38 protein-coding genes, 7 tRNA genes and 1 pseudogene (1 of these 46 only partly in view) are annotated in these 57,671 nt (G+C 39.0%); 6 read left to right on the top strand and 40 right to left on the bottom strand.

Annotated features, from left to right (window positions below; all coding sequences use genetic code 11):
* A protein-coding gene (gene ttcA / locus H5126_RS13865) for a tRNA 2-thiocytidine(32) synthetase TtcA (protein WP_002963067.1) crosses the window boundary here: on the top strand, positions 1–88 show its 3' end. 827 nt of this gene lie to the left of the window's left edge; only the last 88 of its 915 coding nucleotides appear in the window; the start codon falls outside the window, past its left edge; its stop codon occupies positions 86–88.
* Between the two features lie 82 nt (positions 89–170).
* On the opposite strand, the gene H5126_RS13860 is transcribed toward ttcA, so the two are convergent.
* From H5126_RS13860 to H5126_RS13815, 10 genes are all read right to left on the bottom strand, one after another.
* Positions 171–1,232: a hypothetical protein gene (locus H5126_RS13860; RefSeq protein ID WP_182721341.1), complete on the bottom strand. Its 1,062-nt coding sequence runs from the start codon at positions 1,230–1,232 to the stop codon at positions 171–173.
* A gap of 217 nt (positions 1,233–1,449) precedes the next feature.
* Positions 1,450–2,520, bottom strand: a complete 1,071-nt coding sequence (locus H5126_RS13855; protein WP_039490101.1) for a hypothetical protein — start codon at positions 2,518–2,520, stop codon at positions 1,450–1,452.
* 284 nt (positions 2,521–2,804) lie between these two features.
* A complete protein-coding gene (locus tag H5126_RS21660; RefSeq protein WP_182694117.1) occupies positions 2,805–4,130 on the bottom strand; it encodes a PAS domain-containing methyl-accepting chemotaxis protein in 1,326 nt (441 codons plus the stop codon).
* 479 nt (positions 4,131–4,609) lie between these two features.
* Positions 4,610–6,658 carry an exodeoxyribonuclease V subunit alpha gene (gene recD, locus H5126_RS13845; protein ID WP_182721290.1) on the bottom strand — a complete coding sequence of 683 codons (2,049 nt, stop codon included), beginning with the start codon at positions 6,656–6,658 and terminating at the stop codon, positions 4,610–4,612.
* Positions 6,655–10,233, bottom strand: a complete 3,579-nt coding sequence (recB, locus tag H5126_RS13840; protein ID WP_182721291.1) for an exodeoxyribonuclease V subunit beta — start codon at positions 10,231–10,233, stop codon at positions 6,655–6,657. The genes recD and recB overlap by 4 nt, the downstream gene beginning before the upstream one ends.
* Complete coding sequence (gene recC, locus H5126_RS13835) at positions 10,220–13,519, bottom strand: exodeoxyribonuclease V subunit gamma (protein ID WP_182721292.1); 3,300 nt, start codon at positions 13,517–13,519, stop codon at positions 10,220–10,222. Before recC ends, recB begins: the two co-directional genes overlap by 14 nt.
* A gap of 160 nt (positions 13,520–13,679) precedes the next feature.
* Complete coding sequence (locus H5126_RS13830; protein WP_182721293.1) at positions 13,680–14,741, bottom strand: alkaline phosphatase D family protein; 1,062 nt, start codon at positions 14,739–14,741, stop codon at positions 13,680–13,682.
* A complete protein-coding gene (locus tag H5126_RS13825; protein WP_182721294.1) occupies positions 14,738–15,865 on the bottom strand; it encodes an alkaline phosphatase family protein in 1,128 nt (375 codons plus the stop codon). The genes H5126_RS13830 and H5126_RS13825 overlap by 4 nt, the downstream gene beginning before the upstream one ends.
* A gap of 74 nt (positions 15,866–15,939) precedes the next feature.
* Positions 15,940–18,309, bottom strand: coding sequence for a TonB-dependent receptor domain-containing protein (locus H5126_RS13820; protein ID WP_182721295.1), 2,370 nt, complete (start codon positions 18,307–18,309; stop codon positions 15,940–15,942).
* Between the two features lie 202 nt (positions 18,310–18,511).
* Positions 18,512–19,555 carry an alkene reductase gene (locus H5126_RS13815; protein ID WP_182721296.1) on the bottom strand — a complete coding sequence of 348 codons (1,044 nt, stop codon included), beginning with the start codon at positions 19,553–19,555 and terminating at the stop codon, positions 18,512–18,514.
* 224 nt (positions 19,556–19,779) lie between these two features.
* Here H5126_RS13815 and H5126_RS13810 point away from each other — a divergent pair, with 224 nt between their 5' ends.
* Positions 19,780–20,169 (top strand): DUF2750 domain-containing protein, encoded by a 390-nt coding sequence (locus H5126_RS13810; protein WP_024595957.1) that lies wholly within the window; start codon positions 19,780–19,782, stop codon positions 20,167–20,169.
* A gap of 66 nt (positions 20,170–20,235) precedes the next feature.
* Here H5126_RS13810 and H5126_RS13805 read toward each other — a convergent pair.
* Positions 20,236–21,104, bottom strand: a pseudogene (locus tag H5126_RS13805) (alpha/beta fold hydrolase).
* A gap of 106 nt (positions 21,105–21,210) precedes the next feature.
* Entirely contained in the window at positions 21,211–22,536 is a 1,326-nt protein-coding gene (locus H5126_RS13800; protein WP_182721297.1) for an OprD family outer membrane porin, read from the bottom strand.
* A 624-nt stretch (positions 22,537–23,160) separates the two neighbouring features.
* Between H5126_RS13800 and H5126_RS13795 the strand changes: the two genes are divergently transcribed.
* Positions 23,161–25,839: a CHASE domain-containing protein gene (locus H5126_RS13795; RefSeq protein WP_182721298.1), complete on the top strand. Its 2,679-nt coding sequence runs from the start codon at positions 23,161–23,163 to the stop codon at positions 25,837–25,839.
* A gap of 240 nt (positions 25,840–26,079) precedes the next feature.
* Here the strand turns inward: H5126_RS13795 and H5126_RS13790 are convergent, their stop codons facing one another.
* Positions 26,080–26,610 carry a hypothetical protein gene (locus tag H5126_RS13790; RefSeq protein ID WP_182721299.1) on the bottom strand — a complete coding sequence of 177 codons (531 nt, stop codon included), beginning with the start codon at positions 26,608–26,610 and terminating at the stop codon, positions 26,080–26,082.
* A gap of 279 nt (positions 26,611–26,889) precedes the next feature.
* Between H5126_RS13790 and H5126_RS13785 the strand changes: the two genes are divergently transcribed.
* Positions 26,890–28,272 (top strand): hypothetical protein, encoded by a 1,383-nt coding sequence (locus H5126_RS13785; RefSeq protein ID WP_182721300.1) that lies wholly within the window; start codon positions 26,890–26,892, stop codon positions 28,270–28,272.
* Between the two features lie 195 nt (positions 28,273–28,467).
* The gene (locus tag H5126_RS13780; protein WP_182721172.1) at positions 28,468–29,124 is read left to right on the top strand and encodes an inovirus Gp2 family protein; all 657 of its coding nucleotides are present in this window, start codon (positions 28,468–28,470) and stop codon (positions 29,122–29,124) included.
* A 190-nt stretch (positions 29,125–29,314) separates the two neighbouring features.
* Here the strand turns inward: H5126_RS13780 and H5126_RS13775 are convergent, their stop codons facing one another.
* The 4 genes from H5126_RS13775 to radC are packed head-to-tail and all read right to left on the bottom strand — an operon-like array spanning position 29,315 to position 31,062.
* Complete coding sequence (locus H5126_RS13775) at positions 29,315–29,554, bottom strand: hypothetical protein (protein ID WP_138488857.1); 240 nt, start codon at positions 29,552–29,554, stop codon at positions 29,315–29,317.
* A gap of 31 nt (positions 29,555–29,585) precedes the next feature.
* A complete protein-coding gene (locus H5126_RS13770; protein ID WP_024595710.1) occupies positions 29,586–30,146 on the bottom strand; it encodes a tyrosine-type recombinase/integrase in 561 nt (186 codons plus the stop codon).
* Between the two features lie 10 nt (positions 30,147–30,156).
* Positions 30,157–30,576, bottom strand: a complete 420-nt coding sequence (locus H5126_RS13765; protein ID WP_182721171.1) for a DUF2787 family protein — start codon at positions 30,574–30,576, stop codon at positions 30,157–30,159.
* A gap of 12 nt (positions 30,577–30,588) precedes the next feature.
* Positions 30,589–31,062, bottom strand: coding sequence for a DNA repair protein RadC (gene radC / locus H5126_RS13760; protein WP_182721170.1), 474 nt, complete (start codon positions 31,060–31,062; stop codon positions 30,589–30,591).
* 124 nt (positions 31,063–31,186) lie between these two features.
* Between radC and H5126_RS13755 the strand changes: the two genes are divergently transcribed.
* On the top strand, positions 31,187–31,384 hold the full coding sequence (locus H5126_RS13755; protein ID WP_024595708.1) for an AlpA family transcriptional regulator: 198 nt from the start codon (positions 31,187–31,189) through the stop codon (positions 31,382–31,384).
* Between the two features lie 52 nt (positions 31,385–31,436).
* Here H5126_RS13755 and H5126_RS13750 read toward each other — a convergent pair whose 3' ends face one another.
* The 23 genes from H5126_RS13750 to H5126_RS13640 form a co-directional block, all read right to left on the bottom strand.
* A complete protein-coding gene (locus tag H5126_RS13750) occupies positions 31,437–32,072 on the bottom strand; it encodes a hypothetical protein (RefSeq protein WP_024595707.1) in 636 nt (211 codons plus the stop codon).
* The gene (locus H5126_RS13745; RefSeq protein ID WP_182721169.1) at positions 32,072–32,881 is read right to left on the bottom strand and encodes a hypothetical protein; all 810 of its coding nucleotides are present in this window, start codon (positions 32,879–32,881) and stop codon (positions 32,072–32,074) included. Before H5126_RS13745 ends, H5126_RS13750 begins: the two co-directional genes overlap by 1 nt.
* Positions 32,882–32,927: 46 nt before the next feature.
* Positions 32,928–34,784 carry an NERD domain-containing protein gene (locus H5126_RS13740; RefSeq protein WP_182721168.1) on the bottom strand — a complete coding sequence of 619 codons (1,857 nt, stop codon included), beginning with the start codon at positions 34,782–34,784 and terminating at the stop codon, positions 32,928–32,930.
* Between the two features lie 4 nt (positions 34,785–34,788).
* Positions 34,789–35,670: a hypothetical protein gene (locus H5126_RS13735; protein WP_182721167.1), complete on the bottom strand. Its 882-nt coding sequence runs from the start codon at positions 35,668–35,670 to the stop codon at positions 34,789–34,791.
* Positions 35,670–37,508: an AAA family ATPase gene (locus tag H5126_RS13730; protein ID WP_182721166.1), complete on the bottom strand. Its 1,839-nt coding sequence runs from the start codon at positions 37,506–37,508 to the stop codon at positions 35,670–35,672. Before H5126_RS13730 ends, H5126_RS13735 begins: the two co-directional genes overlap by 1 nt.
* Positions 37,509–37,697: 189 nt before the next feature.
* Positions 37,698–40,721: a DEAD/DEAH box helicase gene (locus H5126_RS13725; RefSeq protein ID WP_182721165.1), complete on the bottom strand. Its 3,024-nt coding sequence runs from the start codon at positions 40,719–40,721 to the stop codon at positions 37,698–37,700.
* A 56-nt stretch (positions 40,722–40,777) separates the two neighbouring features.
* Positions 40,778–42,511 carry an EH signature domain-containing protein gene (locus H5126_RS13720; RefSeq protein ID WP_182721164.1) on the bottom strand — a complete coding sequence of 578 codons (1,734 nt, stop codon included), beginning with the start codon at positions 42,509–42,511 and terminating at the stop codon, positions 40,778–40,780.
* A 2-nt stretch (positions 42,512–42,513) separates the two neighbouring features.
* Positions 42,514–43,272 carry an OmpA family protein gene (locus H5126_RS13715; RefSeq protein ID WP_182721163.1) on the bottom strand — a complete coding sequence of 253 codons (759 nt, stop codon included), beginning with the start codon at positions 43,270–43,272 and terminating at the stop codon, positions 42,514–42,516.
* The gene (gene zorA / locus H5126_RS13710; RefSeq protein WP_182721162.1) at positions 43,272–45,443 is read right to left on the bottom strand and encodes an anti-phage ZorAB system protein ZorA; all 2,172 of its coding nucleotides are present in this window, start codon (positions 45,441–45,443) and stop codon (positions 43,272–43,274) included. Before zorA ends, H5126_RS13715 begins: the two co-directional genes overlap by 1 nt.
* A gap of 42 nt (positions 45,444–45,485) precedes the next feature.
* Entirely contained in the window at positions 45,486–46,661 is a 1,176-nt protein-coding gene (locus H5126_RS13705) for a restriction endonuclease subunit S (RefSeq protein ID WP_182721161.1), read from the bottom strand.
* Positions 46,658–48,238 carry a class I SAM-dependent DNA methyltransferase gene (locus H5126_RS13700; RefSeq protein WP_182721160.1) on the bottom strand — a complete coding sequence of 527 codons (1,581 nt, stop codon included), beginning with the start codon at positions 48,236–48,238 and terminating at the stop codon, positions 46,658–46,660. The genes H5126_RS13705 and H5126_RS13700 overlap by 4 nt, the downstream gene beginning before the upstream one ends.
* A gap of 57 nt (positions 48,239–48,295) precedes the next feature.
* Positions 48,296–51,739 carry a DEAD/DEAH box helicase family protein gene (locus tag H5126_RS13695; protein ID WP_182721159.1) on the bottom strand — a complete coding sequence of 1,148 codons (3,444 nt, stop codon included), beginning with the start codon at positions 51,737–51,739 and terminating at the stop codon, positions 48,296–48,298.
* 70 nt (positions 51,740–51,809) lie between these two features.
* Entirely contained in the window at positions 51,810–52,946 is a 1,137-nt protein-coding gene (csm6, locus tag H5126_RS13690) for a CRISPR-associated ring nuclease Csm6 (RefSeq protein ID WP_182721158.1), read from the bottom strand.
* Positions 52,947–53,074: 128 nt separating this feature from the next.
* Positions 53,075–53,740 (bottom strand): DUF6998 domain-containing protein, encoded by a 666-nt coding sequence (locus H5126_RS13685; protein WP_182721157.1) that lies wholly within the window; start codon positions 53,738–53,740, stop codon positions 53,075–53,077.
* A gap of 21 nt (positions 53,741–53,761) precedes the next feature.
* A complete protein-coding gene (locus H5126_RS13680) occupies positions 53,762–55,003 on the bottom strand; it encodes an integrase domain-containing protein (RefSeq protein ID WP_182721156.1) in 1,242 nt (413 codons plus the stop codon).
* Positions 55,004–55,189: 186 nt separating this feature from the next.
* Positions 55,190–55,279 (bottom strand) — tRNA-Ser (locus H5126_RS13675).
* Positions 55,280–55,540: 261 nt separating this feature from the next.
* Entirely contained in the window at positions 55,541–56,581 is a 1,041-nt protein-coding gene (gene nadA / locus H5126_RS13670) for a quinolinate synthase NadA (RefSeq protein WP_182693277.1), read from the bottom strand.
* 141 nt (positions 56,582–56,722) lie between these two features.
* Positions 56,723–56,798: transfer RNA gene (locus H5126_RS13665), tRNA-Lys, on the bottom strand.
* Positions 56,799–56,861: 63 nt separating this feature from the next.
* Positions 56,862–56,937, bottom strand: a tRNA-Lys gene (locus tag H5126_RS13660).
* 84 nt (positions 56,938–57,021) lie between these two features.
* Positions 57,022–57,097: transfer RNA gene (locus H5126_RS13655), tRNA-Lys, on the bottom strand.
* Positions 57,098–57,121: 24 nt separating this feature from the next.
* Positions 57,122–57,197 (bottom strand) — tRNA-Lys (locus H5126_RS13650).
* A gap of 83 nt (positions 57,198–57,280) precedes the next feature.
* Positions 57,281–57,356, bottom strand: a tRNA-Lys gene (locus tag H5126_RS13645).
* An 85-nt stretch (positions 57,357–57,441) separates the two neighbouring features.
* Positions 57,442–57,517, bottom strand: a tRNA-Lys gene (locus H5126_RS13640).
* Positions 57,518–57,671: the final 154 nt, after the last annotated feature.

The following is a 57,671-nucleotide window of genomic DNA, read 5'->3' as shown; positions in this document are numbered from 1 at the left end:
TGATAAGCCAGACATTCCTAAAGTGCCTGTTACTAATGAGCTTGATGAACAAGAAGCGCCAAGTGTAGTTACTATAAATCTAAGCTAACATATCTAGGCTAACAAATTTAAGGGGGTTGTATTTATGTACAACCCCCTTAAATTTACCAATTCAGCCTTACGTTGTCTTTTTAACTCTCAGCTAGGCCTTGTAAAAACTCTAAACTTAACTTTTCTTGTGCATTAGTCTGATACGGCAACTGCTGTAAACTGTCGTACGAGAAATCGTTTATATCAAAATGGCTTATTTCACTATTCCCAAAGCTGTTACGCTCACCTGGGCTTGGCGACATTCTTTCTATTACAAAGTCACTTAAGCGCATATCGGTAACGCCCTTAGGTAATACTGACCAATGAGCTTTTAAGTCTACGGTTTGGCTCCCTTGCGTTAAGCGTTCCTTAGATACCAAATGAGCAAGTGGTGTATCACCACTATATAAATTCGCCCTAACACGATACAAACCACTTTTTATCACCGTTAAATTAGCTGGCATAATCATGTTTTCATTTTGAGCATAAGCAATTTCAAAACCTGTTAAAGTAGCACTTGGCGGCATATATTGAATTTGCGCAACTACGGGTACTTTTTTGCCGTCAACATCGCCCTGTACATACACTTGCAAACTACGAGGGTAATCTTCATCTTCTTTAAATGTAATAATTGCCTCACCGTCACGCGCATTGCCCGTATGGGTATTTAATACTTCTTTTGTATCAGTGTTTGCAAGTTCAACGACCACTTTTCCAAGCCCTTGAGCGCTTATCTTTATTGTTATTTCTTCTGGGTATACAAAACGATATTGTTTGAGACTTACCGTTAAAGCATCGCCGCTTTCACCTATGGGGCTCGACACAGGATAAAATTGATTTGGCTTTAATCGATCTTCATCTAAAGGACTTAAAGGTTGGGAATAAGGAGGAAACTTAAGTGCACTTTCGTATTGCATCACCACTTGCTGCGCTGCTTTTGTTAGGTCTTCATTAAACGCAATTTGCTTTTTTGATTGTGGTTTTTTAGCTTTAGGCACATCTATAGGGATCACTTTTACAGGCGATAAGTCAGGTGCGTTCGCGCTGTGTTTAATCTGTGGTTTTATTGGCTCAGCAACTTTATGAGCATAATTTTTACCAGTAAACCATAGCGAGAATAAAATAGTGCTAATAATTAAAGCAACGACATAAAATTTTTTCATTTTTATATTTCAATCTTTTATAAGGCGTATAGTTTTTAATACCAATCTGCTTATATATGGGGTCTATTTAACGTTAAGAAAATTACGCTAAAACTAGGCAAAAATTTTTGTATCTAGTTGTTCTAAATAAAAAATTTTTAACGACATTATAGTGGAATTTAATTTGTTAAATTGATCAAAGATTTATGCAGATTGGTATCACTACACGCCTTCTATGTTATGGAATCACATTATAAATAAGTGCTGATGCACTTAAATTATTTGAATCCTTAATATAACGATATTGTTTTTTCCAAAACCAACTACCTGTAGTTTTATCAAACGTATTAAACCCTACGTTATTACCTTCAACATTTACGTTATTCATGGCTATTGTGACATTACCTTTACGCTGCGCGTTATGTATTTCGTTATGGCTATAACTGTCACTCATCATCATTGGATAATGATTTGGCATAAAGCTACTAACAGCATCACCTTGCGATTTTAAATGGCCATCTGTATCAATACTGCTGCTACAACTTCCAAACGAGCCAGCCGAACTTGCACCACATGAAGAGTGCGATGCTACAACCGAATCATCATTACCTTTTAAAAATCCACCTGTTAAACCTAAATACGCATTACCATCTGCCACAAAGCGTAATCTAGGTGTACGTGCATCAGGAAATGGCGATATTTTACGGGCATTATTCACTTTTAAATCGTGTAATACACCAACAGCTTCGGTTACATCGCTCCCTAGCCACCATTTGAGTGCTGCATCGACCGCAAAGTTCCATGATGCGCCAGTTAAAGCACTAACGGCTACATCTGCAAGCTCACTTCCACCACCCGCGCCTGCTAAATCAAACGTCGCAACAATATTAAGCGGCTGTAAGCCTGCGTTTTCTAACCAGTTTTCTTGGTTATCAATAATATGGCGTGCAACTAAGTCGCCTGTTGAATGTGTTACAAATACACAGCCATCACTGCATAAATTAGAGCGTGAAATTTGCTTTAACTTTGGCCACACCCAATCGGTAGCAATTTTACCTTCAATTCGCTCATAAGCAGGCCAATCAATTCGCTCATCTGCCCGATTATTCCAGTACGATTGCCAATATGTTTCACCGTCATTAATTACATCACTACCCGACTTATTGGTTATTTGCGAAGTTTGTAACCCGTGAATTAATATAATTTTGTAGTCTTTACTCGCAGCAGAAAAGCTCATTAGCATAGCAAGCCCAGCACCAATTAGGTGACTTGGTTTAATTAATGTGTGTGTGCGCTTAGTGTTGTTCATACAATTCCTTAATGTTATGTACGTAATATTTTATTATCATTTAAGGTATTCATACTAGGGCTTGTCAGCCTTGGCGTTCACCAGTATTAGGAACAAAGAACAAAAATGCAACAACTTATTATCATTTATAGGGGTGAAGAAACTTATTACCTATTATTTCATGGGTTAAAAAAGAATAGTTGTTAAATTTAAAATTATCAGGGGTGTTTCGAGAGTAATATTGAGGGGGTAGGTTGAGCGGGTACCGGTAAAGGTGCCCGCTTTAGAATAAGGACGTAACTAATCTAGCCGTTAGCTTTAAGTTCACTGGTAAATTGCCCAATCGCATTCACAACTTCTTGTGCGCCTTGCTGAATTTCCTGCATCACATCACCCGACTCTTTAGATAGTGCTAAACCTTGCTCTGCTTTTTCTTTACCTTTTTCTATTACAGCCACCGTATTTTGGGTTTGTGATTGGTTACGCTGTACTACTTCTACTATTTCTTCTGTTGCTTTTGATGTACGCGATGCAAGCAGTCGAACCTCGTCTGCAACCACAGCAAAGCCTCGACCTTGCTCGCCAGCTCTAGCCGCTTCAATTGCGGCATTTAATGCTAACAAATTGGTTTGCTCTGCAATACTACTAATACTTTGTACAATACTCGATATTTGTTGCGACTGCTGATCAAGCGCTGAAATTTCACTTGCAGCTTGCTCCATGTTAATAGCAAGCTCGGTCATTACTGTAACCGTATCTTGTATAACGCTCGCGCCTTGCTCTGCTTTTTTATCAGTTTGGGTTGAGGTGCTATAAGCAATTTCGGCAGCCTGAGATATCGCAATTTCTTGATTTACTTGCTCTGTAATAACTGTTGCAAACTTCATTACTTTATAAAGCTCATTCGCGTCATTTGAGATTGGGTTATATGACGCTTCTAACCATACAACATTGCCGTATTTATCAACACGCTTAAAGCGCTCCGCTATAAACTGTCCTTCTCTTAATTTAGCCCAAAACTGTTGATACTCTTGGGAATTATACTCTGAAGCTTCACAAAATGTGCGATGGTGTTTTCCTATTAATTCACTTTCTTGATAACCCATTGCTGATAAAAACTGCTCATTTGCTTTTAAAACATGGCCTTCTAAATCAAATTCAATTACTGCCATAGAGCGATATATCGCTTTGATAGTGTCGCTTTGCTCGCGGGAAGCCGTAATTGTTTTTGTAAGCACACTCCCGAATATAGAAAAATAGAGCAACTGATCTTGCTCCCCTTTTACAGGATGTACTATTAAACGTAACCATTCAGCTTTACCATCACCGCGCGCAATTTGTAATGCACCGCCCCAATGTCCTTCTTTTTTTATAGCTTGCTGTAGGCTTTTAAATTCTGAAGATTGACGAGATGACTCAGTAATAAAATCATCAAAAGAGTTATTAGTAAGATCGTCTTCGTTGTAGCCTAAGTTTTCTAAAAACCTATCATTGGCGTGCGAAATACGCCCATCATAAAGAATATTAACAACTAACATCTCTCGGTAAAGCCCTTCCCACACTTGTTGTAACGGATAGAGTTCTGCTTTTAAAGAGGCTATTTCATTTTGCTTATTTTTAGAAAAAAACATTAATATCCTTAATTGGGCGTGTTGACCTTTGTGGATTGAAATTTGTTCAATCTAGGGGCGATTGAATCACGGCGCGAGGTTTGTAACCTAGTGGGCTCGATAACTGCTCCTGCGTTATTCTAATGGCTTACATCCATGTAAGAATAAGTAAAAACCGAGCAAAGCTTCCGCGTCCTGCTCACGCCCCTTACCTACATCCATGTAGGCAACAAAGAGTTAATCGTCCCTAGAAAGAACCCAAAGGGCAGCGTATGTTTGGTATTTATACTACGTTATCGCCTATTTATGGGAAATACCACACTACATAGGCTCTGCCTTGCCTAAAAACCAAACACACTACTGCAAATTCACCCACCAAAGATCAACACGCCCGAATACATTCAATATAAAATTAACTTTAGTATAGAAGACATTTATAATAACGCGATAAATAACAAGCAGTTTGAAGCTAAATTATTAATAAAAAATTCAAATTAAGCTTAAAATTGTAACCTTTCATATAAACCTGATGCTCTTGATACGCTTTTATTCATTGCAAGTTGCAGTACTTTTTTGTCAGCCACCAGCTCAAACTTATTTTTAGCGCGGGTTATTCCCGTATACACTAATTGCCTGTTAATACCCATGCGCGCTTGTTTTAGCGGCGGCAGTACCATAGCGGTGTAACTAAACTCTGAGCCTTGTGATTTATGAATAGTCATTACGTATACTTTATCGTGTGCAGGGAGTCGTGCTGGCGAAAATGCTCGTTGGTTACCTTGCTCATCAATAAATATGGCTTTGAGCTGATTACTTTCATCGGGCATTAAAATACCAATATCGCCGTTAAATAACTTAAGCTGGTAATCGTTTTGGCTCACCATAATGGGCATGCCTGTATAATGATGAGTATTAGGGCTAACTGTTATTAAACCTTGCTGTTGCAATACGCGCTCTATTCGCTGATTTAAGCTATGCACGCCGTAATCGCCCTCTCGTACCGCAGCTAAAAGCTGATAACTAGCAAAAGCAGCATGCACCTGTGCAACATCTGCACCTTGGGCAATTAAGTTAAGGTATTTTGCATAATGACTTGCTGCACTTTTAACAAGCTTTTCAATTGGTTTTGCTACAAAGTCGTAATCTAAAATTACATCGTTAAAACGCCCTTCAGTACTTTCTTGCTCAACGTAATTTAAAATACCGGTGTTATTTGTGTTTACCGCAAGTGCGAGTTGACCAATGCCGCTTTGTGCATCAAATCGATAACTGTGCTGTAAAAAGGCAACGCAATCTGCGAGTTTAAATTCACTCACGCTTTGCGCTACGAGCTTAGGCTCATTATTAAAACATAAGCTATTTAGCTCCTCACAACGTGCTTGCGAGTAGCTTGGCGTTTGCCCAAGTGTTAAACCTTGGCATAAATCGCTCATTACGCTGCCAGTATCTACCGAGGCCAGCTGGTCTTTGTCACCTAGGAGTATTAATCTCGCATGCGCAGGCAGTGCTTCTATTAATTTAGCCATCAGCGATAAATCGACCATACTGGCTTCGTCAATAATCAGCACATCTAAATGCAGCGGATTGCTTTTGTTATGTCTGAATTTATTAGTAAACGGTTTTACGCCCAATAAGCGATGAATCGTTTGAGCGCTTTGCGGTATCAGCGTTTTAATATTATCAGGAATCGTTATGAGCTTATTTTTGGCGCCCAAAATAGACTCACTTAAACGTGCAGCGGCTTTACCTGTCGGTGCCACCAGCTTAATACTAAGCGGCGCGGTTTTATAAAGTGACTGTAAAATAGCCAGTAACTTAGTTACTGTGGTAGTTTTACCGGTACCTGGACCACCCGTTATCACGCTAAAGCCTTTGGTGGCGGCAATCGCACATGCCACTTTTTGCCAATCAGTTTCAATTGCAGAATCTGCAGGAAAATAGGTATTTAAAAGTTCTGCCAATATTTCATTATTAATATTGAGCTTTCGCTCGCTCATGCTTAATAGTCTATCTGCGAGTGTTTGCTCATAACCGGCAAGGCGCGCAAAATAAAGTCGCTCTTTAAACAGTTGCAGTGGTTTATTTTCGCCCACGCTTTCATGGTTTTGTAAATAACTGAGCGCTGTATGTACATTAAAGTCATCACTAAACGGGCTTAGCGTACTGGGTACATTGCCATCTAGTTTATTAAAGTCGCTTTTGCGCAAGTTAAAAGGATTGCTCCAGTCAACCTCATTTAAAGTTAGGCAGCTATGCTGACTTTGCTGCGATAAGCACAGTAATAAAATAATATAAAACAGCTCATTATGTGTTTGCTCAATGTCATTAGCACACAGTAATTCAGCGAGTTTAACATCAACCACACGTAGTCGATTTTGCGCTAATAAATATTCAAGTAACGGGACTTCGATAATAGTATTATTTAACACAATGTCCTCTAATGGGACATCTTGTGCTACATTTTTTGAAGTAAGAGGCTCTACGGCTTCATTATTAAGTGTCTCGTCTATATCGTCAAACAAGCCAGGTTGCTCATTTAAATCGCTCATAGCATGGCTCCTTGGCTAAATAAGCCATCTAAAATAATCACTTGTTCTTCAGTTAGCTTTTTAAAGTACACGCCTTGCCCTGCCGGCATCCCACGTAAAAACGTGTAATACACGCCGCCTAAATGGGTTTCTACCGAGTAATCAGCTATACGTTGTTTTAATAAACGATGCAGTGCTACGGTGTAAATTAAATACTGTAAATGATACTGATGACTGCTCATCGCTTGCTCAAGCATGTCGCTCTCGTAATCAGCTGGCGTGCTACCTAAATAATTAGACTTATAATCTAAAATATAATATTTGCCTTGGTAGCAAAATATTAAATCGACAAAGCCTTTTAACAAGCCCTTTACGTGCGAAAATTCAAGCTTACTTTGTGTAAAACCAAAATGTTTAACCAGCATTTCGTTTAGCTTTGGTGCACTTAAGCTCTCAAGAGGTAAATTAAATTCCATTTCGACTAGGCAATCTTTGGGTGTAAGCACACCCAATGAAAGAAGGCTTTTTTCTAAAGAACTGTTATCTAGGGGGCACGCAAGAACATCAAGTACCCACTTTTCAGCCACTTCTCGCCATTGATCACCTATGTGGTACTTTTCAAGGCTGCGCTTAACTACTTCAGATAAGTTTTGCTCGGTATTAGTTGGGTGAACTATTGGGCTAGTAAAATCTATTTGTTCAAATATTTCGTGTAAACAGCTACCAGGCTTTGCCCCTTTAGGAAAACTATAAGGTGATGGTAGTTCGTCCTCTTGCACTGCAAACTCGTCTTTTTCGTGATCTTCATCACTTCGCCCTGGGGCTAATTGGTCGCTGTGCTTTTTAAAGCTCAACGCACTAAAGCTGGTTGCTCGCCAGTTACGTTCAATATTTGCTGTTACTTTATTAACACTTAACGTTTGCTGCGCACTTTCACTGTTATTAAAACAAAGTGTTCCCTGCTCTAATAATGTTTGTGAGGTAAATTGCTGATAGCTCATCGCGATGTTAGCGTCGCAAAACTCACTTAAATGCGTGCGCCATGTTTGGCTACTGGCAAGTTCAAGCCCTGCAAATAAAACATGCCAAAGTGCACTACTTTGCATAGCCAAGCGGCTACTTTGTCCTTGCCCTATGTTATAAACACCAAGCGCACAAAAATGTACGGCGCGAGTAAGTGCTACATAAAGCAGGCGTAAATCTTCAGCTAGGCGTTCTTGTTCTGCTTTTTGAAGGGCATCTTCGTCTTTACTTAAATCGTAAACTAGCTTGCCATTATTATGATAAAGCGCTTCTTTTGTTTCGCGATAGCCACTGGCAAACGGCATAAATACCAAAGGGTATTCAAGCCCTTTTGAGGCATGCATAGTGACAATTTTAACTAAGTTGGCGTCACTTTCTAGGCGTACCTGTACTGTTTCACCGTCTTGTTGGCTTACCTTTTGTGCAAACCATCGCAGTAAACGCAGCGTGCCTTCAAGCTCTATTTGTTTTTGCTGAAGTATTTCGCCCAAGTGCCTAAAGTCCGTCAGCCAACGCTCAACGTTATATCCTAACCCTTGCCATTTAGCGCTAAGCTGGTTATGGCTCATTAAGCGCTCAAGCATGGCCATAGCGCCTTGCTTGTTCCAAATGTGGCTAAGTTGTGCAAAAAAGTTTAAGTAGTCTTGCCATTTATTTTCATCATCAGCGAGTGCATGTATTTCGTTATAACTTAAACAAAATAGCGGACCCGCTAAAACACCGCGCAGCAATGACTCATCATATTGTCCATGCAGCGCTGTTAAAAAGTTAAGTAGGTGATGGCTAAGCTCTTGGCTAAAAACGCTCTCGCGCGATAAATACACACTGGCTATTTTGGCTTCGCTAAGTGCTTTTTTCATTATTTGCGCTTCAACACGGTCGCGCACTAATATACAAATATCGGCAGCGCTTACAGGGGTACTGCCAATACACGCATCCCCTTGTTTTGCTTTTTCAAGCAGGGTCACTATTTTATTAGCAAAGTGAGTGGCTAAATGCGCTTGCCCTATACCTTTATTGGTTGGTTTGTTTTTTTCGTCTGCGGCTTCATCCACAAATACATTAAATTCGAATGCGGTCGCGGGTTTGCCATCAATTAAAAAAGAGTCTTCCGCTTTTTTACCTTTAGCAGCTACTGCGTTAAAGGGGATGGCGTCGTTATAAATAAAGCTGTTAGCGTGTTTGCCAAATAAACTATTAACGCTATTGACTATATCGGTGCTCGAGCGAAAGTTAGTACCCAGCGTAAATTGCTGATCAGTCTGTACAGCTTCTTTTGCGCCAATATAGGTAAAAATATCTGCGCCCCTAAAGCCATAAATAGCCTGTTTGGGGTCGCCTATCATGGCAAGCGTGGTATTTTGTTGCCCATAAATTTTACTAAAAATACCGTACTGAATCGGATCGGTATCTTGGAATTCATCAATCATGGCAACCGGGAACAACTGCGCAATTTTTTGCGCTAGTACGTCGCCTTGCTCGTTATTAAGCGCACTATGTAAATTGGTCAATAAGTCATCTGGGGTGATAACGCTTTGCTCTTGTTTACGCTTAACTATTGCGGCTTTTACCCAGCGTGCTGCATGTTGTACAACCGCTATTTTGAGCCCTTGGTTTATGGTGTTGTTAAGGGCGGCAAGCTCGTCAAACTGACTCAGTAATGGATGCACAAATAATGGCTGATTTTTTTTATAATTGCTCACATCGCTTAAGTTTTCTGTACTCCACACTTCAAACGAATACTTGCTAGTGCCAAATTCAAAAAACAAATCGCCGCCTAAACAAAATGCTTCAAGCGCACCAAGGCTACCTTTTCGTGCTGGCGTTTTAGACCCGCTTAAACCCGAGCTTTTAATAGCACCGATAAACTCTTGCTCTAACACCGCTTTTTTAAATGCAGGCACACGGGTTATGTACTCGTCACGGGCTTTCCACACATCGTCTAAATTTATTTGTGGCGTAATGTGCGCATTAGCTTTGTTTAAAATACTCGCCACTTGAGCGAATAAAGACTCTGGTGCGGCAAATACATCTAAAATAGCATCGGTGCGTTCTTTATTAAGTGGGTATACAAACGCACGCCAAAAATCTTTAATAGTTTCAAGTAATATGTCGCGCTCATCTAAAATAAATTCGAGATTAAACGCCACTCCCGACTCAAACGCATGTTGTTTTAGCATCCGCTGACAAAAGCCATGAATAGTAAAAATAGCGGCTTCGTCCATTGATTTAGCAGCTGCATCGAGTAAATCAAAGGCGCGGTGTTTATCATCAATTTTGGCAATTACGCCTTCAATGAGTTCGTCGTTTGGGTCTTGCCCAAGTAGTGCATCGCGCGCAGTAATAATTCGGCTGCGCACGCGGTCTTTAATTTCTTGTGTGGCGGCGTCGGTAAAGGTTACTACCAAAATTTGCTCAACGCTAAGCGGCGTATTTAACTCACCTTCTATTTGCATGCCTAACAAGTAACGTAAATACAACCCCGTAATTGTATAGGTTTTACCAGTACCCGCACTGGCTTCTATTAAACTTTGACCAGTGAGCGGCATAGTAAGAGGATTAAGCGCTTGCATGATCACTCTCCTTGGCGTGTTCAAATAAAGGCGTGAGCAATTTATCACTCCATTTTATAAATTCTTCTTGGCAGTCGCTTAGCGATTGCACCGTTAAGCGAATATACGGGTTTTCGCCCTCGCCTCGTCCTATGTATTGCGGGCTAAATTTGCTCATTGCTTTTGTTATATCGCCGCCGCTTTTAACGTATTCATACCCACTGACTGGAAAAAACGGCACCGGCTCTGCACGCAGCGCTTTGTATAACTCAAACCAATCGGCTAATAGTGCATCCGCATCGGCTTTGTTTATAGGCGCAAAGGTGATTTGCTTATCGAGCCCAAGTAACAATGTTTCTACTTGTTGATCCATACTTTGCGCTGCAAGATGATAAATAAAGCCTTTAATTAAATCTTTCGCTTTAATACTCGCGCTGCGGTAAAACACTTGTTTTTGCAAATAAACATGATTGAGCCAGCCTTCTATTTTGGTGCCTTCAATAGTAAGCAAAACTTCTATCGGCTCACTTTTTCCGCCCTTAATGTGCTCTTTAACCTGCCCTGCAAGCGCGTCAACTCGGTGCTCCATACCCTCAAATATGAGGCTGCCTACATTGGCTTGAGGTAACTCACCCCGCTGCAGTATTTGCTCGGTACTTAGTGGTTGCTCGTTTATATTGGCTTTAAGTATTTCATCAAGGTAAAAATAACGGCGCAGTGCATCTAAACTAAATGGCTCTTCGTCTTTTGCTACTTCGTTAAATTGTGGCAGGCGTAAACCTAATGTTTGTTGATAAAAGCTCTCTTGTGCGCTGCACACACTTTTAATAAACACATCGAGATCTAACTGTTCTGGCACAACAACATCAAGCGCGGTAACTGGCTGTGGTTTAATTGACTCACTTGGCAGCCAAATTGGATTGTAACTGTGGTTGCTCAGCACAGTATTTGCTTGCTCATCGGCTAAATAGTAATGGCTATTAAAGGGCTGTAAATGCTGCTGATTAATTAGACATGCGGGCAGCGTTTTTTCACTCTTTTCGCTTAATACAAAACTACGCCCAATATATTCTAACAGCTCGCTTACAAGGGTTGATGGCATGCGCGGTTGGTTATCAAAACACGAGCGACCAATGTAACTCATGTATAAGTTGTCGCGGGCACTCAGTAGCGCTTCTAAAAATAAGTAGCGGTCATCTAATTTACGTGATCGGTCACCTTTTTGCTTTTTAGAATAAGGCACTAAGTCAAAACCAATAGGCTGTACGTTACGCGGGTAGTCAGCATCGTTTAAGCCCAGCATGCATACCACTTTAAATGGTACGGCGCGCATGGGCATAAGCGTACAAAAGTTTACTTGCCCAACCAAAAACCGCTGCCCTACGCCTTTTTCTTGAATGCCTTGTTTAACTAAGTAACTAACAATACGCTGCGAAACTGCTTTACTGTAATCGCCGTTGTCGTGGTGTTTTTGTAACTCTTCGAGCACGTTTTGAAGTACTAATAAATCCCAGCTGTCGTCGCTTTCACTTTCGTATATGGCGTTTAATAGCTCGCTTAAAATATGCGCTTTATTAGTGAGCGTATCATCGGGCGTTAGCTGCTCTTTAAAGCTTTGCAGTACATCAATAAAATGCACGAGCTTGTTGAGCGTATCAAGCGCCATGCCTTCTACTTCATCAGCGCTGTAAATACCGTTAAACGGGCATTGTTCGTCGCGCATGGCTATACCAAGCAGTAAACGGTTGAGCCCATGTTGCCAGGTATTTAAATCGATAGCGGGTAAATCAAAGCTGCTTTTATGTGCTGCGTTTATACCCCATTTTACCCCTACACGTTCAAGCCAATATTGAATTTGCTCGTATTCGTGCGCTTCAAGCCCAAACTTTTCGGCTATTTGCGTCACTTGTAATAAATCGAGAATATCCGACACACCAAAGCGCGAAAACGGTAAGTTAGCTAAACTCGCAAATGAGCTAAGCACGGGCTTTTCTTGCTCTATGGCTAAATCGGCTAATGCGTACGGAATAAAACGGCTGCCTTGCGCCCCGCCAAATACAGCTTCAATATAAGGGCTGTAAGTGCCTACATCGGGCATCATGACAATTATGTCTTTGGGAGTAAGCGTTGGGTTTTGATTAAATAAGTTAAGTAAGTAGTCGTGCAAGCGCTCAACTTCTCTGAGCGGTGTATGGCAATCGCTGAGCGTAATACTGGTGTCGGTTGCGCTGATTGGTAACTTACCTTCGTCGTTTATAAACCACTCTTTGTTATCGGTCAGCGATTCGCCTTTAAACGCAAGCTGATAAATCTCGCTTTGTACTTGCCCTAGTAAGGTGTCGTCAAACACATCAATAAAACCATCAATCCAACGGGCATCTAATTGTACAAGTTGTTCAAAATAGTCGCGGCCTAATTTACCCCACGACGATAACAACGGATTACCAATAAAGTAGTATTCTTCATCTGGATTGGTTTGTTTTTTTTGTTGCGCTTCCACCAGCGGCATTTTGGCGTATTTAGCGCTTATTTTAGCTGCTGTTTTTTCATCTATGATATCGCCCCAGTAGTGCTCACTTGGGTTAAAAAAGAATAATATAACCTCTGTTTTTTTACTCAGTGCTTCAAACACCTCAAGCTGGGAGCTGGCAATCGCCGATATACCAAATAAACTAATGCGTTGTGGCAGTAAGCTATTGTCCATGGTCTCAAGTGCTGCAAGTAATTGCCCTTGCATGTTAGCGCGATGAAATTGGCTTTGCCCAAGTTCTTGGCTTAGCTTTACAATGCGTCGCCATAAATCAGGTTGCCATGGGGCAATGGCTACATCTACGTCATCAAGCTCATCTTTGCCGCTATCCCATGTGGCTATCCAGTGCGGTCGGTACATTAAATATTGGTCGTACACATCGGCTATTTTTTCGCATAGCGCAAAGGTTTTTTGCCCGTCAATATCGCCCTCTAAATAGGTTTTTAGCGGCAAATAAAGCGGTTCATCAATGCAGGTTGGTAAAATTGCAAACAGTTTCCAAGCAAGGTTGGGCTTATTAAATGCCGACTCTTTAGGGACATTTGGCAGTAATTGCTGATACAACTGCCAAATAAAGCTCGACGGCAGCGGAAAATCTACCTGCGCTGCAACCCCTAAGTTTTCGCTCAAACCTATTTTTAACCACTGCGACATACCCGGCGATTGCACTAGCACCACTTCTTTGTCGAACGGGCTTTGCAATGGGTTTACTTTTAACAGCTGGTGGAACTGCGCTTGCAGGGCTTCCATCCGGTTTGATTGAATAATATTTAGCATATAGCACTGACCTTGCTTGAGATAAAACCAGTGTAAGATATTTTCAATATTAGGGGTAGCGCAAACAGGTAATTGATATTAATAAATCAGAGAGTTAGCAAGTAATTTAAACGCACAGCATTAATTTTGATCACTGCGCGTTTTTGTTTATAGAGTAATGTTATTTATAAGGGCTAATACTTGATAAACTAAAGTCACTTTGCATTATTACTTCGCCATCAATGCCTTTTAATTTAAGTGAAATAGTGGGATCAATTTGCTGCCAGTCTATGCTTAAATCACCATAATTTACGTTATGGGTAAAATTCCCTACTCGGTGTTTGTTAGGGCTTACGTCTTTCCATTTTTCAGTTAAGCCAGAGCTGGTCATCTCAATTAATGGGTAATCAAGGTTTTGCTGATACTTTGATATTTCACCCCAGTGCGTATCGCCGCTGATGATCACGACCCCATTTACTTTATGCTTTTTAATTAATGCAAATAAACGGTTTCTATCTTCAGGAAAGTTTGCCCATGACTCCCAACCTGTAAAATCGGGTAAAAGCTGTAAGCTTGAGGCAATCAATTTTATTGCAGCGGGCTTTTTAAGCTCTTGTTCAAGCCATTGCCACTGGGCTTCACCTAACATGGATGCGCCCTTCACTTCACTAGGACTATATGGGCCTTGGTTATTAAGTTTGCGCTTAGTGTAGTATTCAAGCTCGCTTACATGGTTTAGCGCATCACGATTCCAACGTAAATCAGGCATTATTACTTGTATGGTTTGCTCATTTTCACCATACATGTACGAGGTATAAATTCCATCAGGGCGAGTGCGACGCACTGAGTTTACAGGTTCATCCCAAAAATTAAGCATAATTTGGCGTGATTGCTCTTTATGCGGATACTCTTTGCCTGCATCGTTTTGGCCATAATCGTGGTCATCCCACATAGCAATGATAGGCGTTTGCGCTTTCAACGTTTTAAAACCAGGCTTTGCCCCTAAACGTTGGTATTTTTCGGCAAGTACATCCATATCGTTGGTATCGCCATAAATATTGTCACCCAAAAATATAAACAAATCCCCCTGCTCTTTGTTAATTGTATTAAATATGGGTATGTTTTTATCTTGATGCCCACACGAACCAAATAGGATTTTAGATGGCGCGGCAGTAACACTTGCGCTAATAACCAAACTCAGCGCCAAGGCAGATAGGGTTAATGGTTTTAATAGGTTCGTCATTTTAAAATCTCGCTAATAGCAGGCGCCATATTTGAATTTATTTCATTTGGGTTTTGCCCAAGCGCCTTTAAAACGGTCGCCGCTATTTGCGCTTGTTTAAGCTCATTTTTAGTTTTAATTAAGCCACTACCTTTTATTGCGGGGCCAATGGCTGCAAGCCAAATATGTTCAGAGCCGACAATTCCTTCTGGGTAGGTATTTTCACCTAACTCTAGCTCAGCAAGTGCACGTTTAGAGCTGTGATGTTGCCAATCGTTGGCATTATTGCCACGGCCGTGATCAGTAGTAATAATTAGTGTGGTGTTATTTTTATAACCCGCTGTAGTTTGAATGGTTGCCCATAAGTCTTTTATAAACGCGTCACTTTGCCTTGCCGATTTAAGGTATTGATCGTAATGACCATCATGCGCAAAGTCATCGGTTTCGCCTAAACTTATCACTAACAACTTAGGCTTTTTAGCCAACATATACGCTTTAGCAAAGCGATATGTAAAACTGTCTAGTCGTACGTTATACCAAGGACTGGGGATTTCGTTTTGTAGCGCATTTAACTGTGGCGCATCTGTGAATAAATTCTCTTCAATTGTCATAAAACCTGCATTTACATACACGTTACTGCGCTTAGTATTTACAATGTATGGGAATACATCCCAACTACCAAATAAGGCTGTGCTATCTTTAAACTCAGGTAACTTATCTAAACGCTCTAAAATAGTTTTATTTGGGTTGAGCACTTTGTTATTACTATTTATATTTTCGTCAACTTCACCGGTGAGTATTTCGTTATAACCAGGGTATGAAAAATACCACGGGTTACTTACCGACATAGTAGAGCCGTTAGCTCTATCGCCAATTATAATCCCTTTTTTAGCCACTACTTGCGTTAAAAAAGGCATTAGTAATTGCTGGCGCTCATTTGCTGTTTTTGCCCAAAACTGGGTCTTTAATTGCTCTGGCTTTTTAACAAAATCAGTATTATTCATTAAGCTATTATCAGCCCCATTAAATACTTCTTGCCAGCGTACTCCATCAAGCGTTACCAGCACTACATTTTGCGCTGCTGTTGCAAAGTTACTCGCTAATACACTTAAGCTAAATAGTGTTACTTTTAAAATCGTTTTCATCGCGTTTTGCGCCCTTTGATATAATAAAGCCCATCAATGATGGGCTTTATTTTAATTCAATTACTAAAACTTAATTAAAAGTCAGCGGTAAATGTAACTGCTGCGGTGCGTGGCGCGCCAATGTAATAAGTAGCGCCGTTACCAGTACCACCTGCTAAGTAGCTTTTGTCAGTAACGTTATAAACAACAAACGATACGTCAATGGCTTTAAACGGACCTGCATCTACGTCAGTTGAATAACCTGCATTAAAATCAAGTACGGTGTAGCCGTCTACTTTATTACGCGTGCGAGTGTCTTCGTCTTGCCATGCACCTAAGCGCTCACCAGTGTATTTAGCCGATAAACCAACACGAAAGCCATCGCTAAAGTAATCGGTAGATACCACAAATAAATCTTCTGATGAATCTATTATGCTGTCGCCTTTTCTAAAGCTCGGTGCTACCTCATTACCACTTTCATCTCTTAATATTACACCCTGTGAATCGTATGCATTTGGATCATCGGATGAATACTCAGAACTGCTATTAGTATACGACGAGTACACGCTCCAGCTTGGTGTTAACATATAGCTTGCTGCAAGCTCAAGCCCATTTGAGTCAATACCCCCTACATTTACGTACGAGCCATTTGTACCAATGGTGTAATCAATGCCGTCTGTGCCACTACCAGGGGCAATAAAGGTAATGCGGTTATCAAACTTAACACTGTAAGCCGTTGCTGTAAGGGTTAATCTGTCGGCTTGGTAACGTACACCAAAGTCGATGTTGTCGGCAGTTTCTGGCTCTATGTTTGTAAGTGTTGAGCTATCTCGCTCAAGCACACCGTCTTTTATTGCTGAAAAATTCTCGCTGTAACTAGCAAATAATTCTGTGCTGTTATTTAGTTGATACAATACGCCACCGCTAAATAACACGTCTGAGTCGCTATCTACTTTATCTGATCTTTCGTTAGCAAAGTGGTCATACTTTTGTAATTCAACTAAATACTGTTTTGCACCAATATTTAATGTTAAGTCACCAAAATTAATCGAGTCTTGTAAGTACCATTTGAATGTATCGGTATCAAAAGTGTTTTTGTATTGTGTCCAGTAAGGCGTGCTATCAAAGTGATGATAAATACGCGCGTCAATTACTTTGTGCCAATCACGCGACTCGTCACGCTCGCTTTGCTCATACCAAAAGCCCGCTTCGATATCGTGATCACCAAATGTAGCTTGGTAATTTGCCGTTACACCTAAACGATCTTTGTTGTAATGCGTATGGCGGTAAGACATAACCGGCGTTGCTGTTGCATCGTAACACGCAGGATTTAAACCAGGACCCGACTCCCATGGCCAGCTCAAACTTTGCGTACAATCGGCATCTGGTGCAAGCGGGTTGCCTTCACTATCAGCAAAACCATAAGAGCCTGCATTAGTGCCACCCTCGGTTGTTGGGTCACCATTTTCATCAACAGGTGTTGTTAAATAAGGTGGGATCCAATCGCCGCGACCTGAATTTTTATGATAATAAGGGCTAACAGTTAATAATGAAGTTGGTGAAATAGCGTATTCAAATTTTAAATAGCCTAAGGTATTTTCACGAAGCGTTCCCCAACCTTCTGCAAACATTTGGTCAAAGTGCGGAACTCCCGTCCAATTCCATGTTAGCTGATCCCAATCTGGTGTTTGTTCAAACTGCTCAAGGCTTACGCTGTTATAGTTTGTCTCGCTTACATCATCGTAAGATAAACGACCAGTAAGTGTTAAATCGTCAAAATTAGATACAAACTTAAGCTCAGCGTGTTGGTTGTCTTTGCCCCCATTACTGCCTGAACCAATCCAGCGGCTTGTATCTGTTTGCGAGTAACTTACGTACGCTTGTGTGTTATTAAAAACAGTGCCTGTTTCGTGTTTAATATAATAACGCGTGGCATCGTGGCTGCCTGATGTATAAGCAAAGGTAGTGCCTTTTTCAAGGCTTGGGTCTTTACTTACAAAGTTAAATGTCCCGCCTAGTGCTTCAAGTGAAGCCGACTTAATATCAGACGTACCTTGACCTACTTCTACTGTTGCTAAATTTTCGCTCTCCAAGTAACGGTTAGCTTTAGCACCACCGCCGTAATTAGAGCCACCATTGGGAATGCCATCAACGGTCATACCTAATTGTTGTTGGTTTCCATCAATACTAAAACCACGCATAGTGATTGTAGTAGACCAATCGTCGCCACCAAATGCATCACCTTCGTTTATGCTAATCCCTGGTAAATTATCAATAACCGATAATATGCTCGATACCGAACTTTGTTGCTCAAGCATTGCAGGCTCAATAACATTGTTAGCGTAGCTCGTTGGTTTAGCAACCACGGTTACTTCTTCTATGGTGTTGTCGTTAGCATAAGTAGATGTTGATACCGCCATAGCAATAGCCATGCTCAATAGCGATTTGTTTTTTAAAGCGTACATTGTTGTCCCGTTTAGTTTTAATTATGAAATATGAAAACGAGCACAGTATGGATTTTAAACATGACAACGAGGATGAACTTTATTTACATAAAGGTTAAACAAATATGGAAGATTTATGGCGAGAATATGTACAAAAAAAGACACCCAAAGGTTTAGCTTTGGGTGCCTTAATTATTTTCTAGAACTTATTACAAATAGTAATTTATTTTAATTCAGCTAGCATTTCATCGCTGTAAGGTACTAACTCTTCACCGTTTGCAATTTTGCTAATGTAATCTGGGTTTGCGATAAGTGGGCGACCAATAGCGATTAAATCAAACTTAGCATCGTTAATTGCTTCTTTTGCTGACTCAAAAGTATAGCTGCCTACGCCTACTAATGTACCTTTGTAGCCTGCACGTAAAAATTCAGACGTCGTTTTACCTTCAAGCGACTCAAACGCTGTACTGTCGTCAAAAATACCGCCGTGTAAGTATGCTAAATCTCTCTTCTCAAGCTCTGGTAATAAGTAATCAAATACCGCTTTATCACGGTTATCTTCGCTCATATTAAAATAAGCACCCGGTGTAACACGTAAAGCAGTACGCTCATTACCTACAGCGGCGATAACTGCATCGGTTACTTCTAGTGCAAAACGCGACATATTTTCAGGCGTTTGACCGTATTCGTCGCTGCGTGTATTTGCAGCGTAATGTAAAAACTGGTCAATCAAATACCCGTTAGCACCGTGAATTTCTACCCCGTCAAAACCCGCTTCAATCGCATTTTCTGCCGCTTTTGCGTAATCAGCTACTAGACCTTTAATATCATCGGTTGTGGCTGCTTTTGGCGTAATGTAAGTAAGCTCACGCATACGAGGTACAGAGCCTTCAACGCCAATTGCCGATGGTGCCAGTACATCGCCATCAAAAAAGTGAGGATGTGCAACACGGCCAACATGCCAAAGCTGTGCAAACATTTTGCCGCCATTAGCGTGCACTGCGTCTGTTACTTTTTTCCAACCTTGAATTTGCTCACTGGTAAATAAACCCGGTGTATTTGGGTAACCTTGCGCATCTGGACGAATAATAGTTGCTTCGCTAATAATTAAACCGGTTTCGGCACGGCGAGCATAATATTCAACCATATCTTGTGTTGGCACTAAGTTATCGTCAGCCATACAACGCGTTAATGGTGCCATAAGTACGCGGTTTTTAAGCTCAATCGTATTATTTAGTTTAAACGGAGCAAGTAGATCAGTAGTCATTTTTCAATCCTTCATTAAGTATATGCTTACTACAATGTGGCCTTTTTACAAACATTCAAGCTTATTTTGAATGATCGCTCAAATTAGTTGTGACTTATACTGCTCAATATACAAATTAGATCTGCATTGCTGAAATTAAATAGCAACTTTTCAACACTCTGTCATATAACTCGATATACTTGTGTGCATATAATTGAGATATAGTAATTAAGAGTGAGCTAATTATGACAACGCCAAATTTAAGCGAAGAACAAGCAGTAATTTTAGGGCTTGGGGCAAAAAAACGCCTAGCCTATATGTTCGAAACCGTACAACAATTTAAACAAGTATGGATTTTAAACGACGATGATGGCTGCGTTATGCTTGCCAACGAAGATGACGACTGCGTACCAGTTTGGCCAACTCGCGAATTTGCAGAGGCATGGGCAACTGGCGAATGGGCTGGCTGCAGCGCTAAAGCAATTCCACTTGCTGATTGGTTTAGTCGCTGGACACCAGGCCTTGAAGAGGATGATTTACTTATTGCTGCCTTTCCTACTGAGGAAGACGACGGCACGATATTGTTTTCAGACGAGTTTGAAAAACAATTAAGAGCACCGAAGAAAAAATATTAAGGTTCAAAGCCTAAATACTCAGAGTTATTAATTTATAAACGCGGCACTTAATTTAGTGCCGCGTTTTTATTGGCAATTTCTAAAATCCAAATAAGCCTGCGTAATAGCATCTGGATTTTCTACTTGCGGATAATGCCCAAGCTCTACAAACTCTTGTACGCGCGCATTGGGAATAAGCTTTTTATAATGTTCAATCATGTGCTTACCAGAGATAGGATCTTCTGCGCCTGCTATAAACGTAAGTGGTATATTGCTGTTTATGATGGCACCAACCCAACGTTCTCGGTTTTGCTGCCTCTGCTTTATATAACTAATGAGTTTAGGCATAACGGCTAAACCATCTTTATAAATTAGCAACTCCCAAAGTGTGTCTACCACTTATTTTGAAGGCGGTGTACTTTTACTAAAAATAGTCACTAAATTATTGGCAAATTTTTGTTTATTCATTAATTTTGGCACTATCCAACCTAGCTTTGAAAGTAAAGCTTTTGTATAAATAATGGTTTATGCACCTCAGGAAATAACCCACCATTTAAAAAACACACGCTGTTTATTTTAAAGTCACTTTGGCTAACCACTTGCCTTGCTAATAACTCTTGAGCCACTGTATCGCCATAGTCATGAGCTAAAATATGTACGTCATTAATATTTAACGTTTTTAAAAATTGGGTATATAAGTCGGCTTGTTCGGTAATTTTATAAGTAGCGTTTATTGGTTTATCTGACAAACCAAAACCTAGCATATCGAGCGTAATTACAAAATAATGTTCACTAAGCGTTTGCCACATACCTTCCCAATCCCAGCTAGCACTTGGAAAGCCATGTATTAAAAGCAGCGCAGGCTTAGTTATATCACCAGCTATTTTTGTAAATATTTGATGGCCAGAAATATGAGTGAATTGGCCCTGCGATTGCCACTGTTGAAGAGAAAACATATATTAGCTTTATTTTTATTATCTATTTGTTAGTTTTATCATAGTGGTAATTAATAAAGGAAATAAAACCAATGTATAAATTTTCATTGGCTTATTAAACGTTATTTTAAAATTTAATAGTGTAATCTACATAAACTCGGTGGTCGGCTCTGTCGCCTTTAACACCATCAACGCTGCCTGATTTTTCGGTTGTATAATCTACAAATAACCAGCGCAAACTTAAGCCTTTTATTTTCTCAACTTTATAGCGCGTATCTACAGCCCAATATTTTTCATCAGCTGTGCCAGCTAACTTACCCAGCGCAGAGTTTTCAGCATCGCTACCGCTTGTGTAGTAAAACTTTGTTGTTAAACCTGGCGATACTGCTTTTAAATCAATGCCAAAACGTGCCTGCCACGTTGCCTCGTTTTGATTTGTTAAATCGGCACCAATCAATGAGCGAGTTGGAAATGGGTTTGTACCATGATCGCCACTAAAGTTATCTTCAATCCAAGCATCACTTACCTTAGTAAATGCCACACCTACACTCCAAATATCTTTTTTCCAATCAGCATCTAAGTAATAGGCAAATCCATCGTTTTCACTTTTAGTTAAACCTGTTAATGCGCCAGTTGCATCTTCATCATCTAAATCGCCGCCCTCTGCGCCTGTTACAAATAAATCACCATCATCTTGTGAGGTAAATATGCCAGTTGAAAGGGTTAACTTACTTTGCTCAAGTTTAATGTCGTAACTAATTTTTAATCCCATTTTACTTAGATAATTGTGGGAATTTAAATATTCAGCCTCTAATGTTATGTCGTCTTTTTTATGCGTAGCACCTACGCCCCAAATTACGCTAATGGCGCCAGGTGCCGATTGATCGGTAGAAAAGTCTTCCCATCTTTCATCATGTCGACGGCTCCATTTATCGTATACGTAACCATATAATTTAGTGTTGCCAATTTTGTAATCGCCAAAAACGCCTCTAAAAGTATTAGGAATAGCACGGCTGCCTGAGCTTTTTAAAAGCATACTTTTGGTTTTTTGCCCACCTACTTTAACGTGACCGTTTTTGCCCAATTTAAAATCTAAAAAATATTGACCAAATTTAGAAAAGCTATCGTCTACTCCGCCACTCTCATTACCTGCTGGTAAAATATTACCTGCGGCTGAACCTGTAGAGTTAATATTCATTACTGTGTAAGTCGATACACCCACACTCAATAAATCGTTTATATAACCCGATGTGTAATTGAGCTCTATACCTTGAGCAAAAGTTGAATCGTCACTTGCGTCGTTATCGTAGTCACGGTCGAAATAAATTGATCTAAGTTTTATATTAAATTCATCTTGTTCTGTCAGCCCATGAACAGCAGCATACGAAGGAATAGAAATGCATGTTAATACTGCGCCTGTTGCCGCAAGTAATTTAGATACTCGGTGAGCCATAGTTATCTCCGTTACCTTGTTTTTTAAGTTTTTACTGTGCAGCGCATAGGGATGTGTATGCTTTTTGACCTACACGGCAAACATGTCATAAGGTAATTACATTTCAAGTAATTACCTTTCTTTCATGCTAATAAATATAGAACAATATAAATTTATAATGTTTTAATTTTTATATTATAAAATAGTAAGAGTTTGTTTTATTTCGGATGAATTGTAAAAATTGGTAAAGATCACCTCTTGCTCACTCGTATCTAAGTCGCTAATTTTATTTAAAAAAGCCTCATAATATTAATTAAATTTTACTTGATTTAAACTTACCTAAGTAAAGTTATGAGCAGCTGATTTCTTCTAAAAATCAATAGGCACAAAAACCAGCGCCTTTTGCTACTACTTTTGTTGGTATCTATAAAGTGATGCAGAATTTATAAATTATTATATTTATATGTATTTTAATTTTATCTTGAGGCTTAAAATCAACTTTTTAGACTCCCCCTACTCTAAACCTCTATAAAATATATACATTCCAATTAATAACAAAGTTGTGTCTTGAATAATAGGTGCTATATTTATCACGTTATTAAAATAGAAACACACTTACTGCGACTCATGAAAAAGGATTAATTAATGATTCAAGCACGACCGGTTAATAAAGGGTTATTAATCTCACTGCTTCCTCACGTCATTTTATTAGTTGCGGGCATTATACTTACCTACTTTGCTCATATTAAACACCAAGAAGCCATAAAAAATAAAATAAACAATGCGCTTGATAACCGCCTATCATCGCTTTCTACAGGTATTAACAGTAGGCTCGATTTGTATCAATATGGGCTATTTGGTTTAAAGGGCTTTGTACATGGGATAGGTGCAAATAACTTAAACTATCAAGCCATAACTAACTACTCTGGGAGCCGTAACTACGCTAAAGAATTCCCTGGAGCTAATGGTATTGGTTATATAAAAAAAGTTAGCGTTGAGCAATTAAATAAATTTTTAAATGATGCAAAAAACGATAGACCCGATCAGACATTTAATTTGAATACACTCGTAGCGACTAGTGATGAGCATTTTATAATTCAATATATTTTTCCTGAGCAAAAAAACTTACAAGCAATTGGATTAGATATTGGATCTGAGAGCATGCGCAAACAGGCAGCACTAAATGCTGCCATAAATAATACAACCCAATTAACGGCGCCACTGACTTTAGTACAAGCGAATAAACTCTCACAACAAGGCTTTTTAATATTAGTGCCAATATATAAAACCATTATTATTTCTGATAATAAAAAACAGCGCCTTAATGAGCTTTTAGGTTGGGCATATTCGCCGTTGTTAATTGATAAAATTTTAGACTCACTTTCACACCTTGATGAAAATCAACTAACGATAAGTGATATCAATAACAATACTGAGACTGATTTTTTTAGTTATGGCATAAAAAGCAAAACTAACGATTATCAATTAACTAAAATTATAAAATTAATGGGTAGAACGTGGAAAATTACCATTGATGCCTCAGACGCCTTTATTTATAACCTTCATCTCCCTAGTCGGTATCAAGCCATTGTTAATGGCTCTTTCGCCACTATTGGCTGTATGTTTGTAGTTTTTTTAATGCAATTGTTTATTTTTAGAAGAAACCAAAGAATTAAGAGAAAAACACTTCAGGCTAAAAAAAATAAACTCGCATTGCAGCAAGCAAACTTAAAACTAGAAAGCGAAGTTAAACAACGTACGCAAGAAATAGCCGATATGAGCATGCTCCAACAAAGTATTTTAAACAGTGCTAGTTATTCAATTATAGCGACCGACACAAACGGCTTAATCACTCTATTTAATCCTGCCTCTGAAAAGTTATTAGGCTACAAAGCGCAAGATGTTATTGGCATTAAAAACCCTGGCATATTTCATTTAAAAGAAGAAATTATAAAAAAGGCTAAACTACTTAGTGCTGAATTAAATAAACCTGTCACCCCTGGTTTTGAAGTATTTATCTTAAAAGCAACAGCAACAGAGCCAGATATTAATCAATGGACATACATTTCTTCTACAGGCGAGCAAATACAAGTTAATTTAAGTGTCACCTCGTTGTTAAATAACGAAGGAGACACCGTTGGCTACTTAGGCATTGCTTACGATTTAACAGAACAAATTGACCACGAGCAAGCCCTTGGTCACTCAAAAGAACTTGCTGAGCAAGCATCGCAAGCAAAGTCTGAGTTTTTAGCAAATATGAGCCACGAAATACGAACCCCGATGAACGGTATACTTGGCACATTACAACTATTACAAGAACAACCGCTTAATGAAAAATCAAAAGAGTATTTAAAAAAATCACTGTATTCAACTCGAGCACTCACCACCATTATTAACGATATTCTTGATTTTTCTAAAATTGAGGCTGGCAAGCTCTCATTAGAGCATAAGCCTTTTGACTTTTTTGAACTTATTCATCACTTAGATTCAGACCTAGGTGTGCAAGCGACAGATAAAAACATTTACCTTAAATTTGTGATTGATATAGAGCACAAGCATTGGGTGGGCGACCCAGTTAGACTCAGACAGGTATTTTTAAACTTAATATCTAACGCGATTAAGTTTACATCTCAAGGTGGCGTTACAGTAACGTTTAGGCTAACCGACGAAAAAAAAATATGTTGTTGTATATCAGACACCGGAATTGGAATCTCTGAGCAAGCAATTGATCGATTGTTTGAGCGCTTTGAACAAGCTGAGCAATCAACCACGCGTGAATATGGTGGTACGGGCCTTGGCTTACCCATCACTAAATCATTAATAGGCCTTATGAATGGCGAAATTAAAGTAACAAGCCAGTTAGGTTCAGGGAGTCAGTTTTATGTGTACTTACCATTAAAACAAGCGCAGGTGGATGACAGCACATTAACAACCAAAAATATTGAGCTTCCTGACCTATCTGGAAAAATTATTTTATTAGCTGAAGATAATAAAATAAATCAGCTTGTTGCAGCTGCGATGCTTGAACCCACTAAAGCCACCATTATTATTGCCAACAATGGTTTAGAAGCGATTTCATTATACGAGTTACACAAACCAGACATTATTTTTATGGACATTCAAATGCCAAAAATGGATGGTCTTCAGGCATGTAAAAAAATTAAGGCGCTTAATAGCGAACAAATTGTTATTGCATTAACTGCTAATGTTTTTACAGAACAAAAAGAAATATACAGGCAGCTATTTGATGGTTACGTTTCAAAACCAATCGAAAAACATGAACTTGTCGGCATGTTATCGACACTTTGCTTAGTAAATAATTAGTCATTCTGAGGGCATTAAAAAACCCAGTTATTGTTACCTTTCGATATTAATAACTGGGCTCTAAGAATAATGGGGGAGAGGGATTCATAGAAAACCAATAAACCATTGTTTATAAAAAATAATACCTTTAAAAATAAAACAAAGGAATACTAATAGGTATACTAAAAGCTATTTATCTTTAAAAATAACCATGACTGCCACAAAATTCTGAACACCCTCAACGCCCTCGCTGAGCTTGCTCTACCCTTCCCAAGCATCTAATAACCTAGTAACCTTAGCATCTATAGATGATATGTCTTCCTTCATAGCTTTAATCTCACTGATATCATCAAAAGTTCTCTTTTTAAGTTCGTATTGCTCTTGCACTTTTGTATCTTTAGAAATCAACTTAGGATTTTTCCTAGCGTAATTTATTAGCTTTTCAATATATTTAGATTGGGATATTTCATCCGCATCACTAAGCGCCTTTAGTTTATCACGCGCTGATCTAGACACCTCCAGCTGAAGTTTACACACTTTATTAGATGTATTTTTTAAGCCTCTTTCATAGCTTTTCCATGCTTTATAGAGCTTATCAAGGTTAACTTTTTGACTATCTTGATTATCACTTATACGTTTTATTTCATCTCTAATAAAGCTATCTAATGTGGCATCTGGAAATTTAAAATAATTACTGTAACTGTCATAGCGGCATGCTAGCCAGTTACGCAAGTCTTCGTTATCTTCCTTGACCCAAGTCAAAATTTTCTTGTTATAAATCCAACCTGTCATTAGTTCTTCCTTGTGTTTGGTGTTTGTAGATTTCATCCAAGACAATAATTTAATACCTATTAGTTAGCAAATATTTCTTTGAATTTTTGCATTTCAATTAGATTCTAACTTACGCATTAATTAGCGTTTAAATACAGTACCAGTTAGTGACTTACTTTAACTCCAATTAAACACTAATTAGATGTTTTATTTATTCAATAAAATAACACCCTGTTATTGTGTTTATTCAAATGTTTTGCTCTACTACTAGGTATCAACATCCCAAATAGAAGCAGTCAAATGAATGAGTTTTTTAGTTTAACAACTAATTTATCTCCACATACAAAGTGGATATTAATCCGCTTAATTACAGGGAGAATAATTGGAGACGAAGTATCTAAAAATGACTTAATCAAATTAGGGTGTCCACACAATAAATTTAAAAAAGTGCTAGAAGAGCTACAAGAAATTAATGCAATATCAAAACTCGGATCTGAGCATTTTAAGCGTGGAAGACCAACACTTTCATATAGTTTTATCTACGATAAACCCAACGATGTTAGTAAATTAATATCTAGCGAAATGCTGGCAAAGCTCGAGAAATTTAAACTAAGGGTGCCTGTTAGATTAGTATGGTCTTTCTTTGCATTAAACCAAGATGAACATGGGTACATAGAAGGCTTTACAATGGCAAGTATAGCTAAAGCATGTAGGTTAGAATCGCCTCAGCTAAAAACGGCTATAAAGCTACTTAAAAATGGAAACTTAATAAGCCAGCCAGTAACAGGATGTACGATCAAAAAATATCACAGTTTAAAGCCAAAAGTAAGAAAAGGCTTAGTTGGTAGTGAAGCTAATAATTTAAAACGTAGTTCTGTATTTAAAATAAAAAAAGGCAATAAAGCATCTAATATATACCTGATGGTTATCCCTTTAATAATCTCACAAATTAAGAATAAAAAACCTAATTTATACACAGCGGTATTTTTACCATTATTACTCGATTCACCTCATAGAAGAGAATCTCTTTTTATGGAGTTACTTCGTCTTGAAAATAAGTGGTTAGATAGTGATACCAAGCAAAAAGATGAAATTCAATTTTTGAAACAACAGCCGACTCAAGTTTTCGATTACTTCGACGATGTTCTATTCAGGTTAGCTTCTTACGGTTTATTACGCTTACTGAATAAGACGGGACATGTACTTAAGCCTATTTCAGAAGAAGATGCTTTCAATCAGATTTTAAGTCCTGCAAACTTTGAGTTCATGGCAGCTATTCATGGCCGTTTAACCTCTGTGCTAATAGGAAGTTTCGCGAACCTACTCATTCATTATATTTTATTCAACTTATATCAGAATAAATGTGATAGCACCCTCCCTACTATCCCTAGCAAACAAGAATACTTATCATGGGTAACTAGCTTGGGTTGTACAGATAAAAATATAGATATAGAACTCATAAAAACCCCGACTAAAGCTGTATATCCAGATATAAGTTCAATTGAAAATTTAGTTATCTCTTCTAGTATCGACTTTAGTGATAAAGTTAATATTACCAATATGGACGTAGATTTTAGAGACCCAAAATCCAATTTAGAATCTGGTCAACACCCCGTATTTCAATGCGCCCCTGATTCCTTTGAACACTTTTATAGAGCAGTCATAACTTCAGAGCGATTATAAACACGTTAAACAGCACCCCAGTAGCACATTATTAAAAATAGGTATAACAAATCTGATTGATCTTTTTTCTTTAAATTTCGGTTTGGTAATATTTATAAGAGTTACTAGTAACGAATCTATTATCATGTCAAATACAAATTAAAAAACTACTACTCAGACACCTGATATGAACTAATACATACCAGGAGAAACAGTATGAACAACCCAACACAGTACCAAATAATTAAAGGCCCTTTGTATAATGAGTACGGCGTACTAGCAAGAGAAAAACAACCGTTAGTTATTCCCTACTTAGATGCTATTCAAAAAGTAATGGATAACGCTATCACAGAACATAAAAGAACGTTTGCAGTAAGAGTTGACTTAAGGTTACCTGATTATTCAAATACTATTGATTTAAATTGCAATGATGTTTGTACTCGTTTTATTGCATCACTTACAGCACAGATTAAAGCTGATGCGATACGTAAAAAGCGCAAAGGTAAAAAACCACACCCTTGTAGTGTTCGTTATATTTGGGCAAGGGAGAAAAACACTGCACATAGACAGCATTATCATTGGGTACTACTCTTCAATAAGGATAGATATCACTGCACAGGTAAGATTGACATCGGTAATGACAATTTATTTACTAGAATTACAGTTGCATGGGCTAGTGCTTTAAATTTACCTTTTCATGAAGTACTACAGTTTGTGCATTTACCAAAAAATGCTCATTACTACCTTGACGCTAACAATACAAATTTTAAAGCGGATTACAGCAGTCTTTATAAACGAGCTAGTTATTTAGCAAAGCTTAATACGAAACAATATGGCTTAGGGCAGCGTTGTTTTGGTTATAGTCAGAGGTGATACTTTAACTAAGACCTGTGCTTCTCATAAATTGTTCTAACGCGCTTTTGAGACCTTCAACTAGCTAAATAAGCTCAAACCCTTAGTATATAAGGGATGGCAAGTTCCCAAAATAGCATTACGAGAAGCGCTATTTACGCTACAAAAGCAAAAAAAGAACGCACTGCATAAATGCGTTCTTTGTTTACTTCTAATCAAATAAACTCGCTACTCCAGCCAACAAGCCACTAGCAAGAGCTAATGGCACCGTAACAGGTGCAGATGCCACACCTAACCCAACTACTATCGCACCAGATACAGCAGCTCCTGCTACAGCACCAGAGCTTACAGCAATAGCCGTTCGTCCGAGTGACGGCTCACTACTACCGGTTATCTGTTTAGATACTTCATTTCCTACTACACCGCATGTAACGGCTTTTTCTAACGACATAACAAACTTACTCCTATTATATGTAATAAATTTATAGCTCTAACTCTTCAAAGTCTTTATCGATTTCCTCCTGGGTTATTCCAATGTAACGCAGTGTCGTTGCTTCCGAGCTATGGCGAAGCATTTTCATTACACGGGCGATGTCTTGGGTTTTATGATAGAGGTGGTAACCTCGTGTTTTACGCATTGAGTGAGTACCTAGCTTTAAATTAAGCTCTTCACCCACTAACGCAAATGCTCTTGTAACAGCCCTGCGTGACAAGGGTCGTGGTATTGAACTCTTAGATTGTTGATTGCGATACGATTGAAATAAGTAAACATGATTGGGGTGAGTGATACGTACTTCGTGGATAAACGCTAATGCTTTCTGATTAAGCTTAATCTCTGCCAGCTTTCCTGTTTTACTCTCAAATATAATTAACCTGTCGTTTTGAATATCTGTAAACTTAACAGACAACAAATCAGATATACGCAATGCTAAGTTCAAACCTATATTCCAAATATGGCTCATCTGTTTAGAACACCGCTTTTCGAGCAAGTAACTAATTAACTTAACTGTATCAAGGTCCTTAATCGCTTGTACTTCAGCCATCGCCAACTCCTTACTCTGTTGTAATAGTGACCTGGTAGCAACCCGTGTTGTAATACTCAACAAAGTTAGCCACAAACAAGGTTAAAAGGTCCTTCCCCTCTCGTTCACTCAACCAGCCCACCAGCATGTGATATACCCGTTTAATCACAAAACGCACATCAATTTCCTTTACTAATTCAGAGTCCACTCGGCCCTGGTATGAAAAATCAGTAATATATACAAGCACCCAACCAATACCCCGTTTTTCTAGCCTTACCTCGACTGGATGAAAGCCACCGGCTTTAGCGCTGTAATCTTTATCACGAAAATTAATAATTAGCGCCTTAGCACATCCTACCGACTCCCCTGCTTTAGCAACTGCATTAACGATCACACCAAATAATGATTCTGGTACGTCTAATCCTGGCACTTGCTCTATTTTAATAGCCATAACCTACTCCCTTTAAATTAAGCCATGCTCAGCGAATGAATAGCTGGTTTCACCAATGATGATGTGATCGACTATCGAAACATCAATCAGGTTGAGCGCCTGCTGTAATTTGGTAGTAATTAACTTGTCGGCCTGTGACGGCGTACTGACGCCTGAGGGATGATTGTGCGCCAGTATTACGGATGCTGAATTTAGCGCTAATACTTCTTTAACTACCTCTCGTGGGTATACGCTTGCTGCGTTAATAGTACCCCTAAATAACTCTTTGTATTCAAGTATGCGGTTTTGGCTATCCAAAAACAGCACTGCAAACACTTCATGTTCAATCAAAGCCAGCTTATGTCTTAAATATTCTTCACTGTCTTTCGGGCATGTTAAAGCCCCATGCCTAAATTGCTTTTGAGCAATTATGTAAGCTGCTGCTTCAAGTATTTGTTCATCACTTACTGGGTGATCAAATTCGTATAGTGACTTGTTATTTTGCATTGTTATGCCCTCTTAATGGTTATGCAAAATAGTGATGTATATGTTTAACGCTTTTGTCTCGACTCAGTAAAAAATTACTACCCCCGGAAAGGATATGTACTACTAACCTAACCGGAGAAATCCCATGCGTTTAATCAAATTAAAAGAAGTTTTACATATCACAGGCCTAAGCCGTTCAACTGTTTATCGCTTTATGAGCGCTGGTGGATTTCCAATGAAAGTTGAGCTAGGTGGTAACTCTGTAGCCTGGGTAGAAAGTGAAGTTGAAGAATGGATAAGTGAAAAAATAGGAAAAAGAGATACAGCTTTGACTGTGGCTTAAAGTGCTAGCCCGTTATGGGGTAACACTAATAATGCTTAATTCATAGCAAAGTCTAAAGTCGGTTTTTAGAAGCACTACAAGTAGATTCCACAATACTTTTTGCTCTGCCAATTAGATTATTTAGCCCTTCCGTTTCTAGCAGGTCCTGTATATCAATTTCAAAACCACTTGTTATAACAGGAAAGTTATCTAGCTCTGAGGGCTCTGAACTCAATGGTATATTTGAGCATTTGGACCATAAATCATAATACCAGTTACCTGCTATTTCTTGATATGGGGAATAAGCTCTTACACTTAGAATACTGGTAGATTCTTCAATTGAAGTTTTTATCCCTAATGCATCAGGCTGACCACCTAAATCAGATTTACCATCAACAGCTGTGTCTAAATCAACTTTTATCTCAACTAAACAATGCCCTGGCACTATTTTGTTGTTATCAAAGTCAGTTTTAAATATAAAGTAACTAGACATAGCAGGTAATAAATCCCACTGCCATTTTTGAAATGGGTTTATACTCAAAGTCGCTGGTCTATCAAAATTAGCTGGTCGCCAGACATAAAAACTTAGACCTAGCTCACTAGCCAGTTTATCTAAATTACTATATAAACGCTGATAAAAAGCTACCAATAGGCGATGTCCTGTACGGACTTGCATTAAAAGTTCTGTGTTTGAATTATTGATATCCATCAATTTAATTTCCATTTAGTAATTGAGTTAAGAGATAAAGGTTGAAAGCTTGCTTTTGAAATATTATCAAGCCTCAACTTACTATCGATATTCAACCGCTCTTTTTCCAAGAGATATTCATGATTTAAAGTAATCGGCTTGAATGAAGCTAAAGTAAAGTCTTTCCATTCAAAGTTTTGAATATGCACATTGTAAAGCCCTAATGCGGCTATCATATCTTTTACAACGCGCTGCTCACGTAGTTCTCTAGTAACGAAAAGCTCTTTTAGCATAGGGACCAATTCATGCCAATTTTTTGCAGCAGCGTACTTAAGTACTTTAAAATCGTTTTCCAGCCTCTCAAGCTGTTGGTTAACTTCACCTTTAGATACACCACCTAAAGCCAAAAAATATAGTGGCTTATGCTTAAAGTTACTATTTAATAAGCCTTTAACCTCTCTAGACCACTGTTCAAAATATTGTTCACCTCCACTAGGTGGTTTAACTTCAATCAATATATTCACTTTTTTAAAGCATAAAATAACATCTGGCTCAACAAGGCTTTGCTGATCGTTAATTATAGTAAACCTCGGCCAGTACTCTATTTTTTCTAATTCACCTAGGGTTCTAGATAGATACAACTTATCTTTTATATCAAAGCACTTAGCCAATATAGTAATTTGAGACATTTGATCTAAGTAACTAAACCTTTCAAAAAAAGTAGACGTTAAAAGATCTTCATAAGCCTTAAATATTTCACGCCAAGAAACGGCATCACCTTGAGCATTTTCGATTCTGCCAGCTTTATTATTCAAAATTGCCATCAGCATAATAGGCACTCTTTTATTTTAATTATTAATAGTATCAAGCTAAAGTTCACCTCATCTCAAATTCTGGCCATGTTTTGCCATAATCTAATAACTTTTCTGAACTAGAGACAACAGTTAAACAACTTCCCTCTTCATGTCGTTTTAGCCGTGTAAGGCCTGTATAAATTAATGCGAGAGTTTTAAGGTCTGTCTTTGAACCAACATGAATCACTAAAGCTCTAGATTCCCATCCTTTAAAACTATGAAGTGTTGTAGCTTTAATACGAGCATCACCCATGTAAAAACCTACTTTTTGACGACGTGACTCCTGTGGATCCTGTGCAAATGTATGAACTGACTTGATACCATTTAGCCCGAGCTTCTTGATTACGTCATAACCAAACTGTTTGCTGTCGCATAAAAAGGTACTATCCACCACAGATAAACTATTGTTGTAATCATTAACTGTAGCTAACCTGAGGAGTTCCTCATTACAAGCTTGTGCTGCATTATTCTCATTTACGTGTACCCAACGAAGAAAACATGGCTCTATTGCTAAACCTTGCTGTACTGACTTAGGAAGATTTACCAGCTCAGGCGGCATAAATCTTGTTGCAAATTCACACGCTTTTTCTAAAGCCTCCTGTGGCAATCGATAACTTGTTTCAAGTTCACTCCAAGGTCCACTAAAACCCGCTCCTTTCATAGCATCATCTGTCCAAGATTTTGCTGTATCATAAATATCCTGAGTCGCATCAGCTACTAACAGCATTTCTCCATCAACTTTACGTACTTTCCTTAAAACAGACCACCAGCTAGGCATAAAATCTTGCCCTTCATCAACTAAAATCGCGTCGTATTTCGTTACTTCACTTTTTGGGTTGTCAAAGATACGCTCTAATAGATTAGGCAGCGCTACGTTTAATACTTCTTGGGTTGTACCTCCACTCCAAAGTTCTTTGTATTCAGTTTCATAACCACTTTCTTCACACACCCGTTTACACCAATAATGGAAGTTTAACCATGTAATATCTTTACGTGTTCTCCCTTGACTACTTGGCCAGCGAACAGCCACATCCATTAAATAATGAAGAAGTGTGATATTAAAGGTAACGACTAAAACATTTTTCCCCTGTCCTAGTAGCTCTGCAGCTCGAGCAGCAAGAACTAGTGACTTACCTGAGCCTGCAGCACCACGTATACGTCTATATCCGCTATTAGTTCTACTAGTCGCCAAGTCTTTTTGAGGCTTATCTAGCATTAAGGGTTTTCTTTGTTCTGCAGCAAAATCAGGCTCAATTAACCAGCTTTTAAAGTCTAGATAGAGCTCTTGATTCATAAACTTTGAATATAGACGTGCACCACCTGAAAATACTCGATTAATATCGCCACTTTGTAATGAATCAGCTCCAATAACAGGATTAAGATTAAAGTATTTATAGGTGTCTCGATACTTCATACTTTTATCGAAAAGGTTATGAAGTCGTTTTTCATCCGCAAAAGGAAAAATAACTCCTGCTGTAATAGCAGCAAAGCCAGAGACTTGCTGTAAACGAGGGCAATAGAGGTTAAAGATCTCTTGTTTATATTGGTATACTTTTTCTATAGGGTTTTGGCTTTGTAATGAGAAAGACTCTCCGCCCTTGGTTCCAATAAGTTTTGGCGCTCCTCTACCATGCCGCTCTTCAACATGATATTTCATGGCATCTAAATCCCAGTCTTTAATTTCGTAAACTGCGATACCAACTTTTGGATTTAATAATACAAAGTCAGGTCTTAAACCGTTTAAATGCGGCTGTATATAAATTTCCCAATCTTCAGCTAAATGTTTATCAAAAAACTCGAAGACTAGACGTTCACCTGCGGTCAGAGGCTGCCTTAACTTATCAAATTCAGATACGGGTGGTGATACAAATCGCGCCATAAAATTAAATTCCGTTTAAATTTTTACTGTGGGCTTTACCTTCAGAAAGTACTTTATCTACCCAATTGAGTGTAGATATCGCTTCTTCCTTACTGCATAAGTTAAAGCTAACTTTATCTGACTGAGTCCCCATTTCAGAACCTTCGGAGAATCCATGTCCAGCCTTAATAGCGCCTAATGATGAAATGATATAACGGTCATGAAAAAACTTGTTTGGGGCGGTAATTAGCTCGAATGAAGGTAAATTTTGGTATTTACTTAAGTATTGATTAGAGAAAATAACTTCCGGTTCTACAGTTTCCATACTAGTTACAAGTTTTATTAATGTAATACCAGAGTTGCTATTCATTTTAGCTAAAATCTCATCTAGTACAGGGTTTTCAGATAACCGAAAATACTGATCTACAATAGTTATAACGCCACCTAGCTTTATAAGTGGCTCTATCATCGATATTATTTCTGCCGAGCTTTTATTTACAGTAATTGTGGGAGACTTTAACCAGCGAACATCTTGTTCTAAGATATCTTCATGACTAATGGAGCTCGCAAAACTTTCAGAAATCACATAATTAAAAGGAGCTAAAACGATTTGGTTTTGACACCAATTAAACCAGCTACTTCCATTAACATCTCTTCGATATTTTGGCAGTATAATAAAGGGGTTAACTTTTTCTTTTTGAAGCTTATTTAGATAGTTCGTAATTGATTTTTTTCTTACAGGTTTGAGTTGTTCAGACTCTTTTGCAGCTTTATGAGCTTCTTGGGCCCATTTCTTAAGAGGTGCAATAATATAACGCCCTTTCTCATAACCAAATTCAGTTTTTAATAAGCTATAATAATGAAACTCAGCTAAGCAACGGGGATCGAAAGCTACTTCTTGATACATCAGAATAACTCCTCATCACGTTCATCAAAAAAGCCACCAGGCCAATCTTTTTCAAAGTCACCATCAGAGGTAATATCAAGCTTTTTGACTATAACCCCCTCTTTTGACTTAGACAAAAAAATCACACTAATATCATTGGGTAAAACCGGGACTTGACCAACAGGTAAATTACCATCAGAAGTTTCTCTAACTCTTCGTAAGAGTCTGAGTATTAGATGCTCACTATGTGTCTCAATTAAAAAACTACCCTTGGTATTGCTTTGTGTGAGTAAGTCACCAATAGCGACTTGAACACGAGGGTGAACATGTAATTCAGGTTGTTCACAGGCAATAATGCCTTTTTTATTAGATTGACTTGCTACAATTAGAGGTAATAATTGCGACACACCTACACCAATATCAGATGCATTGATTTCAATATTATTATGGCAGTCCCATAAAGTGGATGCTGTCCACTTATCGAACTCCTGGCCTACATATAGACTCGAGTGAAAATCTTTACTCTTACGTAATTCTTCAATGTACTCCCTGTCTATATAGCTTTCTTTAGCATCAGGATTTTCTTTTGATACAGAAACTTTTAATGATTCACCAATAACATCAGACATTGCTAGTACATCTTCAACAGTTTTCAACTCCATCGTTGGCGTCACATAACGCGATGTTAACTCATCAGTCTTGTAGACCAATTTATAACCTAAATTCAATTTATCTTTGTCGAACAACCATCTGTTTATTTCTGTATCACGTATTAAGTCCAGCTTTTGTAACTCATCCCAACATGCTTTACCTTTGTACCAATCTGCTTGTTCAGGATAAGGATTATGCTGATAATTTGCATCGGGTATATGCCTCAAAGGCCCTATACAAAGGCTATTATTTAATAAGGCTAATAAATTATCCAATGGTGAAATAAAAATATCGCTCAATATTTCATGTATTAATAAGGTTTGAGTTTCATCTGATAATTCAAATGGTGTTTTCAAAGAGCGCCCTAATGAAGGAGCCGCTCCAATACGGCTATTAATTCCAATTGTCTGCTGTAAAGTCTTGCTACCATTTATAGTCAGTAATCTTCCGTCTTTTACTATAAGCTCATGTAATTCATTAATAAAACATTCATCAGACAAGCTAACTTTATCATTTTCAGTATATAAGCTTAGTAAATCATCTGCACCTTTGCTGATCTCTCTAGCTGTTGGTAATTCAATCCCATTTAATTGAAAAGCTTCCGTAATAAGTTCTGGGTGAATATGACCATTTTCGAAAGACGATACTATAAACTCATCTTGCCCCTGTGGCTGAAGTAAAGGATGTAAATAGTTAATTGCAACTATCTGCGGTTGCATTTTATTCGCGTCGCTTTCAATTTGAGCTACACCTACACCATCTAAACGTACGATATATTTCGAGATATAAGCGTCCTTTAGCTTAAAAGACCACCTAATCTCAAATTTAACTTCTACTTTATTTGCTTCGACTGCTGGGCTATCTAAATAAAAACCAAGGGCCTCTGGAAGTAAATCTATTAATTTGTAGTAACTCTCACCAATTTCGCCACATTTATCGTATTCGACACCAATAGTTATACTTTTATTTAAATCTTTACCATTAACTAAGTTTTCAAATCCACCAATATGTTTATGCCCCATAGCATCAATAAACATAGGGTTACATTGTTCTTTTGCTAATATTTGCTGCAAGTAAAATAATGCAGTTATCAACGAGCTTTTACCTACACTATTAGGCCCAAAAAGCAAAGTAACTGGAGCAAACTCAACTTCCTGCTCTTCTTTAAAAGACTTGAAGTTACCCAAAGTAAGTTTTGTTATTCTCATTTTCTTCCTTAAATTATTATTTAAAGCTCATCGATCCCGACGTTCTAAACTTCAGTTATATATCCACTTTTAATTGAAGTACTTTCGCAACTTAAAATTATGAGATATCTTTAATATTATTCTTTTATTGCTCAAAATTAATTTCACAAGCTTGCAAAGTAGTAAGCTCATCCTTAGTGCCACTTAACCTCACAGCCCCATTGACGACATTAGCTCATGCTCACTCACAACTTCAGGCGTTACTACCGCATCTCTTAGCATGGTTTTCTTTGCGAGTAGTTTGTCTAGGTTCACATCAAACGAATCATATTCTGGGTGTAAAAGGCAGGGTAAGTGAATAAACACAGGCTTTTTTTGACCAATACGATAAACACGATCTGTAGCTTGCGCTTCTTTTGCGGGGTTCCAGTGGCGTTCTAAGTGAACTACATGGTTTGCACCAACAACCGTTAAGCCAACACCTGCCGCTACAGGCGACATAATTATAATGTTAAAGCCTTCTTCTGCTTCAAAGTCAGTGATCATCCCTTTACGAGATAGCTGATCTTTTTTTGTAGCAATCGCTTTGCTGTCTCCGTTAATAACATGAATGTTTAGCTCATAAATTTTGTCTAAGCATATTTTAAGAACAGCCTGAAGCTTTTTAGTCGTCGCAAAAATAATTACTTTCTCTTGTTTGTTTTTTATATCTGACAATATATCTAACAACATACGCAACTTTTCAGACTCTTGTAAATTACGCTGTGCCTCTTTGGCATTATTAGGTGGCTGTTTAAAAACCTCATCAAGCCTTGGATGCAAACTAACAGCTCTTAATTGCTGTAGTACTGTTAAAGCATGGCCGCCGCCCTGCTCTTTTGCTTTCTCCTTTCTATAATCTTCAACAATTTGGTTGTAGCCAAGCAACTGACCTCCGGTCATATTACGAGCTAACTCTGGAGCAAATGCCATATTGTCAGCCAAGTCTTTATGAATACCTGTTTTTATTGTTTTAGTAGGCATTCCGGTTAGCTCGTCTTCCTTGGTTCGGCGTAACATAAACTGCCCAGCAGCATTACGTAAATCGTTACCAACTTCTAAACGCACCTCTGCTTTTTCTTCCTCATTAGCACTACTTATTGGCTTAATCCAGCGCTCTCTAAAATAGCCCCAATCGCCTAATAGCCCTGGTTGCGCTGTATCCATTAAACACCAAAACTCGCTTAAACTATTTTCAACAGGAGTACCTGTAGCTAGTAATTTAAAATCAGCTTTTAGTGCTTTAGCTGCACGTGTTGCTTGAGTATTTGGGTTTTTAATATTTTGAGCTTCATCAAATATTACAATTCCCCAGTCAATAACACATAAAGAAAATTGGTAATCCCGTAGCGTTTGATAAGTCGTAATAACAACACGTCTATCCATATCTAAACGCTTTGTTGCTGCATCAGCCCCAACATGCAAAGCGTAACGAATAGATTTATGATCAGCATGCGAATCATTCATTACCGTCGCAAGCTGCATAGACTCTCGTTCAGCCCCTTGAACTTTAAACTCTTTTAAATCCCTTGATGACTGCAGGACTTTAATATCTCTAAATGGGGAATCTTTAAAAGTAGCTTCAACCTCTTGTTCCCAATTTTCCAGTAAACTAAGTGGAGCGACTATTAATATGGGCTTTTCGGATTTATTGCTTTGCTGCTGCATCGACAAGTACTCAGCCAGCATAACTAACGTCATATAGGTTTTACCAAGCCCCATATCATCGGCTAGTAAAGCCCCTTGCACTCTATACATATCATCATGGTTATCTAATTGCGCTGACTTAAGTAACGACATCATCCAGCTAATGCCAGACTCTTGATGAGGGAAAGGTGTTCGCGCTAAATTAGTTCTGTCAAAACTAATAGCTCGGTCTAACTGCGCAACTTTATTTACAATGTCTTGATTATGTTCTTCCGCATCTTTTAGTAACAAAGAAACTTGCTCTTTACGAACCAGAGTATCTTCAACTTCAGGCGTATCTGAGTCATCAGGAGGGTTTGCTAAATTTTCTCTTACCTCTGCGAGTGTTTCACTAACTCGCTGCTCATCGCGTATGTCAATTAACTCATCATCAACAACAACACTATCTGCATTTTGCCCTTTAGCTTGCTGGTAACTTTGCTCAAACGATACAACATCTTCCTCGCATTCAAGCAACTTAACTAAGCGCTCTGGTGGCTCACTATCTGTATTTGTCGAAAACCAGCCATTACTGCCATCGCTGTCTTGACCAAAAGGAATGTGTACCATTTTGCCAATACCAGCAACTCTGAGAGAAAACCCAAGATCGAGATTAAGAATAGACGCATCTAAAAAAGCTGAAGGGGTTTTAATAAATTCTGCGACTTTGTGTGCAGGAATGGTTCTATTTTGCAGTACTTCTTTAACAGCTTGTTTTTTATCGTCAGTAAGTAAAACAATGCGGTCTTTTATTCGCATTACTTGCCCGTCGCCCTGTAACTGAGCTAAGCGATTTTGTAAGTCTTCAGATGATGATCCATCACCAAAGCTTGGGCTAAGCTCTAGGCTACCATCAACCTGTTGATTTGCTGTTACTGTAATTTGTTGTGGTTGTACTAAATCAAATTTATCAAAATGTTTTAAATCTAGTTTTAACCCATCTTTAACTGCTTGCTGTAACTTAGCAACTGCCAACACATTATTTAGCTCAGTGCGGTCATCGGGCGTAAGCGACGAATGTTTTTCTACGGCTAAAACAGCATTAAGCTGCTCTGGCGTCATTAAATATTGTGTTTGCTCACTAAAAAAAAGTATCGGTCCTTTTCTTTTTACTGGATATTTTTGCTGCTCAAATTTTGCAAACAACTGCAGCGAAAAGCTACTTTTAGTTGTTCTACCTTGAATATCAACGTCAAAGTCATTATTAAAAAAAGGCGGTAACCCTAAAACTTCTGCATCTTCTGGGTCTAATAAACATGCTTGCTCACTATCAAGCCTAAAGCCATTAGGCAGTGTTTCAGCAATATGTCTTTCTTCAAGCATTTTAAGTACTACATGCTGAATAAGCTGACTACTTGCACCCTCACCTTTGTTTAGGCAATGAAATGTAGCTTCATTAGTGGCAAAATTAACGCCATACGAGTCATATACTAAGGAGTATTTATCGTCCGCTAAATGACTATTTTTATTATTAGGCAAAAGCCCTTTTATCAAACTAACAAGTGACATGTATTTTTAAATCCCTTTTTAATATTCCTAAAGTTCATGCTTTTCTCTGAAGTGGGCTACAGCGAACGGCTCCATAACTCTTCAGAGTTTAAGGTGACCCTGCCTTTTGTACGTAAAGAGTAAAGTGCAAAATTTACCTGGTGAACACTTTTGCGAAGCTCAAACTCCTGCGCTAAGATATTAGTAATTGAGTTACTATTTATAGGTTGATGTACATCTAGTACATGCAAAATTAAAGACTCCAGCGATTGAGTGGCTTCCGTTTTTGTATCTACTTCTATTTCTACTTTTTCTTTACTTCCTAAAACAGGTAATCCATACCGACTTATATATCTTCTGTATTCGTCTTTATAAAACAGTTTTTCTAAATCGAGTTCAATACCGTTTTGAGTTAAAAACTCTATGGCCCTGTTTTGCCAAGTTGTAGGTGAGTGAGTTATATCCTTAAAATTACCATTAGGATAAAGTTCTCTAAAATCTTTAGGAAAGCGATGTATTAAATCGGAGCGGGTAAATTCACTGAGTGAATAATCTATTAGCTTTTCACTAGGTAGGCCCATATAAATCCAAAGTTTAAACTCATGTGAACCTTCTACTATGTGAAAGTCTCCACAATCTAGATAGATAATAGAAGTGTGAGTTTCTTGAGATCCACTTAAATTTATATAATTTATTTTAAGGTCATTCCCCAATACAGTCTTTACTGTCTTCGCAGCATTAGTACCGAGCATTAAGCGGGTATTACGCACAAATCCATGTTCATAAAGCCCTTCTAAAAAGCGCTTACGTGCAGGGAACATTCTATTTAACGCTTCATCGCCGGTGTAATTTGCGTACTCTTCAATAGCGCCTAAAAATAGCCGCAAGTCTTCTTTGGCAAGCCAGCTTGTCACTGCTTTTACTCTATTCTCACCAATGGGCTTCCACCACTGGCGGTAATTTGTAGCAGTATTAGCAATACGCGGGTCGCCCGCTAAGTTCAGTACAAAGTTTTGCCATATTTCACTGGGTGCGCCTTGAGAGCGGTCAATAATAATTTCAAGCGCTATGTGCCCTATTCGTTTACCTTCTTCAAAAGGCATAGTGGCAACATCGTGCTTTAAAAGCTCATGCAGCACATCATGTTGCTCACCAACGGGAATTTCTTTCAGTGTATCCAGGTAATATTGCGCGTGGCAAATATCTAAAAAACGCCCTTGCGGCAGCTCGTTTAAGCGTAGTTTTTTTAATTGTTCGCTTAAGTCTAAGTGGTTTTGTTTGGCAAGGTTAACCAAAGCCTTAGGAGCGGTTAAATCAAACAGCCATTTAGCCTGATTAAGCACAGACAAAATTGTGTCGCTTGTATTTTTGCGATCTTTTAAACGTTGCTCTATTTGCTGGTTAAGCCACTGCGTTAATCGATTAAAAATATTGCCATCAACCAGTGCATCAAAATAACGATAAACTAACGAAATTAAATTCATTAACGACGACATACCCAGTTTGGGATGTTTAGCTTGTATGTAATCTATTGTTTCTTCGTTTAAGGAGTTTTTTCTTACGTCTTCTTTATCTATCCATAACTGAGTTAAAACACGCACGCCTTTTCGCTTAATTAAAATTTGTTTAAGCTTTTCTTTTTGATCGTACATAACGTAGCGATTAATCTGTTGCTCAAGGGCTTTAAACTCTTCGCCTTGCCCTGCACCATCAGCAATTTTTTTTGTTTGTAATGTTAGGCTACTCCACTGTTGTGACATACGCTCCCAGTTAAACTGAGCAAGCTCTGGAATAGGAGGTAAATGCAGCATAATTAAGGCATCTCCAAACGGCTTCTTACTGTTTCGTATTCAGCGCTGGTGGGCCTACGGATTGTAAAGCGAATATCAATGCGTCTGTTTGTCCTAAAATCACTCTCTGTTAGCTCTTCAACAACCATGCGCCTTGTTGCCGCATAACCACTCACCGAAAAAAGCGGGTTGCCTTCTTTGTTAGTAATACTTGCTAAATCATGTTGGCTTGGCAGTAATTTAACCCAAAGTTCCCAAAGCGAAATAGCCCTAAAGGTCGATAAGCCCCAATTACCTTTACCCATCATGCCATAAAAGTTTTTACTGTCGGTGTGCCCTTCAATAAAAATAGTATCAAGAAATTGCTCACGGTTTTCTTTATTTATAACCTCAGCAAGTACCTCACCAATTTCAAGTGCAGTGCCTTCAAACTCTGGGCTTATATTAAACGCTGCGCTATCAAACCCTAAAATATCGTTAGGAATACTTAATACAGTTTTATTTTCACTAACCGTGACTTGTATGCCTCGTTTTCGCAGTAAATCAGCCGCCTCATCTAAAATTGTTTTACGTACTTCTTCGGCTTTGTGCAGCATTTCTAGCTCTTGAGTAAATGCTTGTTGCTTATTTTCAAGCTCTTGTTTGGCTTCTATCAGCTCAACCATCAACACAACAGATGCTAAAACAAATAAAATAAGTAAGCCCGACAAAATATCCGAAAACGACATCCAATAAGGGTTTTCTTCGTCAACACTTACTTGGTTGCTTCTAAATACTCGCATTAGCTACGCTCCAATTCATCCACTAAATTAGTAATTGTGCGTACTGTTCTAAGCATTTGGTCGCTAAATTCACGAGTTGTGGTATTCCAGGTTTCCATACGCTCTTTAACTTGCGTATTTACTTCTGATGAATAGCTACGTAACCACTCATTCGTTTGCTTTTCAATATCAGCTACTTGCTTAGCTAAGGTATTACTTAGCCCTTCAAAAGATGCCTCAACACCACTTATAAACTCAATTTGATGTGTTTTCATTTCGCTAAAGCCGCTTTGAGCTAATTTTGCCGTACTACCAAACTGCTCTGTTGTAGCAACAAGCGACGTTTCAAGCCCTCTTAGCACTTTAGCTTGCTCAATTACGTGATTTGCTAATGCATCGTTCTGAGCAGAAATACCTTTAATTGTGTCGGTCATATCACCTAAGCGCGTATCAAACAGCTCTGTTGCTTTTAATAAATTGCCCGATAACACCCCAATTTGGTTTGCGCTATTACTCAGGTTTTGGCTACTTGTAGCAGATGACTCCGCAACCGTTTTAAGCTCCCCTATAACCTCTTTATGCTGTGTAATAACCGAGTCCATATGTGTTTGCGTACGTTTTACAGCATCAGTCATCGAGGTTAGCATTTGGTCTTGTTGTGCTAGCCACTTATCTAACTGCGTTTGTAATTGCTCACGATATTCTGAGTCACGCTTAGCCGCTTCAAGCTGTTGGCTGTTAATTAATGAACCAAACGTTTCTTCAAGCGTCTTTTGGCGCTGCTCAGTGCTTTGCATAAAGCTTTGTAAACTTGTTTCAAGGCCACTAGTAAACGCCTGTTGCTGCGCCGTTGTTTTTTCGTTTTGGCTAGAAAGCTCATTAACAAATCCACGGTTCGATTCGCCCATCGCGCTTTGTACTTCAGCCATAGAGTCAGAAAGCTTATTAAGCGTTTTCGATTGCTCAGTTAACCAACCACCTAATACCGACTGTAAATTATCTACATGGTTTGCTTCACGTGTTGCTTGCGATTCCTGTTGCGATTCAATAGCCGTAAATAACTTTTGCTCCATAAGCTGTTGGCGTTCTTCGCTTTTGCTAAGCATCGCTTCGAGTTGCTGGTTAAATTGCGATGATGCCCCCGCTTGTTGCTGGGCCATTAGCTCAGCTTGATTACTACTTTGTTCAAGCACTGCACTCATTTGCGCGCTCAGGCTACTTACTGCCTCATGCATTTGTTCAGTCGACTTTTGTATAAGCTCGCCTTGGCCTCTGCCCGCCGCTTGCATGCTCTCCGTAAAGTTACTAATTAAATGCTCCAGCACGCCGCTGGTTTGTTGGCTGGCATTACTGACTAACGACTGCATAGCAGGTGCCATTACATTGTTAAGTGCGTTAGTAAAAGCATCTTGCATGCTGTCACTCACACCCGAAATCGTCTCCTGTAATTTATTACCAATTCGCTCATGCAATTCCTTTAAAGCCTCACTGCTATCACTGGTGTTTTTAGAAATATCAACAAGTGATTTTTCAGCAGGCAGACGCGGGTATAAAAAATCAATGCGGTGCTGTACAGCAGTAATATTTCGTATGATTAAACGCTCTGCTATTTTTTCAATAAAGTTGAGCAGTAAGCTTAAACCTACCCCCCATACAGAAGTAACAAAAGCAAAAGCAGCACCACTCATCATGCTGTTTATGCCAACTTTTAATACTTCTATGTCCTCACTGCCAATATTAATGTCGCGCAGGCCCATGGTTAAGCCCATAAAGGTACCTAACACACCAATTGCAGTCAAAAATGAAGGGGTGGCCGCTAATAATCGGTTAGATGTAAGGCCTGCAGACAGGGTTTTATGGTTAAAAAAGTGCTCCGCGTCCAAGGTATTATAAACACGTTGTAAGCGGTCGTCTTTTACTAAACTTTCACCAAATTCATGCCACAGGCTGTGCACTATTTTAGATTTTGACGCTTTAGCACGCTCGCTAATAGCCAAGCTATTATCATAAAGCGTGGTAATAGATTCACCATTAATAATGTGCCTAACTTGCTTTACTCGACTATTGCTCTTAACCGTAAGTATAATAATCGAGATAAAAGCAACAATAAACACGGCTATTAATGCAAGCCAAAACGATACCCCTAATACAGATTGCGGTATCAACCAATGCGATGGCATAAAATCCAACATATTTACTACTCCCTTAGTTTATTGGGTATTACTTAATTTTTGTTATAACTCGCCAGCGAATGCTTTTTGGCTTAAAGAGTTGAAACAACTATTAGTCGAAATAGATGATAAGTCGCTCCTTTCGAGTAATTCATTTACTTTTTCAGATATTAATAAGAAGCGTTGCTGAGCTGCAATATTTGGTACGATTATTCTTACTTTACTTAGCCCTTCTTGATTGATATTAGTAATCGTTGCGGTATTAGATGCTTCAATTAGTTGTTGTCTCATGCTGTTAACCCTAAGTTGTATCGATAGAAATTTGGGTTCGACTTTTTCTTTATCAACAGACATTCGAATCATAAAAGAACTAAATAAACACAGCTCATCTGAATCATAAGCTGAGCAAAAGGCCACTCCCTCTCTTTTCACTGATGAGCGAACAAACAAAAGGTCACCACGATTTAATTTATATTTTTGAATTTCCTTTTCAGAGACTTCTAACAATGAATACTTCTTAGGACTAAAAAAAGGTTTTTCATATAAATCGCCTATATTTGCTACCTTATTTCCTCTTCCATAAAATTGTTTTGATTTTCCAGTACCATTTTGGAATGAGCAGGCTAATTTACCTAAGGTAGAAACTTCCCATCCTTTAGGGTTGGTGACAGGATCACCGAACATGTCTAGGAATACGCTGCGCAGGAAGTCGTCGGCGAGTTGAATGGCTTGTTGGCGTTTTCGGCGGATGGCGTCGGCTTTATCTAAAATCGCGGCAATGCGCTTTTGCTCGTCCAGTGGTGGTAATGGGATTTCCAAGTGCTTAAGGAAATCTAGTGTAATTCCTTTTACTGTTGCCCCTTTGCCCTCTGAATCAATATACTGCGCCTTAGATTCTAAAAATCGTATTAAAAAGTCACGATCAACTTTCGTCTCATCATTAATAAATAATGCCTTAAGATCCTGGTTAATCGCCATATCTACAGTGTTAATTGCAAACTTACCCAAAGCCATTCTTGTTGCAGTAAGAATAGTCCCCGCAGGGATAATGTTGGTAGCAGAGTTATTTACACCCAATTCAGTGATAGCATCTACAGTTTTAGATATTTCGTTGCTCTTTAAATCTTTTACAGAAGCCCATGGAATATTACCATTCCAATATCCCTCTATTTTTTTACTTGGTGTTCCACCACCTTTTATCGTGACCAATTCACCTAGTTTCATTAAAGGCCAAATCACAACATCCCCTCCAGCTCTTTCAAATCAGCCAGTATTTCGTTTTCCAAACTCACTAATTTACCTAAAATCTCTTTTGGCGGATCGTAGCTTTCTTCCTCGTATACCACTTCTTTATAGCGGTTGATTGACAGGTCGTATTTGTTGCTGGCTATGTCGTCTTTACTTACCCAAAACGCCTTTTGAGTTTTATCATTGCTATCGCTTGTTGCCTGAGCTTTATCGCGCGCTTTAAATTCGCTAATTAGGCTTGGTAAGTCGTTGGCTTTTATTGGCGTGCGTTTGTCATCCAAGCTAAAACCGTCGGCTTGTACGTCGTAAAACCATACGTGATCGGTGCTGCCACCTTTGGTGAATATAAGTATGGCGGTAGAAACACCAGCGTAGGGTTTAAACACGCCACTTGGCAATGAGATTACGGCTTCTAGCTGGTTGTTATCCACCAGCATTTGGCGCAGTTGTACGTGCGCTTTCGATGAGCCAAATAATACGCCGTCGGGCACGATAGTGGCAGATTGGCCGCCTATTTTTAGCATGCGCTCAATAAGGGCAACAAATAGCAGCTCGGTTTTTTTAGTTTTTACTTTACGTAATAACTCGGGGCATACGTCTTCTTCGTCTAGGCTGCCTTTAAATGGCGGGTTGGCGAGTATTATGTCAAAGCCTTCTTTTGCTTTTTGCGGGTAGTGCTCTTTAAAGTTTTGGCTTAGGGTATCTTGATAATGAATGCCCGGTTGTTTAATGCCGTGCATTACTAGGTTCATGGCGGCTACGCGTAGCATGGTAGCGTCAAAGTCAAAGCCGTTGAACATGTGAGCATCTATGTGGCTGCGCTGCTCTGGGGTTATTAAGTCGCCTGAGTAAAGTAAGTTTTCAAGCGGTTTACCGTTATCATCAAGCTGTATATTGCCATTTACGTCAAGCACAGGTTCGCGCTCTATGCCCTCGGCTGATGTGTATTTTTGTAATAGGTATTCGTAACTTACTGACAAGAAGCCACCGGTGCCGGTTGATGGGTCACAAATTTGGCTGGTGGTGCTTGGATCCATCATTTCGACCATGGCGCGTATAATATGGCGCGGAGTTCTAAATTGGCCGTTAATGCCTGCGGTAGTAAGTTTGCTAAGCAAGTATTCGTACAAATCGCCTTTGGTGTCTGAGTTTTCAAGCGGTAGGTCGTTTACCATTTCAACGGCTTTTACCAATAAGCTTTGCTTTTGAATCATTAATTGCGCGTCTTTCATAAACTCATTAAATACCGCGCCTTCTGGCGATACGTCGTCTGAGGTTTTTGAAAAGTACGGAAACAGCTCATCTTTAACCAGTTTGTATAACTCTTCGGCCCCTAAATGGCGCAAGTTTTGCCAACGAATATGTTGCTCGGCGTCGCTAAAGCGGCGGTTAAATGGCTGCTTAGTACGGGCACTTCGTTTTTCGTCGGCTTGCTCGTTCATGTCGAGCATGCGGGCGTACATTAAAAAAGTAATTTGCTCTACTACGGTAAGCGGGTTAGTAATGCCGCCTGTCCAAAATTCTTCCCATAGTTTGTCGATTTTACTTTTTAAAGGTCCGGTTATCATTAATGTGTATCCTAGTTAGTGCTGCTAAAGCACGTAGTAAATTACGCGCTTATAAAATTAAAGGTGTATTTGCTTTTCAACGCTTTGGGCTTTGCTGCCAAGCTTTACGTCAAACTGCTTAATAAACTGCTCAATTACATCGGCTTGTTGCTGGCTAAATACGCCGTCGAGCCCCATGTCGTGTATTTGTGTAAAGGGCGCATCGTAAAGCTGAGCTATTTCAATTGCGCCGTGGCGAATCAGGTGGTTTTTTAACATACCAATAAAGCGCTGTTGTTTAGCATTTACATGGGTGTGTATTTGCTGCACAAAGGTAGTAAAGCTCTGTTCTATGGCGTTTTTGTTCATGCCGACTATGGTACGCAATATTTTGTCGAGCGTCGCGGTTGATTCGGGAAAAAACTCTTTTAATGTGTTTAAATCAACACTTGGGTTTTGCGTATGCACTAACGAGCTTAATTGCGCTAAGTCGGCCTCGGTTACTTGTTCACCATTGCGAATTTTTTTAAGTACGCTGTCTGTCTCAAATAACGGGGTGAGTGTTTTTTCTACCTCTTGGCGGTATATTTGATAATCAATAGAGACTATTTTTGTAAGCCTATCAGCTTCGTGTATTTGGTTGGTGTCTTCTTTTATATCGAGTATAAAGTCACTTTTTGGCGGTGTTATGTCTTTATTACGCAGGTGTATAATACTGCGTAAATTAATGCGGCTTTGCTCAAGCGCTGCATGGGTTAAATACTGCCAATATTGCTCGGTTTGTATTTCTGCTATTGCAGGTGCTTTGCTACGCACTTCGTTCAAGTGCATTTGTAGCGATTCAACTTTGTTCATTACATTTTGTTTAGCTAAATCAATTTGGCTTTCATCGGTAATTAACAGCGTTTGAATGGTGGTTAGCTCAGAATCAAATTTATAGGCTTCACTTTGCCCCATAATATTACGCCATTGCATAAGCGGCGCTACTTCTTCTAGCAACGTTTGTACATCATCAGGAATAAACTGATTAAGGCGTTTTAGGTCTTTAAAGGTTTCGACCACTTGCCAGTTGTCGCGCACCGATATTGATTCCATTGGCAGTAAGCAAATATCGTCGTGAATTAATTTTATTGTTTGATCAAACACATCCATATTGGCTTTTTTAAGGGCGGTTTGTGCAAGGGTTACCCGCGCTTCAAATAGCTTTTGCAGTAACGATTTAGCTTGTTTTACGTCTTCTTCTTCTGGATTTTCATCAAAGTATTCAAAATTTGCCCAGTGGTCGAATATTAAAAAGTGAGTTTTGTGCTTACCTGGGCCATATAGGTTTTCGCATAAGCGTGTGCCACGGCCAATCATTTGCCAAAATTTTACTTTTGATTTTATGGGTTTGGCAAATACAAGGTTTACACATTCTGGTACGTCTATGCCGGTGTCGAGCATATCGACCGATACAGCTATGCGTACGCTGTTTTCGTCGCTTGATTTAAAGTCGTCTATTAGCTCTTCAGCACGTTCGTACTTTGAGTGAATAACACGGCAAAAATTAGCACCGTGTTGCGGGTAAAGCTCGCTAAACAATTGTGCCATTAACTCGGCGTGGGCAATGTTACGGGCAAATATGATTGTTTTACCTGGGAGCTGTCCGTCTTTATCGCGCAGGCCTTTTTCCATTAGGTTACGTAGTATTAGCCTGTTGGTGTCTTTATTTTTAATGGCTTCGTCTATTTGTTTTGCGTCAAAGTCAAGCTCGTTAGGGTCGATGCCTTGGTCTTCTAATTGGGCTATTTGCTCATCGGTTAGGTTGTCTTTTTTAATGCCTTCGCGCAAAAACTGTGTGGTGTAACTTACAATTTTGTAAGGAACTAAGTTGCCTTGTTCTATGGCGTCTTCAAGCGGGTAATTGGCTGTTGGCATTTTGTAATCACAGCTAAATAAATCACAGGTTGAGCGCGATACCATTTCTACCGGCGTGGCGGTTAAGCCCACTTCTAGCGCGTCAAAGTATTTAAAAATATCGCCATAAATATTGTAAATTGAACGGTGCGATTCATCGGCTACTATTAGGTCAAAGTGACCTACGTCGTACTTGTTCATTATACGCAGCATGCCTGGGTAGGTTGCTATAAATACACGCGCACTCGCTGCGGTGTTTTTAGCGCTTTTACCTACAATGTGTACTGGTTCGTTGGTAAATTCGGTAAAGGCATTACCCGCTTGTTTACGTAGCTCTTTTCGGTCACATAAAAATAATACGCGCTTAGCCCAACCTGCATCGAGCAGCCGTTTTGCAAGGGCGATAGATACGCGTGTTTTACCTGTGCCGGTTGCTTGCACAATAAGCGCTTTGCGGTGCTTGTCGCTAAAACGCTCACACACACGAGTTATGGTTTCCATTTGATACAAACGCCCTGCTACTGCGGTGTCTATTGGCGTGGTGTTTAGCTCTTTTTTAAGCGTGCGTTGCTTTATTAAGTACTGCAGGGAATCTTTTGAGTAGTAACCGTATAAACCTCGGCTGTTATAACCTTGCGCGTCGTCTAGAATTTTTATATCCCAACCGTTCGAGTAAAAAATAACGGGCCGTTGCCCAAATTGCTTTTCGAGCGCGTTGGCATAAAGCGTTGCTTGCTGGCGGCCTTTTTCGATATTTTCGCGGGTACGTTTGGCTTCTATTACAGCAAGTGGCTTTCCGTCGTCATCCCATAATACGTAATCAACATAGCCTATACCTGTTGTTGTAGGTTGATCTGTTACTTTTACTTCTTTGCCAACGTCTTCTGTTGATTTGTCGTCAAGTGCTACATTCCAACCTGCATTACGCAGGTCTAAGTCGATAATACGCTTACGGGTTTCATCTTCGTTAAAGTTAAAACTTGAGTTAACAATTTGCTCATTGCGGGTTTTAACCTGAGCCAGCTTTTCAGCATCAATAGTTTGTTTTAGTTTTGCTGCTTGCTGCTGTGCTTGTTTTTGTGCAAGCTCTGCGGCTTCTAGTTCGTCAAGTGCGCGTTTTAAACGGGCCTGATTTTCGGCTAGCTGCTTGGTGAGTTGCTTGTTCTTTTTTGCAAACTCGGCATCACTTTGGTTAGTTGGCTGTGTTTGCTCAGGTGCTTTAAACTCTGGGCATTCTTGTTGCGTGCCATTGGCATACGCCATAAATAAGTACGAAGCTACAAAGTAGCTTTCTTTTAATATCCAAATAGCTTGTTGTTGATCTACTTTGCCTTCGTGAGCCGCTTGGTTGCCGCTTTTACGAATGGCATGGAGCTTATCGGTAATTAAACGCGGGACTGCACTGGTAAAGTCGTCGGCGGTAAGTTTGTCGAAAATATTAGACGTTGGTAAAACAGGTAAACTAAGTTCTTTATATAAGTAGCCTACTACTTTTTCGGCAAAGCAACGCAGCTTAACTAATGAACTTTGTGGATCGGTAATCGCATAGTCTTCTGCAAAAGCAGCTAACTGGTGTAGCTCTGGCCAATTTGATTGAATGTGTTCAAAGTTCATTGATTGCTTCATTCCTGATTACTTCCTTATCAACTAATTTACCATGCGTTATTATTTTTATGCGTTTGCAAGCTTGCGAATATTAAGCCGTTATATTTATTTTTATATTATGTGTTACTGCACTTAACCAGTAGCTTGTTTCAAAGCTTTGGTTATTGGAGTCAATCGCTATTTTTTTAGCAAGCTCGTTGGGTAACACCTTATTTATTTTACTCTTTATGCGGCTGCAAGTTTGCTGCACAAAGGTTTTTTCCATTACCTTTAAATTACTGTGTAAACCGTCTCTAAAATCTTCGGGCTCTATGCCAAACGTATCGCGGAATATACGTAAATCACTACTATTTTGCTGTAAAAGCATGAGATATTCTTTGCTGTAACGCAAAGACTCTTCAAAATCACGACCCACAACTAGCTTTTTATGTTCACTTTGGCTGTATTGGTTTAACCATAAATAAAAAGCAGTTTCTTTTGCGGTCAGTTTAATTTCGATACCTGCAAAGGTGAGCGTTTTTGCTTTTGCGTTTACCTCTAGGGTTAAATCTTTTTTATGAGCAGAGTTTAAGCTTGCTACTGTTTGGCTAAACGATGCACTTTGCATATTTGCAATGAGGGTTTCGTCGATAGATTGGCGCATTCGTACAAAGGGGATTTCGGCAAGGGTTACATTTGCATTAATACAGTTTACTTGCGTGCCATTTTTACCATCAATAATGTGGTCGTAAGGTGTTGGGTAGTAAAAGTCTCTAACAAATTCAAATTCGTTATTCACAAATACATGACTGAGCGTATCTTGCTCACGGCCTAATAATGACATGGCATAGCCTAAATAAAACGCCATTGTTTTACGTCCACCCGCAATCGATGCATGAATACTAATATCGTTTTTATTGGTAAGTTCAAACACTTTACGCGTAATAAAGTCGGCCATGTAGGTTTGTTCTATTTCAGATTTAGCATCATTAATAGGTTGGCCTTTGTCATCTTCTATTAGCCAAATATTTTCATCGGGGAGTTTAATGTTGGGAAGTTTATAATCTGCTATTAGTTTAGCTAAATGACCTTGCTCAAATAATCCATTAGTAAGCATTGGCTTTGTGCTTTTTGTTGTTATAACAAAAACCTCTTCGGGAATAGGCTTACCCTGCTGATAAAGTGCAAAAAGAGTTTCGGTTAATACTTGTGGGCTTGCACCAGTAACTATTAGTAGTACATTCTTCATCAACGATCCTTTTGTATGAGGAGTCTGCATAATACATAAATTACATAGTTAATGAAACTTGTTTAAGCTCAGTGAATTAGAGGCCTAATTACTTAGCTTTAAACTACTGTATATAAACAACGATAGCTTTAATTTAATAACTCTTTAATCAACACAGAACCTAATTGCCGTGTATTAAATGGATTTCCGTTGCCATTTAAAATTGAAACCCCTAACTCTTTAGCAATATCACGTAAGTAACGCTTGCTTGGTGTTACAAGCTCGTCATTTAAAAACACTTCAATAGTTCCGCTTTCAAGCTCTACTAATTTGTAGTTATTCCATGTTGCTTCTTTTACGTTTAGTAATACACGTGGCTTAACAGGTGGGTTTATTAACTTACTCATTGTAATACAGCTTTTACCCGTTGCTGCATCACTCATTAGTAATCTAGCTTGCTCAACTGGCATATCTAACAAAGTTTCAACTTGCATTTCGTCTGTATTGATTCTTAAAATAATTATACGATCGACCAATTCTAACGTATTAGTATTAAAGCTAATATGGCCGCCTGTATGCATCCTACCTGTTGTTTTAACTGATATACGCTCGCCTGTGCTTGATACAACATCATAGCCCGCCTGGTTAACCTCTGTTGCCATACGTCCATTCGTGATTAGTGCAGCGTAAAGCTCCCCAATTCTACCAGTTAAATGTCTTAGCTCTGTTGCAGGCACATCCCAACTTAACTCCCTTTCTAACCAGCTCATAGCTTCACCTAGTGATTGAATAATCTGCATTTGAGTTAAAGCCATTTTATATCCTTATTTTATCTTCTAACCAACTTTTAAAAGGTGTTTATGCCCTGTTACCGACAGTGTACCCTGAGATGCTCGGCCTATATGGTCGCTCCACCAATTCATTAGCTCTCTGCGTTTTTCTATGTACTCAGCTCTATTATAAGCAGAACGAACTTGATTTTTATCTACATGCGCAAGTGCGGCTTCTATCACATCTGGGTTAAACTCATGCTCATTTAATGTTGTACTCCCAAGCGAACGTAAGCCATGGCTTACTAATCTACCTTCAAACCCCATACGTTTTAGAGCCATATTAGCTGTTTCATTGTTGATATGATTTCTAGGGTTTCTGTCTGACGGAAAAACAAACTCTCTGTGCCCTGAAATTGGTTTTATTGCCTCCAATAACTCTAAAGCCTGTTTTGATAAAGGAATGACATGCTCTCTGCGCTTTTTCATGCGTTCAGGGGGTATAGTCCAAAGTTTATTACCAAAATCGATTTCATCCCATCGCGTACCGGCAGCTTCACCTGGGCGCGTAAGTGTATGTAACTGCCATTCAATTAAAAAACGAGTTACGCGCTTAATTGATGCTATAGCAAGTGTTTGCATTAATTCAGGCAGCTCCTCTGGTTTTAACGAAGGCATGTTTTGTTTTTGCGGCTTTTTGAAAACCTCACTAATCCCTGCAAGTGGATTAGCATTAATGTAACCACTATTAACTGCGTGTATCATGATCTTTCTTAAATACAGGCATAGCCGCTTAACTGTCTCTAAGGTTCCTTTTGCTTCTATGGGTTTTAAAATCTTAATCACTTGTGGTGCATTAATTTTACCAATGGGGTATTTGCCAATAACCGATAAAATATGCTTGTTTAACGATCGCCAAATATCTTCACCATAGTCTTTGGTTAAACTTTGTTTTTTAACCTCAAACCACTCTAAAGCGACTTTATTTAGCGTTAACTCTTCTTGTGCTCGTTTAAAAGCTAAGGTTTCGTCTCTATGTTCTTTAGGGTCAGTCCCTAGAGCAACCAACTCCCTGGCTTCTTGCGCTAGCTTTCTAGCATTAACAATTGATATATCGGGATACTTACCTAAGCCCATGTTAATACGCTTTTTTGTAATTGGATGATAGTAGTTAAAGTTCCAGAGCTTAGAACCACTCTTTCTAACTTTTACTTGTAGGCCATTACCATCAGATAAAATAAGATCTTTATCATCTGCTTTTACTTTCTTTAGCGCTGTATCGGTAAGTTGCTTCGCTGATCTTGCCATAAAAAATGAACCCTACTCCAATTTAGTATTCTTTATTATGGCAGTTTATTAAAGGAATACCATATTAGATACTAAAGCTTTGAGCTTGGGTGAAACAGGATGGGACGAGATGATACACTAAGTTATTGATTTTACTTTATTACAGGCACAAAAAAGGACGTCCTGAGACGTCCTAATATTGAATAATGGTGGAGGGAGAGGGATTCGAACCCTCGTTAGGGATAAACCTAAACACACTTTCCAGGCGTGCGCCTTCAGCCACTCAGCCATCCCTCCACGGTGCTGCAATTGTGTAATGCAACAGCGCGCTATAGTATGAAATAGACCCTTAAGGTGCAAGGCATTTTTAAATTTGGGCCTTTAAATGCTTACTAATCAAGCAACACTTACCTATAGGCACAAAAAAACGGCTAAATCTAAGACTTAACCGTTTTTAATTTATACTTTAAAATGACTTAACCTGAACTCTGATTAAGAGATTTACTACGTATTGAATATGATGATATTTAAATTTATTTTCTCTAGCCAGAGTTTAGGTTACTTAGCCATACTCGCGGTAAATTCAAGCATGCGATTAAGTGACTTAAGTGCGCCTTCGCGTAAATCCATATCAACAAATACTTCTTTGCCTTTAGGGTCAATTAGGGCTTCCTCAATCGCTTTTAAGCCATTCATTGCCATCCAAGGGCAATGAGCGCAACTTTTACATGAAGCGCCCTCACCTGCCGTAGGAGCCGCAAAAAACTCTTTATCTGGACATAGTTGCTGCATTTTATAAAAGATGCCGCGATCAGTTGCTACAATAAACTTTTTGTTGTCCATTGTTTGCGCTGCTTTGATCAATTGGCTCGTAGATCCAACCGAATCGGCAAGAGCAACTATTTCTGCTGGTGACTCAGGATGAACTAAAACGCCTGCATCTGGGTGTAGCGCTTTCATGTCTTTGAGTGCTTTTGTTTTAAACTCGTCATGTACAATACATGCGCCATTCCACATAAGCATATCAGCACCGGTATTTTTTTGAATATAACTACCAAGGTGCTTATCTGGGCCCCAAATGATTTTTTCGCCTTGCTCATCGAGGTGCTCTACTATTTCAAGTGCACAGGATGAAGTTACAATCCAATCTGCACGTGCTTTAACAGCCGTAGAGGTGTTTGCATATACAACTACTTTACGATCAGGGTGCTGATCGCAAAACGCAGAGAACTCGTCTATCGGGCAGCCAATATCTAACGAACATGTTGCTTCAAGCGTTGGCATAACAACCGTTTTATTTGGCGTTAAAATTTTGGCTGTTTCGCCCATAAATTTTACGCCCGCAACAATAATCATATCTGCATCGTGACGTGCGCCAAAACGCGCCATTTCTAGCGAGTCGGCAACGCAGCCGCCGGTTTCTTCAGCAAGTGCTTGAATTTCAGGATCGGTATAATAATGGGCAACAAGTACTGCATTTTTATCTTTTAGTAATTGTTTTATACGCGCTTTATATTCGCCTTGCTCGTCTTGTGTTAACGGTGCTGGCTTAGGGGGAAAAATATAACCTTCAGGCATAATAGTTTGAGCTAGACTCATGTTCTCGACCACTTATCTACAGTGCATTAATTAGGGCGAATTATACGAGAATATGAAAGCAAATAACAGCGAACTAGTAAGGCTGTTTATAAAAAATAAAGTGGGAAATTAAAAAAGAATATAAAGGAAAGTATTAGAGAGTGGTGGGTCATGATGGATTTGAACCATCGACCAATTGATTAAAAGTCAACTGCTCTACCAACTGAGCTAATGACCCGCTCTAATATAAATCTGCTTTGTAAAAAGCTTGCGTAAATCCGCCGATTAAACTGTCATAGAATGGTGGGTTATGATGGATTTGAACCATCGACCAATTGATTAAAAGTCAACTGCTCTACCAACTGAGCTAATAACCCGCTCTATGCACTTATTCAATTAAGAATGAAGCTTACGTATATCCGCCGACTGATGCCAAATTCTATTCACAAGGAATAAAAGAATGGTGGGTCATGATGGATTTGAACCATCGACCAATTGATTAAAAGTCAACTGCTCTACCAACTGAGCTAATGACCCGCTCTTATATAACTTTTCATAGAATGGTGGGTTATGATGGATTTGAACCATCGACCAATTGATTAAAAGTCAACTGCTCTACCAACTGAGCTAATAACCCGCTCTATGCACTTATTCAATTATGAATGAAGCTTACGTAAATCCGCCGATTGATGCCAAACCGTATTCACAAGGAATAAAGAATGGTGGGTCATGATGGATTTGAACCATCGACCAATTGATTAAAAGTCAACTGCTCTACCAACTGAGCTAATGACCCGCTCTATTGTTACGTTTAAATGCAACTTACTACTTTGCGTAAATCCGCCGATTGGAACCAGTCATTATTCACAAGGAATAAAGAATGGTGGGTTATGATGGATTTGAACCATCGACCAATTGATTAAAAGTCAACTGCTCTACCAACTGAGCTAATAACCCATTCCAGTTGCTAACTTATTACTAAGTTAAAGCTTACGTAAATCCGCCGATTGATGCCAAACCGTATTCACAAGGAATAAAGAATGGTGGGTCATGATGGATTTGAACCATCGACCAATTGATTAAAAGTCAACTGCTCTACCAACTGAGCTAA

The organism is Pseudoalteromonas sp. SG45-3, from assembly GCF_014164075.1.
Classification (GTDB): domain Bacteria; phylum Pseudomonadota; class Gammaproteobacteria; order Enterobacterales; family Alteromonadaceae; genus Pseudoalteromonas; species Pseudoalteromonas distincta.
This window is presented reverse-complemented; position numbering and strand designations above follow the sequence as displayed.

Coding starts and splice junctions, on each gene's coding strand:
- H5126_RS13860 (WP_182721341.1), bottom strand. CDS start 1,232: ATGAAAAAATTTTATGTCGTTGCTTTAATTATTAGCACTATTTTATTC.
- H5126_RS13855 (WP_039490101.1), bottom strand. CDS start 2,520: ATGAACAACACTAAGCGCACACACACATTAATTAAACCAAGTCACCTA.
- H5126_RS21660 (WP_182694117.1), bottom strand. CDS start 4,130: ATGTTTTTTTCTAAAAATAAGCAAAATGAAATAGCCTCTTTAAAAGCA.
- recD (WP_182721290.1), bottom strand. CDS start 6,658: ATGAGCGATTTAAATGAGCAACCTGGCTTGTTTGACGATATAGACGAG.
- recB (WP_182721291.1), bottom strand. CDS start 10,233: ATGCAAGCGCTTAATCCTCTTACTATGCCGCTCACTGGTCAAAGTTTA.
- recC (WP_182721292.1), bottom strand. CDS start 13,519: ATGCTAAATATTATTCAATCAAACCGGATGGAAGCCCTGCAAGCGCAG.
- H5126_RS13830 (WP_182721293.1), bottom strand. CDS start 14,741: ATGACGAACCTATTAAAACCATTAACCCTATCTGCCTTGGCGCTGAGT.
- H5126_RS13825 (WP_182721294.1), bottom strand. CDS start 15,865: ATGAAAACGATTTTAAAAGTAACACTATTTAGCTTAAGTGTATTAGCG.
- H5126_RS13820 (WP_182721295.1), bottom strand. CDS start 18,309: ATGTACGCTTTAAAAAACAAATCGCTATTGAGCATGGCTATTGCTATG.
- H5126_RS13815 (WP_182721296.1), bottom strand. CDS start 19,555: ATGACTACTGATCTACTTGCTCCGTTTAAACTAAATAATACGATTGAG.
- H5126_RS13810 (WP_024595957.1), top strand. CDS start 19,780: ATGACAACGCCAAATTTAAGCGAAGAACAAGCAGTAATTTTAGGGCTT.
- H5126_RS13800 (WP_182721297.1), bottom strand. CDS start 22,536: ATGGCTCACCGAGTATCTAAATTACTTGCGGCAACAGGCGCAGTATTA.
- H5126_RS13795 (WP_182721298.1), top strand. CDS start 23,161: ATGATTCAAGCACGACCGGTTAATAAAGGGTTATTAATCTCACTGCTT.
- H5126_RS13790 (WP_182721299.1), bottom strand. CDS start 26,610: ATGACAGGTTGGATTTATAACAAGAAAATTTTGACTTGGGTCAAGGAA.
- H5126_RS13785 (WP_182721300.1), top strand. CDS start 26,890: ATGAATGAGTTTTTTAGTTTAACAACTAATTTATCTCCACATACAAAG.
- H5126_RS13780 (WP_182721172.1), top strand. CDS start 28,468: ATGAACAACCCAACACAGTACCAAATAATTAAAGGCCCTTTGTATAAT.
- H5126_RS13775 (WP_138488857.1), bottom strand. CDS start 29,554: ATGTCGTTAGAAAAAGCCGTTACATGCGGTGTAGTAGGAAATGAAGTA.
- H5126_RS13770 (WP_024595710.1), bottom strand. CDS start 30,146: ATGGCTGAAGTACAAGCGATTAAGGACCTTGATACAGTTAAGTTAATT.
- H5126_RS13765 (WP_182721171.1), bottom strand. CDS start 30,576: ATGGCTATTAAAATAGAGCAAGTGCCAGGATTAGACGTACCAGAATCA.
- radC (WP_182721170.1), bottom strand. CDS start 31,062: ATGCAAAATAACAAGTCACTATACGAATTTGATCACCCAGTAAGTGAT.
- H5126_RS13755 (WP_024595708.1), top strand. CDS start 31,187: ATGCGTTTAATCAAATTAAAAGAAGTTTTACATATCACAGGCCTAAGC.
- H5126_RS13750 (WP_024595707.1), bottom strand. CDS start 32,072: ATGGATATCAATAATTCAAACACAGAACTTTTAATGCAAGTCCGTACA.
- H5126_RS13745 (WP_182721169.1), bottom strand. CDS start 32,881: ATGCTGATGGCAATTTTGAATAATAAAGCTGGCAGAATCGAAAATGCT.
- H5126_RS13740 (WP_182721168.1), bottom strand. CDS start 34,784: ATGGCGCGATTTGTATCACCACCCGTATCTGAATTTGATAAGTTAAGG.
- H5126_RS13735 (WP_182721167.1), bottom strand. CDS start 35,670: ATGTATCAAGAAGTAGCTTTCGATCCCCGTTGCTTAGCTGAGTTTCAT.
- H5126_RS13730 (WP_182721166.1), bottom strand. CDS start 37,508: ATGAGAATAACAAAACTTACTTTGGGTAACTTCAAGTCTTTTAAAGAA.
- H5126_RS13725 (WP_182721165.1), bottom strand. CDS start 40,721: ATGTCACTTGTTAGTTTGATAAAAGGGCTTTTGCCTAATAATAAAAAT.
- H5126_RS13720 (WP_182721164.1), bottom strand. CDS start 42,511: ATGCTGCATTTACCTCCTATTCCAGAGCTTGCTCAGTTTAACTGGGAG.
- H5126_RS13715 (WP_182721163.1), bottom strand. CDS start 43,272: ATGCGAGTATTTAGAAGCAACCAAGTAAGTGTTGACGAAGAAAACCCT.
- zorA (WP_182721162.1), bottom strand. CDS start 45,443: ATGTTGGATTTTATGCCATCGCATTGGTTGATACCGCAATCTGTATTA.
- H5126_RS13700 (WP_182721160.1), bottom strand. CDS start 48,238: ATGATAACCGGACCTTTAAAAAGTAAAATCGACAAACTATGGGAAGAA.
- H5126_RS13695 (WP_182721159.1), bottom strand. CDS start 51,739: ATGAAGCAATCAATGAACTTTGAACACATTCAATCAAATTGGCCAGAG.
- csm6 (WP_182721158.1), bottom strand. CDS start 52,946: ATGAAGAATGTACTACTAATAGTTACTGGTGCAAGCCCACAAGTATTA.
- H5126_RS13685 (WP_182721157.1), bottom strand. CDS start 53,740: ATGGCTTTAACTCAAATGCAGATTATTCAATCACTAGGTGAAGCTATG.
- H5126_RS13680 (WP_182721156.1), bottom strand. CDS start 55,003: ATGGCAAGATCAGCGAAGCAACTTACCGATACAGCGCTAAAGAAAGTA.
- nadA (WP_182693277.1), bottom strand. CDS start 56,581: ATGAGTCTAGCTCAAACTATTATGCCTGAAGGTTATATTTTTCCCCCT.